This is a genomic window from Labilithrix sp. (genome assembly GCA_019637155.1).
GTDB lineage: Bacteria > Myxococcota_A > Polyangia > Polyangiales > Polyangiaceae > Labilithrix.
Genome location: JAHBWE010000023.1, coordinates 56477 through 114147 on the forward strand (window position 1 = coordinate 56477; position 57671 = coordinate 114147).

Genomic DNA, 57671 nt, shown 5'->3' on the forward strand with positions numbered 1-57671 from the left:
CCGGTCGTCCTGAACAGCGACGCGCACTCGGTCCACGAGCTCGAGCACCTCCGCTATGGCATCGGCATCGCGCGGCGCGCGTGGCTGGGCAAAGAGCACGTGCTGAACACCCGCGCCGCCGAGGGCCTCGCGGAGTGGCGCAAGCAGCGGCTATCGGCCTGAGCGGCGGCGCGCCTCTTCTTCCTCTTCTTCGGCTTCCTCTTCTTCGGCGGGCAGCGCGCCGCGGTAGCCGGCGCCGGCGTTGTTGGCGCGCGTGTCGCGGAGGGCCTCGTTGAGGCGGTCGGCGAGCTGGGCGTTCTCGGCGGGGGAGTCGAGCGAGAAGGGGAGCGGGGTGCGGCGGGCGTCCTTCGTGAGGAGGACGAGGCGGCGGCCCGCTTCGAAGCGCTCGATCGAGGCGAGCGGGGTTCGGTCGCCGCGCACCGCGAAGCCCGCGGCGTCGAGCGTCAGCGTGAAGCGGTCGCGCACCGCCTTCGACTTGCTCGCGCCGCGGAGGCGGCGGAGCAGGTGGAGGAGGATGGGCGTGCAGAACAGGAGCACGAAGAGCGCGAGCCTCGTCTCGGTGGTCAGGTGCCGGTTCGTCGCCTCCGTGACGCACGCGTCGATGAGCGCCGCCGCCAGGCCGGCGATGAAGAGGCCCGCGACGACGTAGGCCAGGCGGAGGACGCCGAGCGTCGACATCGGGTTGCCGTGCTCGTCGTTGACGACCATGTCGCGCTCCTGCGCCGGCACCGCGAGCGCCTTGCGGAACGACTCGAGCTCACCCTGCTCCGTGCGGACCACGTCGAGCGCGTCGACGTCGATCTCGAGCGACGTCCCGCCCGCGCCGATCCGCTCCGTCCAGCGAGACACGGGGCGATCCTATGCGAGGATGGAGCCACGCACGATGAGGGGACTTTGCATTTCCGCGGTCGTTTCGATCCTCGTCTCCTGCAGCGCGCCTTCTGCGGAGGTCGCGCCGCCGCCCGTCGCGCCGCCCGCGCCCGCGCCGCTCACCGCGTGTGGTCCGCCGCCGCCGCCGCCCGCGGCGACGATCGCGCCGACCTGCACCACCGTCGCGCTCGCGAGCATGCCCGCGCAGCATCATCAGCTCACGCTGCAGCTCGCGTCGGGGGCGACGACGCGCATCGACTGTCCGCGCATGCGCTATCGCGGTCAGGACACGCCGGTGTGCGTGGTGAAGGAGGTCGCGGGCCGCCTCCGCGGCGCGTGCTGCCCGCCCGGCCGCGTCGATCCGACCGATCCGGAGTGCGTGGCCGAGGGGACCATCGACGAGATGTACGCGCGGCAACGGGCGTGGGAGTGGTGCAAGAAGGACGCGCCGCCCACGAGGCCCTGCGAGCCGTGCGTCTGGTACCCGAACGCCGAGCGGTGAGCGTCAGCGGCCGGCGCCGGCGGCGTCGAGGACGGCGCGCCACATCGGGGAGAAGCCGGTCGTCAGGTCGTCGGCGCGGACGCGGTACGGGACGTCGGGGGCGACGCCGACGTTCTCGATGACGCGGTCGCCCGGGCGGACGCCGAGCGTGACGGTGAAGTTGAACGCGGTGATGCCCAGCGTCTCGAGCGCGGCGATCACCTCCGGCGGCGCGCAGGCGCGGACGAGCTCGCTCGCGCCCGGCTTGCACGCGTCGGCGCGGCCCACGCGGCGCTGATCTCCGCCCGCGCCGGAGGTGGTCGTGCCGAACAGCGTGACGCGACCGTTGTCCTTCAGCGCCGCCGGGACGTAGTCGGCGGCGGAGATCGACATGCCGTCGATGAGCATCACGACCGGCTTCCCGAAGACGGGGCCACGGCTCCTCTCGGGCACGTGCTCCGGCACGAGCGCGAAGTGCGGCGCCGTCAAGCCCGGCGGCTGCGACGCGAAGAACGCGAAGAACGCGGCCGCGCCCTGCGCCGTCGCCCGATCGCGCGGGCCGAAGCCGAAGAACCGCGCGAACAGCGGGATCGCGTCCATCGTCGCGCGCGCCTCCTCGTCGGTGCGGACGCCGCCGAGGCGCGCCCCCAGCTCCGCCAGCGCCGCGCGCGGGCCGAAGCCGACCACCTCGTCGCCGTCGATCAGGAAGCGCTGCCGCGGAGGGACGAGCGGGCGCTCGAACAGGCGCGAGAGCATCACGTACGCGAAGAGGAAATTCCCGCCGCCGTTGCCGCGCTGATCGATCACCAGCGCGTCGACGTCGCGCTCGAGGAAGACGCTCAGCGCCTCGTCGACCTCGCGCATCGCGCGCGGCTGCTCGGCGGGGGGGACGTCGTAGGTGTGGAGCCGGACGAAGCCGTAGCGCCGGCCGGCCGCGGAGAACGCGTAGGCGCCGTAGAACGCGGCGTCGGGCGCGCGCCAGAGGAGCTCCTCCGGCGGGGGGAGGACGCTCCGCTTCGTCTTCGGCCATAACGGGCAGCGCTCCGAAGGACCGTCGGCGTCGGCGTCGCGCCACGTGAGCTCGACGGTCCGCGCCGGCGCGCCGGGATCGTGCGTTCGCACGACGAGCCGCGCGCGCGCGCCGGGCGCCGGGGTGTCGTCGAGGTCGGTCGACGACCGCAGCGTCAAGAACCAATCGGCGAGCTCGCGCTCGAAGTCGGGGGTCGAGGCGTAGCCGTCCGCTGCCGCGATGCGCCGGTGCACCTCGGCGATCGGCCGTCCGTCGAACGCGGTGACCTCGTCGCCGACGCGGAGCGGGAGCGTCGGCGCGAGCTTCGGATCGATCCACGCCACGCGCACGCCGGCGTCCGTGCTCACGAGGTGAAGGCCGAGCCACACCGCTCGACCGGGCGGGAGCTCGAGCGAGGTGTGGAGGTCGCGCGGCGCGCGGAAGAACGCGCGGAACGCGCGGCGCAGCTCCTCCGGCGTCGCGCGCGGGCGCGCGATGACCTCGTCGAGGCGGGCGAGCTCGCGCTCGAGGCTCCACCCGATCGTCCGCGCCTTCAGGTCGCGCGGCGCGTAGCGCTTCGCGAAGAGCTCGGCGACGTGATCGCGGAGCGTGCGCGCGGCGAGCGGCGCGGGGTCGGCCGCGACGCGCGCCGGCGCAGGCTGGGACGCGCACGCGGCCGCCAGCGCGACGATGGGCGTCGAGCGCCGGAGCCACGAGACGGGCGCGCTCACACCATCTGCCGCGCGGCGAGGCGCTGGAAGGGGCCCGGGACCGCGACGAGATCGTCGAAGCGGCCCATCTGCACGACGCGGCCCTTCTCGAGGACGACGATCTTGTCGGCGTGGCGGATCGTCGAGAGGCGGTGCGCGATGACGACGCGCGTGACGCGCAGGCTCTCGAGGCTCTCGCTCACGATCTGCTGCGTGAGGTTGTCGAGCGCGCTCGTCGCCTCGTCGAAGAAGACGATCTTCGGGTCCGCCGCGAGCGAGCGCGCGATGAGGAGACGCTGCCGCTGGCCGCCGGAGAGCGTCCCGCCGCCCTGCGCGATGACGGTGTGCATCCCCATCGGCATCGCCTCGATGTCCTTGTCGAGCGCTGCGCTCCGCGCCGCGTTCCACGCCTCGTCGAGCGAGAGGCCCGTCGCGCCGACGATGTTCGAGTAGATGTCGCCGCCCATCACGCGGCTGTTCTGCATCACGACGCCGATCTGCTTGCGCACCGCGCGCACGTCGAGGTGCCCGAGCGCCTGGCCGTCGTAGTAGACGCCGCCCTCGGTGCACGCCTCGAAGCCGAGGAGCAGGCGGAGGAGCGTCGACTTGCCCGAGCCCGAGGGCCCGACGAGCGCGACGAACTCGTCCGGCTCGACCTGGAAAGACACGTCGTCGAGGATGAGCGGACCGTCCGCCGCGTAGCGGAACGAGACGTGGCTCACCTCGATGCCGCCCTTCAGCTCGATGCGCTCGCCACCGCCTTGCGCCTCGAGCCGCTGGGTGAGGATCGGCTTCGCGCGCTCGTAGAGCGGCACGACCGCGAGCGACGCGAGGAGCGACTCGACGACGCCGAGCGCGGCGGACAGGAAGATCCCGAACGCGCTCGCGAAGGCGAGGAACATGCCGGTCGACACCCGCGCCTGCGCCTTCCCCGCGAGCATCCAGTAGAGCACCATCGTGCAGACGAGGGGGTAGACGCTCTGGAAGAGACCGATCCGGAGGTAGACGCGCTCCGCTCCGAGATCGGCGTCGCGGCGGCGCGCGAAGAGGCGCGCCCACACCGCGAACGCGCGCCCCTCCGCGGCGGTGACGCGGAGCTTCGCGATGCCGGTGAGGAGCTGGAGGAGGAGGCCCCCGATCCGCCCGTCGATCGCCGCGACCGCGCGCTGCTGCGCGAGGCCGTAGCGCGTCCCGATCGCGGCGGGGACGACCGCGACGAGCACGAGGACCGTCGCCGCGAGCGCGAGGCCGGGATCGATCGCGAAGAGGAGGGCGAAGTTCCAGAGCGAGAAGAGGCCGGAGAGCAGCGCCGTCATCGCGGTCCCGGCGAGGAGATCGCGGATCGCGCCGATCCCGGCCGCGCGCGCCGCGAGATCGCCGGCGGCGTACTCGCGGAAGAACGGCAGCGGGAGCGAGAGGAGCCGATCCCACACGCCGGCCTCGAGCGTCGCGTCCATCCGCGTCTGCGCGCGCACGATCGCGAGCCCGCGCACGACCTCGAAGAGCGCCTGCCCGAGGTAGACGGCGATGAGGACGGCCGTGATCTGGAGGAGCAAGTTGCGTTCGGCGCCGGGGATGATCGTGTCGAAGACCTGCCCCGTCACGAGCGGGATGAGGGTGGAGAACGATCCGAGGCCGAGGCCCACCACGAGCACGAACGCGACGTCGCGCCAGGCGCGCTTGCCGGAGAAGCGCAGCACGTCGAGCGGTCGGAGCGGGCGGTCCGGCATCGGCGGATAGAACTGGTACGCCTGCGGGTGCACGCGCTCGGCGAGCTCCGCGGTCACCCGACGCGGGCCGCCGGCGCGCGCGTCGAAGAGCTCGTAGCCTCCCTTCGCCGGCAGGAGCGCGATCGGGTTCAGCCGCTCGTCGTTCACCTCGTCGCCGTCGTCGAGCATGAAGCCGAGGAGCGGGCCCACGTCGTCCTCGTGCCAGTCGCCCTCGAGCAGCACCCTGCGCGTGCGCACGCCGGTCATCTGCGCGATCGCGGTCTGGACGGCGCCGAGGCCCGCGCGCGCGGCCGGCCAGCGCGCGTGGATCTCCGCCACGCCGAGGTAGGCCGCGATCTTCTCGGCGGCGTGCTCGAACGGGCGCGCGCTCCCCGACGTCGCGCCGAGGCGCTCGCCGCGCCCCACCGCCGCGAGCTGGCGGAGCGCGTCGGCGACGAGCTCGCCCTCGGCCTCGCGCGACGCGCCGTCGAGCGCCGCGCGCGCGGCCTCGGCGCCGGCGCGGCTCTTCGCGAGCACCGACACGACGAACGCGTAGAACGCGTCGGCGAAGCTCGTGCTCCGATCGCGCGCGAGGAGCTCCACGCTCGTCGACGTCCGCGCCCCCGTCATCCACGCGCCGCGCGACGAGAGCGGCGACGACAGCGCGCGCGACGACGCGGTCGCGCCCTCGCCGCCGACCACCCACGCGCTCTCGGTCAGCGGCCACTGCCGCGGCGCGTCTTCGTGCTCGGTCACGCGGACGGCGCCGAAGCGCTCCGGCGTGCTCGCGAGCGTGATCCAGACGAGGCCGCGCGCGGCGCGGAGCGGGTTCGCCTGCGGTCCGAGGACGAGGCCCGGCTCGACGGCGTCGCACCGCGTCGGCACCGGCGCGGCCGGGAGCATCGAGACGAGGTGCGTGATCCAGGCGTCGAAGGCGCCCTCGGCGGAGGCGCGCCGCGCCGGATCGGCCAGCGCCTCGACGAAGAGGCGCGACGGGATCCTGAGCACGGAGCCGCCGGGGGGACCGGTGAGGAGGAGCGCGGCGAGCTCGGTCGCGTTCGCGTCCGGCGCTCGCGCGAAGAGGAGCTGTCCCGGCGCGACGGAGCTCACGTACGCGCGGCGCCCGACCGCGCGGCCGTCGCGCCATCCGACGCAGAAGAGCTGGTGGCCCGGCATCGTCGTGACGTAGACGTAGGCGGGATCGTCGAGGAGGAGCGGCTCGTCGCCCTCGACGCGGAGCTCGTCGCACGCCTCGCCGAAGAGCGCGCGCAGCGACGCGGCGACCTCCGGCTCCTCCTGGCTCGCGCGCGCGGTGTCGATCATGAGGTCGTGATCAGCTCGTGGTAGAGGCCGCCCTCGGCCATGAGCGCCTCGTGGGAGCCGCGCTGCACGGCGACGCCGCGATCGAGGACGATGATCTCGTCGGCGTCGCGGATCGTGGAGAGGCGGTGCGCGATGATGAGGCAGCTGCACCCGCGCCGGCGGAGGTTCGCGTCGACGCGCTGCTCGGTCTCGGGATCGAGCGCGCTCGTCGCCTCGTCGAGGACGACGATCGCCGGCTGGCGCACGAGCGCGCGCGCGATCTCGAGGCGCTGGCGCTGCCCGCCGCTGAAGTTCACCCCGCCCTCGAGGATCTTCCCGTCGTAGCCGCCGGGGAGCTTCGCGATGACGTCGTGGATGCACGCGTCCTTCGCCGCCTGCACGACGTCGGCCTCCGGGATCGTGTCGTCCCAGAGGGTGAGGTTCTCGCGGACGGTACCCTCGAACAACGTCACCTCTTGATCGACGATCGCGACCGACGTCGTGAGCGCGCTCCGCGGGAGCGCCTCGCGCGGCGTGCCGTCGAAGACGATCTCGCCGCTCCACGGCCGGTAGAGACCGCAGACGAGGCGCGCGACCGTCGACTTGCCGCTCCCGCTCCCGCCGACGAGCGCGACGCGCTGTCCCGGCGAGAGGTGCAGCGTCAGCTCGCTCACGAGCGGCGGCGACAGCGGGAGGTAGCCGAAGGTGACGTCCTTCAGATCGAGCTCGCCGGTGAGGCGGCGCGTGTCCGCCTCCGTCGCGGCCGCGGCGAAGGTCGTGTCCTCCTCGTGCTCGAGGACGTCGTCGAGGCGCTCGAGATCGCCGCGGAGCTGCTGGAGCGACGCGCCGACGTGGGAGAGGCTCTCGATCGGCCCGAGGAAGCCGGCCATCAGCGTCTGGAAGGCGACGAGCATGCCGAGGCTCATGTGGCCGTCCATCACCCGGAGCGCGCCGATCGAGAGGACGAGGAGCGTGCTCGCCTGCCCGACGAGGCCGGTCGTCGTGAGGAGGAGCTGATCGCGCCGCGCGAGGGCCTGCTGCGACGCGAGCAGCTTCGCGTGGTATCCCGCCCACTGCCCGAAGAACTCGGTCTCGGAGCCGGTCCCCTTGATCGTCTCGATCATCTGGAGGCCGCCGGACGCGACGCCGTGGAGCTTGCCGTGGTGCTGCACGACCTGCCGGGAGAGGTCGGTGCGCGCGCGCTCGGCGCCGCGGAGCAGGAGGATGTACGCCGCGGCGGTGGCGAAGCCGATGAGCGTCAGCCACGGATCGATGTACAGCATGAAGAGCGCGTAGAACGCGACGAGGACCAGATCGAGCGCGATCCCGGAGACGCGCCCCGACAGCGTGTGCGCGACGGCGTCGTTCGCGCGGACGCGATCGGCGAGGTCACCTGCGGAGCGCGCGAGGTAGAAGTCGATCGGCAAGCGGAGCGCGTGCCAGAGGAACCCGGTCGCCATCTTCACGCCGAGGCGCGCGACGAGCTTGATGAGCGCGGTGCGCTGGAGGTACGTGAGGACGAGGCGGAGGAGCGCCGCCGCGCTCATCGCGAGGAGGATCGACGAGAGGAGGTCGACCTGCCCGCCGACGAGGACCTCGTCGACGAACACCATGCCGAAGACGGGGACGACGAGCCCGGGCACGAGGAGGCAGAGACCGGCGAGGGCGATGAAGGCGATCGCTTCGCGCGATCCCGCGAGCCGTCGCGCGAGCATCGCGAACATCGAGGGCCGCCGCCCCTTCGGCCGGTACGCCTCCGTCGGCTTGAAGGAGAGGACGACGCCGGTGAAGGCCTGGTTGAACTCCTCGAGCGGGACGCTCGTCGGCCCCGCCGCGGGATCGTTCAGGTAGGCGCGGCGATCGTCGAAGCCCTCGACGACGAGGAAGTGGTTGAAGTTCCAGTGGACGATGACGGGGAGCGTGAGGTCGGTGACCTGGTGCGGCTCCTTTCGGTAGCCCTTCGCCTCGAGGTCGTATTTGCGCGCGGCCTTGATGACGTTGCTCGCCTTCGAGCCGTCGCGCGAGACGCCGCACTCCTCGCGCAGCTTCGAGAGCGGCACGAACGTGCCGTAGTGCTCGAGCACGATCGCGAGGCTCGCCGCGCCGCACTCGGTCGCCTCCATCTGGAGGCGCGTCGGCGTGCGGATGCGCTTCACCTTCTTCGGCTTCGGCGCCTCGGCGGTCATCAGCCCTCGTCGTCGAGCGCCGGGAACACGAGCGCGATCGGCCGGCTGGCGCGCGTCACGACCGCCGCCTCGCAGCGCGTGCCGCTCGTCAGCGTCACCTCCGGTCCTTCCCCGTTCGACCAGCGGTACCCGCTCGGCGTCGCGCCGCGCTCGAGCTCGGCGCGCACCGCGATCGGCGCGCCGCCGGCGGCCTGGATGAACGCGTCGACGAGCTGCTCGTTGCGGAGCGCGCCCATCATGCCCGACCGCGTCGACGGGTACTGCTCGACGGACCTCACCTTCCCGAGGAGGACGCCCGCGCGCTCCTTCTTCACGACCGACGGCGCGATCTCGACCTGCATCCCCGGACGGAGCGACTTGCCGACGTGGGAGTCGAAGTAGAGGAGCGCCTCGAGCTCCTGCCCCTCCGGCGTCGCGCGCTCGATCGTCGCGAGCGGCGTGCCCGGCGTCACGCGCTCGCCGGGGACGGCCCGCACCTCGAAGACGCGTCCGGCGGCGGCGGCGTAGAGCTTCGCGCCGGAGGTGCGCGTCTTCCTCAGGCGCTCTAGCTCCTCGCGCAGGCGATCGCGCCGCGCGCCGAGCGACGCCGTCACGGTCCCGGCGTCGACGTCGTGATCGAGCTCGTCGAGGCGGCGCGCGAGCCCTTCGATCTGTCGATCGAGCGCCGGCTGGGCGACCTGCGCGACGAGCTGTCCCTGCTTCACCTGATCGCCGGCGGAGACCTCGACGCTCACGAGCTCGCCCTCCGTCTCGGCGAGGACCTCCGAGAGCCCCGCGCCGCCGAGGAGGATCCCGCTCGCGTGGACCTTCGAGCGCACGCGCCCGAGCGAGCCCCACGCGATCGCGGTGGCGATGACGAGGGCGCAGCCGGCGAGCGCGAGCCACGCCTTCGCGTTGGTCACGCGCATCAGCGTGTGGAGCTGCTCGGGGGAGCTGAGGCGATCGAGGGCGGCCTTGCGAAAGAGCTTCGAGTCCGCCATCGCTAGCTCCCCCGCGCCTCTTGCACCTGGCGCGCGAGGGCGTTGAAGCGCGCGCCGGCGCGGTCGACGTTGTCGAGCACGCTGTCGTCGAGCTCGTCGTCGTAGGAGGCGTCGGTCGCGTTGCGGAGCCGGTCGGAGAGGAACGTCGCGACCGACTTGTAGAAGCGGAGCCCGAAGCCCGGGTTCTGCTCGAGCGCGCCGGCGAGGACACGCCGCGAGATGGCGTACACCACCGCGTCTCCGGCGGCGCTGACGGTGGCGCTCGGCGGCCGCGCGTCGACGAACGACATCTCGCCCGCGACCTCGCCCACGCCGAGGCGCGCGATCTCGCGCTTCGTCTTCCCCTGCTGCACGACGAGCTCGCCCTCGAGCACGATGTAGAGGCGCTCGACGGGCACGCCCTCGGTGATGAGCGCAGCGCCCTTCGCGACGCGCTCCTTGCGCCCATGCTTCGCGAGCCAGTCGACGTCGGCGTCGCTGAGCTGTCCGAAGATGAAGAGGACCTTCCGCATCGCGCGCCTGCCGCCCCTGTAAGGAGGGGCCTACAGTACAGGCTGCGCGTCGCGGCGTGTTACAAGAACGCGGCTCGCCGCGTCCTTTTTCGGACTGTATCGCGTGCGCGTCGGCGGGCGGGATATCCTGCGTCCGTGCCCGTTCAGGATCCGGTCAAGCTCTGGTGCCTTGGGGTCGGCGCGATGCTCACGGAGGTGAACGGTCTCCGTCATGACGAGATCGGCGGATGGGCGCCGGGGCCGCGGGCGCGTGAGTGGTGCGCGAACGTCCTCTCCGACTCGTGGGGCGTCGCGGGGGAGAAGCAGTTCCACGAGATCGTCGACTGGCTCACGCGCACCGGCCACAGCGCGGAGGCGCGCTCGCAGATCGCGGGGCTCGGGCCGAACCCGCTCGCCGACTACCCGAAGCAGACCATCGTCCGCGCGCACCGGCAGCAGATCGAGCGGCAAGGCCTCCTCGCCTGGGACTGCGGGCGCCTCGCGTCGATCGTCGGGTGGGGCTTCCACGTCGGGTACCTCGACGAGAACGAGACGTGGCGCATCCTCCACGGCAACGCGCGGCGCGTGCAGCAGACCTACTCCGCCTGGCGCGAGCTCGGCGACGCCTACGTGATGGGCCGGATGTGGTGGGCGCAGGGCGCGACGAACGAGAAGACGCGCAACGCGCACATCAACCTGATCGGGAGCCCGAATTCGCCGTGGAACCGGATGCCGTGGCAGCACCCGCTCGGCGACGCGCCCGCGCCCGCCGCGCCCGGAGCGTCGAGCAAGGCGACGGTCCGCTTCAAGCGCAGCGTGTGCCCGAGCTGCGGCGGCCACAAAACGCGGCCCTCGCAAACGGCTTATGTGTATTGCGACTTCTGCGGGACCCTCGCCGACTACGACTTCCAGAAAGCGTGCGAGGTGCCGGCGAAGCAGCCGGGGCCGGCGTATCAGGAATTGAACGCGCGGCTCGGGCCGATGATGCAGCAGGCCAAGGCGACCGGCGACGTCAACGGATATCGCAACTTGCAGCGCCAGCTCTTTGCGATGTACATCGAGCAGCTCCCGAACGCGAACCCGCCGCGCGTGAGCGATCCCGAATACCGTAATCGCTACATCGAATACATGGCCGAGGGCGGCACCGTGACCGCGTTCGACCCGCAGGCGCTCGCGCTCGAGGCGGAGGTCACGCGCTCGATCGGTGCGCTCCAGTGGGCATTCCCGAAGCCCGGCGTCATGAAAGTAGCGGCCCACAGCTTCGGGCCGATGGCGAATGCCGTGTTCGCGCAGCAGGACTACATCGCGCGGCTCTACGAGTCGCGCGGCGTCTACGCGATGCACCCCGACCGCGCGCCGGGCGAGCTCCAGAAGCGGGTAGGGATATCCCTCTTCGTCCAGGGCTGGCTGCCGATGCTCGACGAGGCGTCGACGCAGGCCTTCCTCGAGCGCGCGGGGCTCAAGACCGAATACGTCGAGGTCGAGCCGGTGAAGGGCGATAAAGCAGATTGTGGGGGGTGCGGCAATCCGCTCGAGGTCCTCCCCGGCGCCAAGCGCTGCATCTGCGAGAAGTGCGGGCGCGGGCTCGAGGTCGCGGGGGAGCGCATCTCCTGCCGCGGCTGTGGCGCGCCGCTCGCGCCGACGGAGGGCTCGAGCACCGTGACGTGCCCGCACTGCAAGAACAGCTTCCAGCGCGTCCAGATGATCCAGCCGGGGTTCGGATGAAGAAGAGCACGAGACTTCGCGCCGCCGAGCCGGCCCCGGACGTCGACGACGTCGTCCGCCGGCTCGAGCGCCTCACGAAGAAGAAGAACGAGTCGTACCGTTTCGGCACCCGCCTCGCCGAAGAGCAGCTCCGCGCGTTCGAGGACGCGCACGGCGTCACGCTCCCGGAGGAGTACCGCGCCTTCCTCCAGGCCGCGGGCGAAGGCGCGTCGGGCCCCGACTACGGGCTCGTCACCCTCGCGCACGCGATCAAGGAGCGCGGCGAGACGATCTACGGCCTCGCCGATCCGTTCCCGATCCCCGCCTCGACCGCCGACCTCCTCGACTTCGCGGTCGGCGGCATCCTCCCCGTCGCCTACGGCGGCTGCTCCTACTTCACCGGCATCGTCACGACCGGCCCCGCGCGCGGGACGATGTGGTTCAGCGTCGAGGCGCGCCCGGGCTGGGTGCCGTGCTGGAAGGGCGCGCTCCTCGGCGCGAACGGCAAGCCGTACGCCGCGCCCGCCGACGCCGATCCGTACCGCGCGACGTACGACGCCGCGCTCGATCCCGTGAACGAGAAGCTGCGCCTCGGCTTCGCGGGCTGGTACGCGGGGTGGCTCGAAGGCGAGGAGCGCAAGGTCCTCGCCGGGGGCCTGTCGTGAGCGAGCCGGTCGCGCTGCCGCGCCACCGCGGGAGCGTCACGATGCTCACGTTCACCGCCGACGGCCGCGTCCTCTCGACCAGCCTCGACCGCACCGCGCAGCTGATGCTCGCCGAGACGCGGAAGCCGCTCGCGGTCTTCGAAGGCCACCTCGCCGCCGTCGCCGACGCGGCCGCGCTCGCGAACGATCGCGTCGTCACCGCCTCGTTCGACGGCGGGGTGCGCTTCTTCGACGCGACGACGGGGCGGCTCGCGCTTCTCGCGAAGGGCCACACGAGCCGCGTGATCGCGCTCGCGGTCGCGCCCGGCCGCGAGCGCGTCGCGAGCGTGAGCGACGACGGATCGGTCCGGATCTGGGACCGCGACGGCAACGCGGGACCGGTCCTGCGCGGCCACGACGACGGCGCGATGCGCGCGTACTTCGAGGACGACAAGGCGATCGTCACCGTGTCGCGCGCCGGGATCGTCGCGACGTGGGACGCGACGACGGGCAAGCGCATCGAGACGAACCGGATGGCGACGCCGGAGGAGAAGGCGGAGCCGGCGCCGCCGCGCGCGCTCGAGCTCGCGAAGGGGATCGTCGCGGAGGCGCGCGACGACGGCACCGTCCGCATCACGGAGGCGAACAGCGGGCGCGCGGTCACGCTCGGCGGCCACGACGACGCCGTCACCGTGCTCGCGATCTCCCCCGACGGCGATCTCCTCGCCGCGGGCTCGGCCGACGGCGCGATCCTCGTGTGGCGCTGGCGCGAGGCGTGGGGCCGCGGCGACGGCGCGGCCGCGGCGACGCCGGAGCTGCCGTGCGTGTGGCGCATCTCCGCCGAGACGAAGACGCCGGACACGCGCTTCGACGGCGGCGAGCTGTGGGTCGGGCGCTCCAACGTCCTCCACGCGTACGACGCCGAGACGGGCGAGCGCGGGAGGACGATCGAGGCGCAAGGCGACCTCGTGCACTTCGGCAAGAAGCGGCTCGTCTTCGCGCGCTTCGTCGCCGAGATGAGCGTCGTCGATCGCAAGAGCGGCAAGGCGGTGCTGACCGCGCCGCTCGAGGGCGAGCACCTCCGCGCGCGCGCCGCGCAACCGCTTGCATGGTGCACACGTCGCGCGGGGAAACCGAACGCGCTGCGCATCGTCGATCCCGACAAACCCGACCTCGCGGAGCTCGGCCCGATGAAGGGCTCGCTCGGCGTCTTCGCGTTCCGCGCCGACGGCAAGCGCGCGGCGGTCGCGGCGGCGGAGGAGCCGCGCGCGTGGCTCTGGAACGTCGAGAGCGGCAAGCTCGTCGCGGAGGCGACGTGGGAGGGCGCGCCCGCGACGCAGCTCGCGTTCACGCACGACGGCACGCGCGTCGTCGCCGGCACGCGCGACGGCCGCGTCCACGTGCTCGACGCGACGACGGGGGAGCGCGTCCGCGAGCTCGTCCCGCCGCCGGGCGATCCCCAGCGGCAGGGCCTCGCGCCGATCCACGTGTCGCCGGCGAGCGATCGCGTCGTCGCGTGGGGCGGCGACGCAAACCACGCGATCCTCTTCGACACCACGACCGGCGCGCCGCTCCTCCGCCTCTTCGGCGAGGAGAAGTCGGGCCTCGTCGCCTCCGGGGTCGCGTTCTCGCCCGACGGCACGCGCCTCGTCGCCGCGCACGTCGCGCGCCCGAAGCTCGTGTTCTACGACCCGATCGCGGCGGTCCGCGTCGTCTCGCACGAGGTCCATCGCTCCGGCGGCGTCGGCGTGCAGCTCCGCTTCTTCGCCGGCGGCAAGCGCATGCTCTCGTGGGCGACGCAGGCGATCGACAAGAGCCTCCGCGCGTGGGATCCGCGCACGGGCGAGCGGCTCTGGGCGAACCTCGGCCTCGGCGGCGAGGGGATCGACGCGGTCGTGCTCTCACCGAACGAGCGCTTCCTCGCGGTCACGTCGCGCGGCTGGCCGCTCGTCCGCGTCGTCGACGCCGCGACCGGCAAGACGGTCGCGGACCTCGCCGGCCACCAGGGCTACGTGCCGCCGCCGAGCTTCGCCGCCGACGAGACGCTCCTCGCGACGAGCTCCTACGAAGGCGACGTGCAGGTCTGGGAGCTGCCTTCGGGTTAAGCCGTCGCGAGGCAGAAGTGGACGCGCGCGCCGGAGCGGTGCTCGGGGCGCGCGAGGCAGGCGAGGAAGTCCCGCGCGACCGCGTCGAAGCGATCGCCCGCGAAGTCCTTCAGCGTCACCATGCGATCGAGGCGCGACTGCCAGGCCTCGAGCACGTCCGGCGCGGCGGGGCCGGAGAACGAGAGCTCCGCGTCGCCGAGCGATCGCTCCTCCGCCGGCGTGAAGCCGATCGCCTCGAGCGTCGGGGCGAGCTTCTTGCCCATGCGGAAGTCGTAGCGCTTCGCGCGGAGGGCGTCGTCCGCGTACGCGTCGAGGATCGCGCGCGTCTCCTCCGCGAGCGGCGTGTGCGCGAAGAGGTCGTCGACCTCGGTGAGCGCGATGAAGCCGCCCGGCGCGAGGCACGCGATCCAGCTCTTCAGCGCCGGCTCGAGGTCGACGAAGTACGCGGCGGTGAAGCTGCACCACACGCCGTCGATCGGCTCGCCGAGGTCGGGCAGCGCGCGGAGATCGTGCTGGCGGAACTCGGCGCGCTCGGGCGGCAGGCCGCGTGCGCGCGCGACCTTCAAGAGGTCCGCGTTCGCGTCGACGCCGATGACGCGCGCGCCGTGGGCGACGAGCTCCGCCGCCTGATCGCCGATCGCGCAGCCCACGTCGAGGACCGTCTTCCCCTCGAGGGAGGGGAGGGCCGCGAACGCGGTCGGCCAGTCGCGCCACGCCGCCTGGCGGCGATAATCGTTGGCGAGGCTCATGCGGGCGGAGGTACCAGGATCGCGTGGTTCTGCAGGACGAGGAGGAGGTCGTCCGCGATCACGAGGTCGTTGTCGCGATCGAGCCGCGCGCGCGTCTCGGCCAGCGTCTCCTCCGGCTTGAATTCGCCGAGCACCGCCCAGAGCTCCGGCGTCAGGCTCATCGGATCGTACGCGCTGTACGTCGTGACGCCCATCGCGCCGCCGGGGAGCGGACGCGCGACGAGGTTCGGGTTGGGGACGAGACGCTCGGCGAGGCGCGGCGCCGTGATCGCGTCGAGCTTCGTCGCGACGTCCCGCGCGAGCTCCTCGCTCCGCGGCTCCTCCGCGAGGAGACGATCCATCTCGTCTCGCGTGACGGAGCGCACGACGTCGAAGGTGCGGAGGTAGAAGTCCTCCTCGCGTCCCGCCCACTCGCCCCAGCAGGCGGCGTAGTCGATCTCGCTCGGCGCGCGGTCCTCGAGGTCCTCGAGCGTGAGCTTCATCCGCGGGAAGTCCGGCTCCGCCGCGCCGGGGAACACCGCGCGCGCCGCGTGCCGCGCGAGCACGACCTCCACGTGGGCGGTGAATCGTTTGTGCGCGGTCCAGAACGCGTGCCCGGCCGCGCCCGCGTCGTGCTTGCAGAAGAAGGTGGAGCACACCGCCTCGCGATGACGCCAGATCGAGCAGAGCCCTCCTCCTTCCTCCACGAAGTAGGGACAGAGCAGGACCTTCGAGCGCCCGAAGCTCGTGGTGCGCGCGGCGTCGAGGAGCACGCGGTGCTTCCGCGGCGGCGCCACCCACTGCGGCGTGATCCCGATCCGCGACGCGATGCGGGCGCGCATCCGGCGCTGCCCCTCCGCCATGTCGGGGTCGGCGAGCACCGCGCCGGCGAGGAAGTTCGGCAACGTCGGGTGATAGGTGCAGCACTTCAGGTTCGGCTGGAACGCGATCGTGCCCGGCGCCTCCGAGCGCGAGCACATCGCGCAGTCGCTGCACGTCGCGCGGCGCTCCTCGACGTTCGGTCGGTCGTAGACCGCCGGGAACAGGCGCCGGTGCGCCTCCGGGAGCGTCTCGCGGATCGTCGTCATTCGTGGCCACGCGGACGGTACTCGAGTACGACGCTCCGCGTGAAGGAGTTCATCGAGGCTTTCAAGGCGCTCCGCCACGCGCCGCTCGCGTTCTGGCTGTGCGTCTTCGCGTTCACCTTCGACGGCATGGCCTACTTCGGCGTGCTGCCGCTGATGAAGCCGTTCCTCGGGCAGGACCTCCTCATCAAGCCGGAGTACGCGAGCATCTGGGTCTCGTGCTTCACCGGCTCGCTCACGATCGCGATGCTCCTCGTCGGCGCGAGCGAACGTGTCCTCGGCATCCGGAAGAGCCTCATCCTCGCGCTCACGCTCTCGACGCTCGGCCGCGTCGTCTACTCGTCGTCGCCGTTCTTCGGCGGCCTCTTCGGGCTCGCGGTCTCGCTCGTCATCATCGCCACCGGCGAGGCGACGGTGCAGGTCATCTGCTACGCGGGCGTGAAGCGCTACACGACCGAGAAGACCAGCTCGATGGGCTACGCGCTCCTCTACGCGGGCCTCAACTTCGGCGCGATGCTCACCGGGCCGCTCTCGGCGAAGGTCCGCACGACGCAGGACGTCGCCTACAAGGCGGGCACGAGCGCGCTCTCCGGCTTCAACGCGGTGAACTGGGTCTGCACCGGCATCACCGCCGCGACGCTCCTCGTCTTCTTCCTCTTCATGTCGAAGAAGGTGGAGGCGAACGTCGCGCGCGGGACGGACGAGCCGAAGGAGAAGGCGATCGCGGGGGACCGCGGGAGCGCCAAAGAGCCGCCCGCGAAGCCGGCCGGCAAGAGCCCGTTCAAGGACCCGCGCTTCCTCTTCTTCATCTTCGCGCTCCTCCCCGTGCGCACGCTCTTCGCGCACCAGTGGCTGACGATGCCGGAGTACGTGCTCCGCTCGTACTCGCAAGACGTCGCCGATCACATGGAGGTGTTCGTCGACTCGGTGAACCCGCTCGTCATCTTCTTCGGCGTCCCCACCATCGCCGCGCTGACGAAGAAGCGCCACGTCCTCTCGATGATGATCGTCGGCTCGCTCGTCAGCGCGTCCGCGACCTTCATCCTCTGCGCCGGCGAGCACGTCACGCTCCTCCTCCTCTACTTCGTCGTCTTCTCGATCGGCGAGGCGATCTGGTCGTCGCGCTTCCTCGAGTACGCGGCGGAGATCGCGCCGGAGGGCCGCGTCGCGCAGTACATGGGCGTCGCGAACCTGCCCTGGTTCGTCGCGAAGACGACGACCGGCTTCTACTCCGGCTTCATCCTCGAGAAGTTCGTCCCGAAGGACGGCGCGAAGAGCGGCCCGACGATGTGGCTGATCTACGGAGCGATCGCGATGCTCAGCCCGCTCGCGCTCACCACCGCGCGGAAGTGGCTCCGCGCCGGAATGGTGGTCAAGGCGCCCGCGGCGGAGCCGTCGTGACGGCGTCTCGCCGCTCCCGCTCAGCGGCGCTTCGTGCGCTTCGGGCGGGCGGCGACGACGTCGGCGGCGCGTGAAGCGGTCGCGGCGGCGCGGAGCCAGCGCTCGAGCGTCTCGATGTTCGTCTCGGCGGCGAGCGACGCCTCGATCGCGCGCGCGTCGACGCCGCGGGCTTCGAGCACGGCGAGGATGCTCGTCCGCAGCGCGTCGATGCGGCCCTCCTCGCGGCCTTCCTCGCGGCCTTCTTCGCGGCCTTCCTCGCGTCCTTCTTCGCGCCCTTCCTCGCGTCCCTCTTCGCGGCCTTCCTCGCGTCCTTTCGCCTCGACCGCGTCGAGGCTCTCGAATCCCTTGCGCTGCAGCAGGTTCCGGAGCGTGGCTTCGTGCGCGGCGTCGCGGTCGTAGAGCACCGCGAGCGGGACGGGGTTCTCCAGGATGCCGGGCGCGGTCAGGACGCCGTCGCCCTTCACGACGCGCATCTTGCGGTCCTTCTCGTAGACCTCGACGCGGCGCGCGCCCTCGAGGCGGACGACCCAGACGAGCTTCGTCCCCGCGTCGAGCAGCTCGTAGATCTTCGCCTGGAGCTCTTTCTCGTCTTGTCCGACGTCCGCGTATTCGACGGCCAAGGGCGGCGCCGTCCTTGCCCATCCCTTCTCGTCCGCGATCGGCCCCACCGCGACGTCCGGCGCGCGGAGCATGCCCGGCTCGGTCGACACGCCGAGGTCGACGCCCGCGGCCTCGACCTTCGGATCCGTCTCCAGCGCCGCGCCGCCCACGAGGTTCCGCGTGCTGCCGCGCTGGCCCGTCGGCAGGCACTGCACCGGATGCCCGTTCGACAGCTCGTACGGATCGCCGGAGCGGATCTGGCTCGCGACGAAGGGGCCGCGGCCCGAGAGCTTCTGCGTCCTCATCCTACGAACCGTAGCAGACCCCGCGCCGGCCGGCCGGCGCCGCCTCCGGCCCGGCGGGCGACGGATCCCCATATTTCCCTGCGAATCGGCGGTATCGACGTGCGCAACGCGTTCTGAGATACTCGCGAGCCATGAGCACGTCCGTCGTCATCGAGACAGACCTTGGGGATATCGAAGTCGAGCTGGCGGATGACAAGGCGCCGAAGTCCGTCGCCAACTTCCTCCAGTACGTCGAGTCCGGCCACTACGAGGGCACCATCTTCCACCGCGTCATCCCGGGCTTCATGGCCCAGGGCGGCGGTTACGACGAGAAGCTCGAGAAGAAGCCGGTGAAGGATCCGGTGGAGAACGAGGCCGACAACGGTCTCAAGAACGAGCGCGGCACCGTCGCGATGGCGCGGACGAGCGCGCCGAACTCGGCGACGGCGCAGTTCTTCATCAACGTGAAGGACAACGGCTTCCTCGATCACACCGGCAAGAACGACACCGGCTGGGGCTACGCCGTCTTCGGCAAGGTCACCTCCGGCATGGACGTCGTCGACAAGATCGTCGGCGTGAAGACGGGCGCGAAGGGCCCCTTCACGAAGGACGCGCCGGAAGAGAACATCAAGATCAAGAGCGTGAAGAAGAAGGAGTGAAGCCTCCGGCGCGGACGGCACGGCGGATCGCGCTCGTCCTCTCCGCCCTCGCGGTGCTCGTCTCCGTCGGTTGCGGGGTCGCGGCGCGGCACGCGTTCGCGATGCGCGGCGTGGTCGAGTCGGACCCCGAGGCGCTCGTGGGGCCTCTCCTCTGGTTCCTCGTCCTGCTCCTCGTCGCGCTCCTCCTCCGGATGGGCGCGGCGGTGTGCGAGCTCCTGTGGCTCGAGCGCACGTGGTCGAACCTGCCGCTCGAGCTGCGGAAGGTCGGGCCGATCGAGAAGGTCGAGCCGATCGTGCTCATCGGCGTGAGCCTCGTCCCCGGCGTCGCGTGGATCTGGAAGCTCGGCGTCATCGACGCGGTCGCGCGCGGCTTCGAGGCGATCCGCGCGCGCGTCCCGTTCACCGCGCCGGTCCCGCGCCGCCTCGGCGTGGCGGCCGTCGTCGTCGGCTGGGTGCCCGGTCTGAACGTGTATGTTGCACCCTTCTTGTGGGAGGTCTTCGCGACGCGGATCGATCGCTGCGTCAGTGAGATCGAAGCGCGACGCGCTCCGGCGTGAACGCGGGCTCGTCGAGCGCGAGCTCCTCGTCGTCGATCGCGACGCGGTAGCGCGCGGTGGGCTCCTCGGCGCCGACGCGCATCGCCGGCGCCGGCTTCTCCTGTCCGAAGCCCTTCCGCGCGAGGAGGATCGGGAGGAGGTGGAGCGAGAGCATCGGGAGCGCGATGAACGGGAGGAGGACGTTCCAGCCCATCGGCGCGAAGACCGCGGCGACGAGGAGGACGATGCCCGTCGCGGCGCCGAGGAAGATCCCCCACGACCGCATGCGGACGACGCCGATCGCGGACGCGAGGAGGGCGAGCGTGAGCCCGGCGAACGGGACGCTGAGCGCGAGATCGAGCTTGCTCGAGGCCCCCGCGAGCTCGAGCGCGATGCCGCCGGTGAGGAACGCGGTGGCCGCGGTCGCGGTGGAGCCGGCGAGGAGGAGCCGGCGATAGGCCTTGGGCGCGAAGCTCGCGAGCGCCTCCTTCGTGCGGAGCATCGGGGCCGAGAGCGCGAGGGCGGTCGCGGTCGTCGCCGTGAGCGCGGTCTCGGTGAAATCGGGGATGTGGTGGCGGATGAAGATCTGCGCGAGGAACACGATCGCCATCGGGAAGAGCGTGACCCACGCCGCGCCGCGGGACAGCACCTGCGCGACGAGCGATCGCCGCGTGATGCCGAGCGCGCTCACGCCGAGGACCCCGGCGAAGGCGAGCGGGAGCCACTCGACGTGCCAGTGCCGGAGCGACTCCCACGCGACGACGCCGGCCGCGCCGAGCATGGAGGCCGCAGCGACGGCCTTCCGCTTCACCGAGATCCCATCGCCTGCGGTCCGCACCTCTGCTCCGACGAACGAGCGCGCGCGGATGTTCCAGATCCCGAGAAATGAAATCGATTTCGGTCACGCGCGCGCGTTGAACACCATCGCGAAAAGGAGTACATGCGCCTACACGATGGCGACCCAGCTCGTGCTCGACGCGCCCGTGAAGCCTCTCCTTCGCGGGGTTTCCCATCAGATCTCGTTCTTCTGCGCGATCGCGGCGACGGCCGCCCTCGTGCTGCGGGCGAAGCCGGGTCCGGCGACGGCGGTGGCCTTCGTCTTCGGGGCCACCCTCGTCAACCTGTTCGGGACGAGCGCGCTCTACCACCGGGTCGACTGGTCGACGCGCGCGCGCAAGCGCATGCGGCGCCTCGATCACGCGGCCATCTTCGTCCTCATCGCGGGCGGGTACACGCCGATCTTCGGGCTCGTCCCGTCGCAGGCGGGCGGGCACGGCGCGCTCTACGCGATCTGGATCGGCGCGGGCCTCGGCGCCTTCAAGTCGCTGCTCTGGCCGGACGCGCCGAAGTGGGTGACGGCGCTCCTCTGCGTCGGGCTCGGCTGGATGGTGACGGGGCAGGTCATCGATCGCGCGTCCGCGGTGGGCACGCTCACGGTGGGGCTCCTCATCGCGAGCGGCGTGACCTACAGCCTCGGCGCCCTCGTCTACGCGCTGAAGCGCCCGAACCCGTTCCCGAAGGTCTTCGGGTACCACGAGGTCTTCCACGCGATCGTCATCGCCGCGAGCGTGTGCCTCTTCGCGCACGTCGTGATGGTGATGCGCGCGGTCGGCTGAGCGCTCACAGCTTGTCGGCGTTGCAGTACCAGACCTGAACCTTCAGCGAGTCGACCTTCGCGACGACCGGCCCGCTGACGTCGGCCATGCGCCGCGCGGCGAGGCGCGGGCCGAACGTGGTGGGGCGGAGGTTCTTCGGGTAGAGGTACGTGCGCCACGTGTCGACGCGCGCGCCGTAGTGGTGCGTGCCGACGATCTGGCGCGGCCAGGGCTTCGAGAACCGCTTCGGCGTCGGCGGCGGCTCGGTGTCCATCACGAGGTTGATCGACACGTCCTCGACGCCGCTGTCGAGGGACTGGCGCTTGAGCTGCACGATGACGCCCCACGTCGCCTTGTCGTCGGGGAGATCGATCTTGTAGTCGCTCAGCTCGAGGTACGCGGACTCCTGTCCCTCCTCGAGCGTGACGGTCGCGAACTCGCCGTCCTCCGAGATCGCGCCTTCGGGCGTCTCCCACGCGACGCCGCCGCCCGCGACGTCGCCGCGAGGCACGCTCTTCGCGACCCCCGCCTTCAAGAGCTCGGTCGAGTACAGCTTGCAGCCGTCGGGGGCGTGCGTCACGCCGGCGTCGGACGCGGTCGGATCCTCGTCGTCGTCGTCGTCGCCGGGTTGCTGGCCGCTCGAGCTGCCGCTGCTCGTCGACGTCGAGCTCGACGACGTCGTGCTCCCTCCTCCGGGCGTGGTGCCGGTGTCGTCGCTGCAGGCGATGACGACGGCGGTGCCGAGGAACGCGAAGCACGAGAGAGCGGCGACGTACGCGAAGCGCATCCCCCGATCCTATCGTGCGGATCGCGTCCGCGCACGCTCCGCGAGGCTCAGCCGCGCTGGAGCTCGCGGCGGAGGCGGAGGCCGTCACGCAGCGTCCAGGCGCCGCCGCCGAGCAGGATCAGCAGCGCGAGCGCGGCCAGGGGCGGCGCCGATCCATGTCCGACGAGCCCGAAGATCAGGGCGACGCCGCTCGCGATCGAGAGCGAGCCGGTGACGATGCGCTTGACGCACACCATGCGCGCGAACGCGCGGTCGACCTTGGCAGGCATGGGACGCAACATGGCGGCCCTCTTAGCGCGAACGGAGCGTGCCGGCCAGGTACGCGTTCGCGGCCGCCGCGGCGCGCCGCGAGACGTCGCCGCGATCGAGCTCGACCCCGGACCACTCGGGCCCGACGACGATCGCGTGATGCGCGATCGACACGGCGAGGAGCACCGCGAACCCGACCTCCGGCGCGGCGGGCGGATCGTCGGTCTCGAGCAGCGATCGCGTGAGCCGCACGGTGAGGTGGGTCCCCACCCGCCGGAGCTCGTCGACGAGCGCGCGCTCTCCCGACGCGAAGATGGCGCGCACGAGCGCGGCGCGCGCGAGCAACAGGTCGACGACCGACCTGATCGCGAGATCGACCGGGCGCGCGCTCGCCTTGCCGTCCCAGACGCCGGGTCGCGTCGCGTCGTCGATGACGCTCGTCGCCTGCGCAGAGAGCCGCTCGCACAGCGCGCCGAGGAGCGCGCGCATGTCGGCGAAGTGCGCGTGGAACACGTCGACCGAGACGCCTGCCCACGACGCGACCTCGCGCGACGTCGTCAGGTTGAAGCCGCGGTCCGCGATCACGGCCTCGGCCGCGTCCATGATGAGCACGCGCGGCCCGGCCGCGCCGAGCGCGGGCACCTCCACCGTCGCGGCGAGGTCGTCGAGCACCCGCGCGGTCGTCGGCGGGGCAGGGGGAACCGGCGGCGCGTGCGCTACGCTCTTGCCGCGCGCGGCGGCGACGAGCTGCTCGACGGTGAGCGCGGGCGCCTCGATCGTCATCGACGACGAGGGGCGGAGCTCCCGCGTCGACGGCGGCGGATCGGCGGCGCGTTTCTTCTCCTTCGTCGCCGGCTTTGCCTTGCGGCTTGCCATCGCGCAGGATCGTACTACCGAGAGAGCGATGCGGGGTGTGCTTCGAACCGGTCTGTTCATCGTCGCGGCGTCGTTCGCCGCCGGCGGCGTCGCGCTCGCGCAGAACCCGGACGAAGCGCCGGCCTCGTGCCGCGCGCAGGTCGTGAACGCGCTCTCGCGCCTGGCCCCGGCCTTCGCCGGCAAGACACGAAAGATCGCGGCGAAGCAGCCCGGCTCGCTCGAGGCGGCGATCTGGGGTTATGCGCCGCCGAAGTACCACGACGTCGAGGAGGGCACGCTCCCGCCGCCGCGCGCGGGCGGCAAGTGTCCCTCGGAGATGGCGTTCGTCGCCGGTCGCGTCTGCGTCGACAAGTGGGAGGGCCACATCGTGCTGCGCGCGCCCGACGGCGCGGAGACGCCGCACTCGCCGTACGTCCCGCCGCCGTCCGACAAGGTCTACGTCGCGAAGAGCGCGCCCAACGTCGTGCCGCAGGGCTACATCAGCGCGAAGCAGTCGGAGACCGCGTGCAAGGCGGCGGGCAAGCGGCTCTGTCACCCGGTCGAGTGGCGCGTCGCGTGCGGCGGCACGGAGGGCACCGCGTTCCCGTACGGCCCGACGCGCGTGACGGGCAAGTGCCACGACACGGGCAAGAGCCCGATGGTGACCTACCACGCGGGCACGATGAACCGAGGCTGGGGCCAAGCGGAGCTCAACGATCCGCGCAACAACCAGCTCGAGGGCGGCCTCGCGAAGACGGGCGCGTACCCGGACTGCGTGACGGACGAGGGCGTCTTCGACATGGTCGGCAACCTGTCGGAGTGGACCGCGGACCCGAACGGCACGTTCCAGGGCGGCCTCTGGCTCGACACGACCCAACACGGCGAAGGCTGCGCCTACCGCACGATCTCCCACGAGTTCCAGTACCACGACTACTCGACCGGCTTCCGCTGCTGCGCCGACCCCACCGGCGGCTGACGCGCGAGCGAGCGCTGGAGGGCGCGGAAGCGGCGCGGGTTGGTGAGGCGCTCTTTCTCGGGGCGGGGGAGGCGCTTCACGGCGAGCTCGAGGCGGAGCGCGTCGCCGTGGGAGGCGCACTTGCGGACGGCGGCGACGGTGAGCGGCCCGCGGCCGCGCGTGTAGCGGGCGCCCTTGCCCGCGTCGTGCTGCGCGATGCGCGCCTTCACGTCACGCGCGACGCCGCAATACAGCGAGCCGTCTGCGCATCGCGCCACGTAGACGAACCACGCATCCGTCTTCATCGCGCAGCGAGAGTAGAGCGCCGCGGCGATCGCGTCGACGTCCGGCAGGGCGTCGATTGTGTCAGGGCTTGTCGGCGCACTGCTGGAGGCACTCGGTGGCCTCCGTGCCGAGGTTGCCGAGGTCGCCGAGGTCGCAGCCGTTCTGGAGGAGGCAGATGCCGCACTCGATGTTGGGGAGGCCGCCCTTGCAGACGTTCTCCTCGCAGACCGTGGTGCACTTGCCGGTGGTGCCGCAGGCGCAGGAGTCGACGATCTTCTTCGGCGCCTGCTGCCCGCAGCACTTCGCGCAGTCCGCCTTCGTCGCCGCCGTCTTCGGGTCGCACGTGTTCGGCTCGTTCGTCGGGGCCGGCTGCTGCGACTGCTGCGTCTTCGGCTGCGTCTGCGTCTGCGCCGGCGCCGGGCGCTGCGGCTCCGTCTCGTCCTCGTCCTGCAGCGTCGACTCGTCGTCGTCCGTGCGGTCGAGCAGCTGGTCCGCCTTCCCGTCGCCGCAGGCGACCGTGAGTCCGGCGAAGGTGGCGACGAGGGAGAGAACGAGGAGGGTGCGCATGACGGAGACATGTAGGTGCACCTGCCGTGCCGCCGCTTTGGAGGGTGGGTGCTCTAGTAATTTCAAATATTTAAGGATGTAGGATGGTGTGATCTAAGCTCACCACCGGATCGCCCGTTGCGCTAAGAGCAGCGCAATGCTCCGCCCGACGTTCCTCGTCCTCGGGACCCTGACCCTCACCCTCGCGTGCCACGCGGTCCGGCCCGCGCCCGCCGCCGGCGCTCCGGCCGCGACCGTCCCCGACGCCAGCGCCGACGAGCCGCTCGTGAAGGGGAACGTCGAGACCGACGCCGAGTACGCGCGCGCGATACGTGAGCATTACACGAAGTACGAGCACCGCGTCCCGATGCGCGACGGCGTCCGGCTCTTCACCGCCGTCTACGTGCCGAAGGACACGAAGCACCGCTACCCGATCATGCTGCAGCGCACGCCGTACTCGGTCGGACCCTACGGCGTGGACCTCTACCCGAGCGACAAGAACGCCCGCGCGATGCGACGGTTCGCGCCGTCGACGCAGATGCTGAAGGAGGGGTACGTCTTCGTTCATCAGGACGTCCGCGGCCGCATGATGAGCGAAGGCACCTTCGTCGACGTGCGCCCGCACCGAACCGGGAACGCCAAGACGGACGTCGACGAGAGCACCGACGCGTGGGACACGATCGACTGGCTCGTGAAGAACGTCCCGAACAACGGGCGCGTCGGGACGTGGGGCATCTCGTATCCCGGCTTCTACGCCGCGCAGGCCGCGATCGACGCGCACCCCGCGCTGAAGGCCGCGTCGCCGCAGGCGCCGGTGACGGAGTGGTTCATCGGCGACGACTTCCACCACAACGGCGCGCTCTTCCTCGCCGCCGCGTTCGACTTCTACGCGTCGTTCGGCAAGCCGCGCCCCGAGCCGACGAAGAAGGGGAAATGGGAGAGCCAGCACGAGTCGGAGGACGTCTACGACTTCTTCCTCGCGATGGGCCCGATCGCGAACGCGGACAAGAAGTGGCTCGACGGCAAGATCGCCTTCTGGAACGAGATGCTCGCGCACCCGAACCGCGACGAGTGGTGGAAGGCGCGCGATCCGCGCCCGCACTACAAGGACGCGCGCCCGGCGATCATGACGGTGGGCGGCTGGTACGACGCGGAGGACCTGTGGGGCGCGCTCGAGACGTACCGCGCGTACGAGAAGGGCGCGAAGAGCGAGAACGTCCTCGTGATGGGGCCGTGGAGCCACGGCGGTTGGGCGCGCCACGACGGCGATCGCCTCGGCGACGTCACGTTCGGGCAGAAGACCTCGCTCTATTACCGCGAGCACATCGAGGCGCCGTTCTTCGCGCGGCACCTCAAGGGCAAGAAGGGCGCGCCCGCGCCGGAGGCGACCGTGTTCGAGCGCGGCACCAACATGTGGCGCACCTACGACAAGTGGCCGCCGCCGGAGGCGAAGCCCGTCACGCTCTGGTTCGGCGCGAACGGCAAGCTCGCGACCAAGGCCGCGGACGCGGAGCCCGACGAGTTCGTGAGCGATCCGAAGAAGCCGGTCCCGTACCGCGCGAAGCCGAGCGACGCGATCGATCAGGACTTCATGACCGAGGACCAGCGCTTCGCCGCGCGCCGCCCCGACGTCGTGGTCTACGCGACGGAGCCGCTCGCGGACGACGTGCTCCTCACCGGCCCGATCGAGGCGTCGGTGTGGCTCTCGACGACCGGCACCGACGCGGACGTCGTCGTGAAGCTCGTCGACGTCTGGCCCGCCGACACCGCGGCGGAGAACAACGTGCACTTCGGCGGCTACCAGGAGCTCGTGCGCGCGGAGGTGATGCGCGGCCGCTTCCGTAACTCGTTCGAGAAGCCGGAGCCGTTCAAGCCGAACGAGCCGGCGCTCGTGAAGGTCACGCTCCCCGACGTCGCGCACACCTTCCGGACCGGGCATCGCCTGATGGTGCAGGTCCAGAGCTCGTGGTTCCCGCTCGTCGATCGCAACCCGCAGACGTTCGTCGACATCGCGAAGGCGACCGATGCCGACTTCAAGCTCGCGACCCACCGCATCTTCAAGGGCGGCGACAAGGCGTCGAGCGTCAAGCTCCTCGTCTCGCGCGGCGCGCTCTGAGGCGGTCAGTCCGCGCGGAAGCGGATCATCACGTCGCGGCGCTCGAGGTGCGCCTCGCAGAGCTCCAGCATCACGTTCTGCGCCTCCTCGACGTCGATGATGAGCGTGCGCGCCGTCTCGTCGCCGGAGCAGAAGACGTCCGCGTTCGCGGTCGCGACGATCTTGCCCTTGCCGGGCGCGGCGACCACCACGTCGTGCTCGTTCATGGTCGCCGCCGCGCCGATGCTCGTGACGCTGTTCTCCACCACCGTGGCGATGCCGGCGGCCGTACCCATGTACTCTGCACGGGCCGAGACGCTCGAAGCGACGAGGGCGAGGGCGAGACCGGCGGCGACGCTGAGGCGGAGCATGGTTCGGGGTCTTGCAACCGCGGGGCCAGCTTCTGCGTAGGCTAACTCCGCGAAATGACGTCGCGATGCACCAGCAGTGCGCAGGATACAGCGATACACCCTGCGATACAGAGACAGCAGGTTCATAGGTCCGTCTCCACGTTTCTCCCGCAGATCTTCCCGCTGAGGGCGTTGCCGGTCTGACCGAGCTGGAGCGGGCACTCGACGTTGTAGGGGGAGGGCGGATCGTAGACCGAGCCTTCGATCTTCAGCGAGGGGCTCGCCATGATGAGCGCGGTCGGCGACGTGGGCTGCACCGCCATGACGCCCTCCTGCGTGAACACGCCCGTGATCTTCGTCTCGTAGTTCTCGTCCGCGTCTTCGTCCTTCGATAGGTACGCGCACTCCTCGAGCTGGTAGACGATGCGCACTTCGGTCGCGCCCTGGATCGCGTTCGACGTCGCGCTCCCGGTCACGCGCACGGCGCCGCCCTGCGGGCACTTCGCGGCGAGGTCGTATTCGCCGACGGGCTTGCCCTGGAAGGTGAGGTTGAACGCGAGCTTCACCGTCTCGCGCACCGCCCGCACCGCGATCTCGTCCTTGCACTCGTCGTCGCACGGCGGCGCCTCCGGCGGCGGCGTGACCGCGCTCGCGCCGTCGCACGCCGGCCCGGCGGCGAGGGCGAGCATGAAGAGGAGCACACGTCGCATCAGAACCCTCCTTCCAGTCCTAGGCTCGGGATCGTCACCGGTCCAATCTCCTGCGCGACGCAGCCGCCGAGCGTGCACGTCGTCGCGATCGACTCCTTCGTCAAGGTCGCGTTCATCCACTCCGCCACGAACGAGAGCCAGAACCTCTCCCAGTGCCAGCGCTTCTCGAGGCGGAGGTCGGCGCGGAAGAACGACGGCAGCCGCGTCGAGTCGTCGGTCGGATCGGGGAGCTTGGGCAGTCCGGTGTAGAAGGTGAAGCGCGTGCCCGCGCGCCAGTTCTTGCCGAGGTCGAACGCGAGCGCGGTGTTGAGCACGTGCGTTCGGTCGAACGTCGCGACGTACGTGCGGCCCTCGTACGAGCGCGTCGAGCGCGACAGCGTGTACGAGAGGAAGCCGCCGATCCGGCTCGTGAGCTTGCGCTTGAGGAAGACCTCGAGGCCGTAGGCGGTGCCCTTCGTGCGGACCTCGAAGATGTTCGCGTTCTCCTGCGCCGAGGCGCTGTCCGCGCCCTGTCCGCCGCCGCCGCTGCGGTCCGGTCCGATCGTGCCCGGCGCGAAGCGGGGGACGCCGCACGTCCCGCCGCCGCCGCCACCTCCTCCGAACTGATCGAAGCCGAGGCGCCCGCGATCGCCCGCGATCGTGGTGGTCGGGAACGCGCCCGGCGCGCAGCCGCTGAGCTGCGGGGGGCGGACGCCGAGCGGATCGCTCATGTCGGCGAACGAGTTGTGGAAGACCGTGAGCGTGCCGGTGATGTCGGCCCAGAGATCGGCCTCGACGCCCGCGCTCTCCTGGTACGCCTTCTGGAGGCCGCCGATGAGGCCGCCGGGCTGGAAGCCGGGGACGGGGACGACGAACGCGGGCGCCTGATGCGCGATGCCGAACGCGGAGAGGAGGCGGACGTGTTTCGTCATCTCGGTGCGCATCGCGAGGCGCGGGTCGAGGCCGACCGCGGTCGCGCCGTTCGAGGTGTAGAGGTCGGTGCGGACGCCGGGCGTGATCTCGAGGCGGTTCGTCACGCCGATGACCGCGTCGCCGCGCGCGCCCATGACGAGGTCGCTGCGCGTGGGGAAGAAGCTCGCGACGCGCGCGGCGGACGGCGAGAGCGTGCCGGCGACGACCTGGAGGTCGTAGGTGTCCATCTGGAGGTCGGTGCCGGCGCGGAGCAAGACGCGCGGGCTCGCGGAGTACGTCCACTCCGAGCGCGCGCCGAGGATGCGGTCGCGGACGAAGCGGTCCTCCGTCGCGCGCGAGCGATCGAAGCCGGTCGTGACCGCCATCCGAACGTTGCCCTTGTCGCCGAGCTTCTTGTCGTAGCGGAGGTCGATGCGGTGGAACTCGGTGCCGAAGAGCGTGATGTCCTGCGTCGGCGTGCGCTGGCCGAGGTAGTCGTACGAGCCGAAGACGAAGACGCCGACCTGATCGTCCTTCGTCAGGTCGTAGGTCGCGCGCGCCTGGTAGTCCCAGTAGTTGAGGAGCGTGTCCGACGCGATCTGGGTGAGGAGGAACGCGGTGTACGAGTAGCGGCCGCCGAGGAGGAGGGAGCCGCGATCCTGCGGGCCCCAGCGCGTCTCGGCCATGCCGCCGGCGTCGAAGAGGCGGACGTTGAACTCGCCGTGACGCTTGTCGAGCGGCGGTGAGGTCTCGCCCGCGACGATGCCGCCGCTGAAGCGACCGAAGCGCGCGGGGTAGCCGCCGGGGTAGAGGTCGACGCGGTTGATGAGCCCCGGGTGCACGACGGAGGGGCCGACGCCGACGTGGAAGAGGAGCGGGATGCGGACGCCGTCGAGGTAGTAGCCGACGTTGCCCGGCGGCGCGCCGCGGATGAAGAAGAAGGGGAGGCCCGAGACGATCGGCGTCACGCCGGGCATGATCTCGACCGCGCGGAAGGGATCGCCGAAGGCGCCCGGGATCTGACGGACCTCCTGGCGCGTGAGCGTCACCGTGCGTCCGGGCTCGCGCGCGCCGCGGACGCGCACCTCTTGTGGCTCGTCGCGCTTGGGCGCGGGCGCGGCTCCTTTCGTTCCCGGCTTCGCCTCGGTCTTCGGCGGCTCCTCCGGCTCCTCCGGCTCGGGCTCGGTCGTGGTGACGATCGGCGCGTGGAAGGCGACCTCCATCTTGATGCGCGCGGCGATCGGCTTTCCTCCGCGCGTCGCGGGCTCGAACGTCCACGTCTTCACCGCCTCCGCCGCCGCGCCGCCGAACGGCTCGGGGGTGCCGTCCTCCGGCTTCACCTCGCCGACGGTGCCGTCGGCGTTGACGAGCACGACGACGATGACGGTCGCGTCGCCGCTCGCGCCGGCCGGGTAGTCGACGTCCGGATCGGAGACGAGCTTCGGCGGCACGATCTCGACCGAAGGCGGCGGCGCGGGCGCGGGCTGTTGTGCGCTCGCGACGGAGGCGAAGGCGAGCCCACAAAGCGAAGCAGCGACGGCGAGTGCGCGACGCAAGGCGGCAAAGTCTTACGCCCTTTTTCTCCGCGCACCGCACGTTCTTACGAACCGTTAACGTCGCGGCACCGAGCCGCCGCGTATCGCTACGGGACGAGGACGAGCTTGCCCTTCACCTCGCGGCGCTCCATCCGCTCGAGCGCCTCGGGCGCGCGATCGAACGAGAACGTCGCGTCGACGTGCGGCCGCAGCTTCCCGGCGGCGACCCACTCGAAGATCCTCTGTCCGTTCGCCTGGTTCCGCGCGGGATCGCGCGTCGCGAACGAGCCCCAGAAGACGCCGCAGACCTGGCAGCCCTTCAGGAGCACGAGGTTCAGCGGGATCTTCGGGATGTCTCCCGCCGCGAAGCCGACGACGAGGAAGCGCCCCTCCCACGCGATCGATCGCAGCGCCGCCTCCGACAGCGCGCCGCCGACGGGGTCGTAGATCACGTCGGCGCCGAGCCCGTTCGTGAGCGCCTTCGCGCGCTCCTTCAGCGTCGCGGCGGGGTCCGCGCCGCCGTAGACGATCCCCTCGTCGGCGCCGTGCTCCTTGCAGAATGCAACTTTCTCCTCGGTCGAGGCGGCCGCGATCACGCGCGCGCCGAGGAGCTTGCCGAGCTCGACCGCGGCGGTCCCCACCCCGCCCGCGGCGCCGAGGACGAGAAGCGTCTCGCCCGCCTTCAACGCCGCGCGATCGACGAGCGCGTGGTACGTCGTCGCGTACGTGAGCAGCGTCGCGGCCGCGACCTCGAAGGAGACGCCGGCCGGCAGCTTCACGACCGAGAGCTCGGGGACGGCGATCTGCTCCGCGAAGGCGCCGTGCACCATCCAGGTCGCGACGCGCTCGCCGGGCGCGACGCCGGTGACGCCTTCGCCCACCGCCGCGACGACGCCGGCCGCCTCGCCGCCGAGCGTGAACGGCGGCTCCGGCCGGAACTGGTACTTGCCGTAGGAGAGGAGCACGTCGGGGAAGTTCAGCCCCGCCGCCTTCACGTCGATGAGCACCTCGCCGCGCCCGGCCTTCGGCGCAGGGAGATCGGCGTCGACGCGAACGGCGGAGGGACCGGCATACGACTGGCTTCGAACGGCGCGCATGTGAAGAGGGGTATCATGACGCGCGTGTACCGCGACGACCTCGAAGCTGCGCATCGGCGCATCGCGGACCTCGAGCGCGCCGTCGCGGCGGTCGAGAAGGTGGAGACGACGGAGACGCCGAAGCGAGAGGAGCGGCGGTACAACGCGCCGCTGCTCGTCGTCGTCACGATCACGACGACGTTCGTCTACTACGTCGTCGTCATCGGGTTGTTCGACGGGCAGCCGCCGGACTACCTCGCGGAGGAGGCGGCGGCGTGGCTCGGCGCGTTCGTCCCCGTCCTCGCGTCGGGGCGGCTGTGGTGGGCGCGCGGCGGCCGATCGAGCGACGTCTGCTGGTTGGTCTTCAACGCGCTGCGCGTCGCGCTCGTGCTCATTTTCGCCAGAGGCGCGCTCCACGTCTTCTTCTGGTGGGCGCCGCTCACGAGCGTCGCGATCCTGCTCGGCGAGATCGTCGCCGCGCGCCGAAACCGAAGCGCGCGCCGCGCGTAGAGGAGAGAGACATGAAGACGTTCGCGCTCGCGCTCTTGGTCCTCGTCGCCGGCTGCAAGTCCACGGCATCGGAGGCGAAACCGGAGGCGAAGACCTCGACGACCACGACGACCGCGACGGCGCGGCGCACGAACGTCGGGGCCGACCCCGGCGGCGTGGGCATGGGCACGCCGCTCGCGCCGAAGCCCGGGCACGAGCTCGCGGCGTTCGCGGCGGGGTGCTTCTGGGGCGTCGAAGACAACTTCCGGCAGGTCCCCGGCGTCACCGCGACCGCGGTCGGCTACACCGGCGGCCACACCGAGCGACCGACGTACGAAGACGTCTGCGCGCACACGACCGGTCACGCCGAGACGGTGCTCGTCGAGTTCGATCCGGCGAAGGTCACGTACGACGACCTGCTCCGCGTCTTCTTCCTCAACCACGATCCGACGACGAAGAACCGGCAAGGGCCCGACGTCGGCACGCAGTACCGCAGCGCGATCTTCACCCTGAACGACGCGCAGGCCGCGGCCGCGCGCGCCGCCGCGAGCGCGGCGTCGGCGCGGCTCGGCAAGGAGGTGACGACCGAGATCGCGAAGCTCGGCGCCTTCTGGAAGGCGGAGGAGTACCACCAGCAATACGACGAGAAGACGGGCACGCACTCGTGCCCGATGCCGAAGGGCGTCGCGCGCGGAACTTAGAGCGCAACCGTCACGCGGCGCGGCCGACCCGCCGCCCATGTATGCGTTCGACCTTTCCCCAGGGGCCGCCGGCGCAGTCGTGCTATCGAGCACGACGCGGATGGCGGCTTCACCGATCGACGACGTGCTCCGCGAGCGGTTCGGCCTCGAGGCGTTCCGACCGTGGCAGCGCGAGGCGATCGACGCGGTGCTCGGCGAGCCAGGCCGCGCCCTCGTCGTCGCCCCGACCGGCGGCGGCAAGTCGCTCACGTACCAGCTCCCCGCCGCGGTCCTCGGCGCGGAGGGCCTCACCCTCGTCGTCTCGCCGCTCGTCGCGCTGATGGAAGATCAGGTCCGCTCCCTCACCGCGCGCGGCATCCAGGCGACGTACCTCGCGTCGACGGTGGACATGGCGGAGCGGCGCGCGCGCGAGGACGCGATGCTGCGCGGCGACTACGAGCTCGTCTACGTCGCGCCGGAGCGCCTCGCGAACGGGCCGTTCCTCGATCGCCTCACGCGCTGCAAGCTCGCCCTCGTCGCGATCGACGAGGCGCACTGCATCGCGCAGTGGGGACACGACTTCCGTCCCGAGTACCTGCAGATCGGCGCGCTCCTCGAGCGCCTGCGCCCTCCGCGCGTCCTCGCGTGCACCGCGACCGCCACGCCCGCCGTGCGCCGCGAGATCCTCGAGCGCCTCGGCCTCGAGGAGCGCTGCAAGGAGGTGCTTCGCGGGTTCGCTCGCCCGAACCTCCACCTCGCCGCGCAGCACGTCGAGGGGCCGCGCGAGGCGAAGGCGGCGCTCGAGCGCGAGCTCGACAAGGCGCTCGGCGACCGCCGCATGCCGCGCGGCGGCGCGATCGTCTACGCCGCCACGCGCAAGACGACGGAGCAGTACGCCGACATGCTCGCGAAGAAGGGCTGGAGCGCCGCCGCGTACCACGCCGGCATGAGCGGCGACGAGCGCTCGAAGGTCGCGGCGCGCTTCGCCTCGCGGAAGCTCCATGTCGTCGTCGCGACGAACGCGTTCGGCATGGGGATCGATCGCGCCGACATCCGCGCCGTCGTCCACGTGCAGCCGCCGTCGTCGATCGAGGCCTACTACCAGGAGGTCGGGCGCGCGGGCCGCGACGGCGACGAGGCGAGCGGGCTCCTCCTCTGCAGCAACCAGGACATCGGGCTCCGGCGCCGCCTCGTGACGAGCGGTGGAGACGGAGAGGTGGACCCCGCGCTCGCGGCGCGCGCGTGGGACCTCTTCCGCGATCTCCTCCGCTACCTCGACGCCCGCTCGTGCCGGCACGACTTCGTGCTCCGCTACTTCGGCGACGAGAACGAGACGCTCGGCGGCTGCGGTCACTGCGACGTGTGCCTCGAGCTCGACGGCGAGGCGGCGATCGACGACGCGCCGAACGAGGAGACGACGCTCCTCGTGAAGAAGGCGCTCTCCGCCGTCGCGCGCGCGCAGCGGCGCGGCGGCATGCTCGCGATCGCGGACATGCTCCGCGGCGCGACGACGGCGAAGACGGAGAACATGGGCTTCACCAAGCTCTCCACCTTCGGCCTCATGAAGGACCGCTCGCACGAGTGGATCGTGGCGTTCCTCCGCTCGCTCCTCGCGGCGGGCTGGATCGATCTCACGCCGTCGGAGCACCCCGTGCCGTACCTCACGAAGGCGGGGACGGCGGTGATGATGGGGCAGACGCCGGCGCGCATCGGGCTCCCGGCGGAGCCGCGCGCGCCGTCGTCGCGCCGCCGCGGTCGGGCGGAGCGCGGCGCTTCTTCTTCCTCTTCTTCGCCGAAGCCGAAGGTGGAGCTCGCGCTCGACGACGTGACGAAGGCGCTGTTCGAGCGCCTGCGCGCGCGCCGCGCCGAGATCGCGCGCGAGAGCAAGCTCCCCGCGTACGTGATCTGCCACGACCGAACGCTCGCCGACATGGCGCACAAGAAGCCGCTCACACGCGCGGCGCTCCTCGAGGTCCACGGGATGGGCCCGGCGCGCATCGAGAGCTACGGCGAGCGCTTCCTCGACGTCCTCACGAGCGGTTGACGCTCACGTGCGCGAGAGGCGCGGGTAAGTACACGCGCCGGCGCAAAGGATAGTAGGCTCGTTTTGCTTGGATCCTCGGCTCTTTGCTCGATGCGCCTCGATCGCGAGCCTGGTCGCCCTGACGACGTCCGGGAGCGCCGCCGCGGGCGGCTTCAACTTGAACCGCTTCGAGCCCGCGGAGCGCGGATCGCGCTGGTTCGTGCTCGACTCGCTCGATCTGAAGGGCCACGGCCGCCCCGCCGCCGGCCTCACGCTCGACTACCAGTACCAGCCGATCGCGATCAAAGGACCCGACAGCGAGGTCCGCGCGGCGGTGGTCGGGCACGTCGTCACGACCCACGCCGGCGCCAACGTCGTGCTCTGGGACCGCGTCCGTGTCGGCGCGAGCCTGCCGGTCCTCCTCTACAACGAGGGCACGACGGCGGGCCTCCGCGGCGAGACCTTCTACCGCCCGCAGAACGAGCAGGGCATCGGCGACCTCCGCTTCGGCGCGGACGCCCGGCTCTTCGGGACCGCGGAGAGCCCGATCACCGTCGCCTTCGGCGGCAGGCTCTGGCTCCCGACCGGCTCGCCGACCTCGTACACGAGCGACGGCTTCGTGCGCGGCGGCCCCCGCCTCTCCGCCGCGGGGAAGGTCTCGTATTTCGTGTATGGTGCAACCATCGGCGCGATGTTCCGCAGCCCGCAGACGCGGATCTTCGCCGACACCGCGATCGATCACGACCTCACCTTCGGCGTGTCGGCCGGCGCGAGCCTCGCGGACGGGAAGGTGACGATCGGCCCCGAGCTCTACGGCTCCACCGTGCTCGGCGACGCCGCGTTCAAGACGCGCTCGACGCCGCTCGAGGTCCTCCTCGGTGGCCACGTGCGGCTGCCGTTCGGGCTCCGCGCGGGCGCGGGCGTCGGCACCGCCGTCACCGCCGGCTACGGCTCGCCGCAGGTCCGCGTCGTCGGGTCGATCGAGTGGGTGATGGACCCCGAGCTCGACACCGACGGCGACGGGATCCTCGACAAGGACGACGCCTGCCCGCGCGTGGTGGGGACGCCGTCGACGGATCCGGCGCGCAACGGGTGCGTGAACGTCGACACCGACGGGGACGGCATCGTCGACGAGGAGGACGCGTGCGCCGACGTCTACGGCGTGCGCACGAAGGACAAGCGCACGAACGGCTGCGACGATCGCGACAAGGACGGGATCATGGACCCGCTCGACGCGTGTCCGAACGAGGCCGGTCCCGCGAACGCCGATCCGTCCAAGAACGGCTGCGTCATCCACACCGACAAGGACGAGGACGGGATCTGGGACGAGGACGACGCGTGTCCGGACAAGGCCGGTCCGAAGACGGACGACCCGAAGACGAACGGCTGCCCGGACCCCGATCGCGACAAGGACGGCATCCCGAACGAGGCGGACGCGTGCCCCGACAACGCGGGCCCCGCGCACGCGAACCCCGCGCGCAACGGCTGCCCGATCGCGTTCATCTCCGGCGGTGAGATCCGGATCAAGGAGCAGGTGAACTTCGTGGTCGGGAGCTACACGCTCTCGACCGGGAAGGAGACGCTCGAGGTGCTGGAGGCGGTGAGGGAGATCCTCTCCGCCCACCCCGAGATCACGCGTGTCCGGGTGGAGGGGCACACCGACAACCGCGGAAACCCGGCCTGGAACAAGAAGTTGAGCGACGCGCGCGCGGCCGCGGTCGTCAACTGGCTTGTTCGTAAGGGGATAGCGAAGACACGTCTGACGAGCGTTGGCTGGGGACAGGAGCGTCCGCTCGAAGCCAATGATACGGATCAGGGTCGCGCTCTGAATCGGCGCGTCGAGTTCCACATCGAGTCGTCAGAAGCTGCGAAGCCTTCGCCGTAGCCGTAGTAGGGGTGAAACCATGCGTCAGATCATCAGGAGCTTCGCGCTCGCGGGCGTCCTCGCCGCTGCGCTCACGATCGAGCACAGCGCCGAAGCGCAGACCTTCCCGAACCCGCCGACGAACGCGAACCCGTTCTGGATCCCGATCCGGCGTGGCGGCAACGTCATCGGGGACCTCCCGAACGCGAACGCGGACTACCGCGACATCGTCGGTGACGCGACGTTCCCCGCCGCGTACGTCGCCTCGGACGCCACCTTCCTCTACTTCCGCGTCCGCATCAACGGCAGCCCCGGGACGTTGGGCTCGCTCGGCAACAATCGCGGCTACGGCTGCATGATCGACGTCAACAACAACAACTTCTGGGACCGCTTGGTCACGCTTGACGGCAACGGCACGGATGCGGTCAAGCTCTGGTCGAACTCGACGACGACGCCTGCACCGGCGAACGCGTCGACCGACACCGCGGACGGTTCGTCGACCAACTTCGCAGCGAACACGCATGCGCGAGTGTCCGTCGCGGACTCCACCTTCTCGAGCAACGCGGACTCTTTCGTGGACGTCGCCGTTCCGTGGGCCAACCTCCGGACCGGTGGTGTGACGGCGGCGACCGCTCTTCGCTTCGTCTGCGGGGTGACGGTCAGCGCGACGTCGGCGAACAACCTCGGCGCCGACATCTTCGACGGCGATGCCTCGACGACGCTCTCGACGAGCTGGAGCGACGCGTACACGTGCAACGGCGGGGGGCGGAACCTCTGCACGACGTCGTACGACTCTGACGGTGACGGCGTGTCGAACACGCTCGAGGACGTGTTCGGGACGATGCCGAACAACGCCGACAGCGACGGCGACGGCATCCCCGACTTCTACGAGCTCACGCCCGCGGGCGGCGGTGACTTCGCGGCGGTGAACTCCGACAGCCTCGGGCCGATCGACGCGCTCGACACCGACGCCGACAACGACTGCGTCCTCGACTCCGTCGAGGGCATGACGACCTACCGCAACGCCTCGCTCCCGAACGCGAACCCGAACGACGCGTGCACGGCCGATCCCGCGGAGGCGATCTGCAACCGCCAGACGGGCACCTGCGCCGGCTGCACCGGCAACATCGGCACCGGCCCGCTCGCGTGCCCCGACGCGGCGGAGCCGTACTGCAACCAGTCCGGGCCGATCGCCGGGCAGTGCTCGGTGTGCACGATCGCGCTGGCGAGCGCCTGCACCGGAGACACGCCGGTCTGCGACAGCGCGACCGGCACGTGCTCGACCTGCAACGGCGACCGCGGCTCGGCCGCGAGCGCGCCGTGCACCTCCGTCAGCGCCCCCGCCTGCCAGCCGGCCGGGACGACGCTCGCCGGCAGCTGCCGCCAGTGCAACGCGACCAACACGGCGCTCTGCAACGTCGTGAACCCGGCCTGCTCGACCGAGACCGGGACGTGCACGAAGTGCGACGCTCACTTCGGCGCCGCCGGCGCGATCGCGCCGTGCCCGACCGCGGCCGCGCCCGCCTGCAACGTCGGCAGCGCGTACGACGGGCGCTGCACGGTCTGCTCGCCGAACAACACGAGCCTCTGCACGACCGATCGCCCCGCGTGCGATCCCTCCACCCGCACCTGCGCGCGCTGCAACGGCGACCGCGGGAGCGGCGCCGCGATGCAGTGCCCGAACGAAGACGCCCCCAACTGCGTCCTCGCCGGCGTCGATCAGGGCGCGTGCAAGAAGTGCGAGTCGAGCGCGGACTGCGGGCCGGGGCACACCGGTCCGACCTGCGACACGACGACGGGCGCCTGCGTCGACGTCGACACCGACGGCGACGGGCTCCAGGACGAGATCGAGATCCTGCTCGGCACCGATCCGCTGCTGCCCGACACCGACGGAGACGGCATCGACGACAAGACCGAGGTCACGCCTCCCGGGGGCGGGGCGTTCGAGAAGGTGGACAGCGACAGCGACGGTACGATCGACGCGCTGGACCTCGACAGCGACGACGACGGCATCCCCGACGCGGAGGAGGCGCGCGTCGGCGACGCGGGCCCGATCCTCGACACCGACGGGGACGGCCTCGCAGATTTCCGCGATCCCGACGACGACAACGACGGCATCCCGACGAAGGACGAGGTCGCGGACTCGAAGCTGGCGGCGGTGAACAACGACGACGTCGACGGCGACGGCAAGAAGAACTGGCTCGACTCCGACGCCAACAACAACACCTTCAGCGACGGCGACGACGGCCGCGACGACGAGGACGGCGACGGCATCCCGAACTACCTCGACATGAAGAAGGACGTGCCGGCCCCCGAAGGCGGAGCGTCGTCGACGAGCTCGAGCTCTTCGTCGAGCTCGGGCAACGTCATCATCCGCCCGCCCTCCTCGAGCGGCGATCCCGACGCGGGCGCGCCCGGCGCCAACGCGGAGGACGGCGTTCTCGAGGGGAGCGGCTGCAACGCGACCGGCGGCCCCGCGTCGTCGCTCGTCGTGTTCGGCCTCGGCGCGATCGCGATCGGCCTCGTCTCCCGCCGCCGCCGCCTCCGCCGTTGAGCGGACGCATCGCCGCCGCCTCCTCCGCCGCCGCGCGGAGCAGGCCCGCGGCCGGGCGGTCGATCCACGCGCGGACGCATCGCCTCCGCTCCTCCGCCGTCGCGCGGTCGCATCGCCGCCGCTCCTCCGCCGTCGCGCGGTCGCATCGCCGCCGCTCCTCCGCCTCCGTCGTCGCGCGGGCGTGGACCGAGGTGCACGCGTGAACGTACGTGACTGCCCGTGCGGAGCGGGCGCTCGTTACCGCGAGTGCTGCGGTCCGCTCCACGAGGGCGCGAAGCTCGCCGTCACACCCGAGGCGCTCATGCGTTCGCGGTGGTCGGGCTTCGCGCTCGGCAAGGGCGAGTACCTCTACGACACGCTCGCGAGCGACCACCCCGATCGCGCCGCGCCCCGCGCCGCCGCCGCGCGCGAGCTCGGTCGCGCGAAGGATCGCCAGCGCTTCATGAAGCTGACGATCCTCGACGCAGCCGAGGACGAGGTGCTCTTCCACGCCCGCGTCTTCGAGAAGGGGCAAGACCGCTCCTTCGCCGAGCTCTCCCGCTTCGTGCGCGAAGCCGGCGCCTGGCGCTACGCCTCCGGCCTCCTCCTGCCCGCGAGCGCGCTCCCCGCCGACGTCACGACCCTCGACCGCGCCGCCTTCCTCGCGCTGGGCCCAGCCTGAGCACACCCGAAATCGCGCGGGCGCGGACGGGCGGGCGTGAGGCTGCTTCTCCGCGCGGGCGCGGGCGCGGACGGGCGGGCGGGCGGGCGTGAGGCTACTTCTCCGCGCGGACGGCGTTCATTGCGGCGGCGTGGCGGGCGGCGGCGGGCTTGAGGTCGGCGAAGCGGCGGGCCTCGGCCTCGATCGCGTCGCGGAGGTTCACGAACTCCATGCTCATCGTCGCGATCTCGGTCGCCGGGGCCTTGTCACCCTTCGCGAGGACCTTCTGCATCCGCTCGTGGACCGCTTCCATCTTCGCGGCGCTGTCGCTCAGCCACTTCGAGTGCTCCGCGAAGCGCTTCTTCTCCGTCGCCGAGAGCTTCGCCGGCGCCTGCTGCTTCGCGATCGAGCGCAGCGTCGTCGCGGCGCGACGCGCGATGGACGCGTTGAGGATCAGCTTCGCGCGGAACGGCGCGTTCTCCGCCGTCGTCGTCTCCGTTGCGACGCGCGGATACGCCCACGCGGGGGTCGCGACGAGCAGGGTCAGGGCCACGAAGAGAGCACGCATCGAACGATGTAGGGAAGTGTGGTGCGAGTGGAAGGATCGTGCAAGGAGGAATGCGACGGGACGAGCGGCGGTAGTCTGCGAACCGATGCGTACCCCCGTGATCGCTCTGGTTTTCTGCGCCGTTGCATGTGCGTCTCCGCCGCCGGCGAAGCCCGCCGGCGGCCAGGTCCCCACCGTCGTCACGGCCGCCGCCGGCGACGGCGATCTGCGGATCGCGGAGCTCGGCAAGTGCGCGCTCGACAGCGGCGAGACGATCGAGGAGTGCCGCATCGGCTACCGCACCTACGGCAAGCTCGACGCGACGAAGTCGAACGTCGTCCTCTGGCCGACGTGGTTCACCGGCACGACGAAGCACCTCGCGTTCGTGCCGAAGGACTTCGTCGACACGAAGCGCTTCTTCCTCGTGCTCGTCGACGCGATCGGCAACGGCGTGTCGTCGGCACCGTCGAGCAGCCGCGTGCAGCCGCGCCTTCGCTTCCCGAAGTTCACCGTCCACGACATGGTCGAGAGCCAGCGCCGCTTGCTGCGTGAGGTGCTCAAGGTCGAGAAGCTCCACACGGTGATGGGAATATCCATGGGCGGAATGCAGTCCTTCGAGTGGGCCGTCAGTCACCCGGACGAAGTGGGACGCATCGTTCCGATCGTGGGCACTCCACAGCTCACGGCGCAGGACCTGTTGCTCTGGCACGCCGAGCTCGACCTCCTGGATGGATCGAAGGCGTACGCTGGTGGGGAGTACCAGGACCGGCCGAAGATCCCAGCCCTGCACGAGCTCCACTGGTTGATGCTCTCCACTGCTCAACATCGGAACCAGGAGACGAGCCGCGCGCAGTTCGCCGCGTTCAAGTCGGAGATCGAGAACGACACCGAGTTCGACTGGAACGACTGGCACCGCCAGCTCGAGGCGATGATCGTCCACGACGTCGCGCGGAGCGACGGCGGCGACCTCGAGAAGGCCGCGAAGCGCGTGAAGGCGAAGGCGCTCGTCGTCGTCGCCGAGCACGATCGCATGGTGAGCCCCGAGCCGGCGAAGGCCTTCGCGAAGGCGACGAACGCGAAGCTCGTCATCACCGAATCCCCATGGGGTCACATGGCCCCAGGCCACGACCCCGCCGTACCCGCCGCAGTAAAGGCCTTCCTCGCAGAGTAAGCCGCGCTCGCGACATTCCGCGAGCAAGCGAGCACGCGGCAGAAAAACGTTCCGACGTTTTTCTGCATCGTGCGAGCGGGGTGCAGGGGCGGAGCCCCTGCTATGAAAAGCCCCTGCTATGAAGAGCAGCCCGCGACGCTCGACTTCTTGGCGCACGACGTCGCGAACGCGGAGAGCATCGCCTTCGTCGGGAGGTAACAGCTGCCGTCCTTCGCCGTCGCGCTGACCCACTTCACCGCGCCCGAGGGCGTCGCCATGATGCGCGCCGCCTTCGCGTCGCCGTAGGCCGGCTTGCCGTCCTTCGTCGTGCCGCCGTAGTCGTCGTTCCAGTTCGTGAACGCGCCGTCCCAGTCGTCGTGCTTCGCGCGCAGATCGGCGAGCTCCTCCGGCGGGTCGGCCATGATGGCCTCGAACCGCGCGATCGACGCCCACGCGCAGCGGCGACCGAGGTCGCTGCCGTTCGCCCACTCGTGATCGCTGCTCTTGCCGCCGGCCCACTTCTGGTGCCAGTCGATCCCGAAGAGCGAAGCACCCTCGCTCTCGGACCCGGTGCTCGCGTCGATCGTGGGGGCCACGATGCTCGCGCCGAGGACGACGTGCTCCTGATCGACATCGCCGACCGCCTTCTTGATCGCAGCGACCTGGTTCTCGTCACCGGTCAAGTCGCTGATCCCCGTCTCGGTGTCTTCGTCCAGCGCCGGCGCACAGCCGCCGAGGAAGCTGGCGGCTCCGAGGAGGACACAGATAAGGAGGGCCCGGCCCATCGCGGGTAGGTTCTGCATACATCGAACCACCCACGGACCTTGCCTCGAAGCGAACGATTCCGGCAAGTTATCCGAGATGGGTGGGGCTCGATCCCGCGCCGGGTGAGCAGCGCGAGGCCCACTGCGCAAGTCCATGGCGGTCGGGTGCTCGGCGGCGCGCCAGACGCGCAGATCGGGGACGAGGATCGGGTGCTCCGGCTTGGCCCGCCGCCTGCACACACTCTCCGCATGGTCGTCCCGCTTCGTGATTGGCTCCTCCTCCGTGGTCGCTTGCGCCGTGTGCTCGGCAAGGAGATGGAGATCCTTGTCTGGTGAGGGTAGCGTCCGCGCGCTTTGCGCTTCATGCACCCCGCTCACGACGAGCACCTCGAGCTCTCGACCGACGACGTCTTCATCAACCCGGGCTACTTCGACGGCGGCTCGCGCCTCGACACGGATCTGACGCCGCCCGACTTCGCGGGCAGCTCGCATCCGATCGTCTCCGCGAACATGAACGCGGTGACCGGGAAGCGAATGGCAGAGACGATGGCGCGCTTCGGCGGCCTCGGCGTGCTCCCGCAAGACATGGAGCTCCACACCGTGGAGCGCATCGTGAAGCACATTCACGGCGCCGACGTCCGCTACGACACGCCGCTCGAGGTCTCGCCGCGCGCGACCTTGCGCGACGTGCAGGGGATCATCCGCAAGCGCTCGCACGATCTCGTCGTCGTCGTCGACAAGCTGCGCCGTCCCGTCGGCGTCGTCACGCACTCCGTCCTCGCGAACCGCGATCAGTACACGCCGGTCGAGGCGGTCATGTCGAAGCGGATCGTGGCGCTTCCGGTCGGGGTCCCCAACCGCGACGCGTTCCTCCGCATGGAGGAGGAGCGCGTCAAGGCCGCGCCCGTCGTCGACGACGCGGGCCGCCTCGTCGGCGTCCTCGGCAAGGAGGACTGCGTGCGCCTCGAGCTCCTCCGCCCCGCGCTGAGCAAGAAGGGCGAGCTCATGGTCGCGGCCGCGGTCGGCATCTCGGCGCAGGCGGCCGACACCGCGAAGAAGCTCCTCGACCTCGGCGTCGACGCGCTCGTCCTCGACACCGCGCACGGCCACCAGCGGCGGATGCTCGAGGCGATCCGCGCGGTGCGCGCCGTCATCGGCGATCGCGTCCCGCTCGTCGCCGGCAACGTCTGCACCGCGGAGGGCACGCGCGCGCTGATCGAAGCGGGCGCCGACGTGATCAAGGTCAACGTCGGCCCCGGCGCGATGTGCACGACGCGCATGCAGACGGCTGCCGGACGCCCGACCTTCAGCTCCGTCCTCGCCTGCGCGCGCGAGGCGCGGAGGCTCGGCCGGCACGTGTGGGCCGACGGCGGCGTGCGCCACCCGCGCGACGTCGCGCTCTACCTCGCCGCCGGCGCCGCGCGCGTGATGGTCGGCACCGCGCTCGCGGGCACCTACGAGAGCCCGGGCGACGTGCTCGAGGACAAGGACGGCCTCCTCTTCAAGGAGAACTACGGCATGGCGAGCGCGCGCGCGGTGGAGGGGCGCACCGCCGATCTCGACGTGTTCGAGCGCGCGAAGAAGGGCTTCTTCCGCGAGGGCATCTCGACGTCGCGCATCTACCTCCGCGCGGGGCAGGAGAGCGCGGCCGGGATCCTCGTCGACATGATCACGGGCGTGCAGTCCGCCTTCACGTACGTCGGCGCCCGCACCGTCGACGAGTTCCACGAGCGCGCCGAGATCGGCGTCCAGACCTGGGCCGGCTACGGCGAGGGCACGCCGCACGGCCAGGTCCGGCGTTAGCCGCGCTACGGCGGGGCCACCGCGGGGAGCGGCTTTCCTTTCAGCGCCTCGATCGCGCGTTCGCAGCGCGCGATCGCCTCCGGGAGCGCGTCCTCCACCGTGCAGCGGACGCTGCGCCGCCCGCCGAGATCGTCGGGCATGACCGCGACGACGCCGCCGAGGACCTCTTCGCCCGCCGCGTCCACCGCGATGAAGTGGGCGTGGAGGGACGTCGTCGGCACGAGGGCGCCGATCGGGAGCGCCGACAGCGTCCAGCGCCAGCGGAGGTTCGGTCCGCTCGCTTGTGTCTGCTCCGCGCTCACGAGGCCCCGCGCGCGGGCGATCGGATCCGTCGTCGGGATCGGCTTCACGATCAGGGTGAACGCGCCGCACGTGTACGTCGTGCGCGTGGCGTCGAGCGCGCACTGCTCGTGCTCGAATTTCGCGCGGCGCGGCGCGTCGGGCGTGAGGTCGAAGTCGGCTTCGAGGTTCTCGCGCCGCGCGTTCGGCGTCTGGTGTCCGGCGGTGAGCTCGGCGACGGTCTTCCTCACGTAGGCGCGCAGCTCCGAGACCTTGAGCTCACCGTCCTCGCCGGCGTCGGCCTTCCGCTCGCGGAGCCCCTGCAGGAGCGCGTAGGTGAAGACGCTGTTCTTCCACTCCGGATCTTCGAGCGAGTACTCGGCGCCCGCGGACGAGGCGAGCACGTGCGCGCCGGTCCCGCGACGGAGATCGGCGAAGAAGTCACGCGGCTGCGCGGCGCGCGTCGTTCGCGACGCCGGCGTCGGGCTCGTCACCTTCACGCGCCCGCTCTTCGTGATCTCGGCGGCCTCGGCCGCGTCGAGCTCGCCGGCGTGGCAGCTATCCATCACGAGGAGCTTCTTCCGCGCGGGGACGCCGTCGAGGAGCCCCTCGATCGCGGCGTACGACACCGCGGTCCTCTGCACGTCGGCGACGTCGGCGTCGTGCGGCGCGAAGAAGTAGCCGCCGCTCCGGTCGAGGACGCCGTGCCCCGACGCGTAGAGGACGACGACGTCCTCCGCCTTCGTCTTCTCGATCTCGGAGCGGAGCGCGAGGATCGCGGCGCGCGTCGCCTTCGCGTTCGTGAGCTCCGTCGTGCGGACGCCGGCGAACGACGGGCCCGGCTTGAACGCGCTCGCGAAGTCGCGCGCGTCCTTCGCGGGATAACGCAGACCCGCGAGCTCGGGCCGCGCGTACTCCGTTACGCCGATCGCGTAGACGTGGAGCACCGGCTTCGGCGCGGCGCCCACGTACGTCGTCACCGCCGTCGCCTCGAGCGAGAGGACGCCGAGCTCGTTCTCGACCGAGACCTGGAGCTTGTTCGAGCCGGGCACGAGCTCGATCGCGACCTCCTCCTCCACGCGCGGCGCCGGCGTGAGCGCCTTTCCTCCCGCGCCGAAGAGCGGCACGCCGTTGTCGATCACGTGGAGCCGATGCAGCTTCTTCGTCCGGTCGGACGCGCTCACGCGGAGGCGCAGCGTCTTGTCCTTCGCGACGGGCGTGACGCCGGCGACGGTGACGGTCGGGACCTCGCCGCGGACGAGCGACGCGGCGCGGTCGGGCGCGACCCCGAGCTTTCGGAGCCGCTCTCGCCGCGCGGCGTCGTAAGCGTCGACCACGTCCTTCGGCGCGTAGCCGACGCGCGCGAGGGCGCCGGCAGGATTGTTGTAGAGCGCATCGAACTGCTCGAAGGGGTAGACGCGGTCCCCCCAGCGAAACCCGAGCGCGCCGGCGGCGTCGCGCGGCGCGAGGTACGCGCCGGTGTCGGCGACGAGGACGAGCCCGCCGGAGGGGAGGGCGGCGAAGGTGGTGACGACGCCCGACGCCGTGTCGAGGAGCCGGCCCGAGCCGTCGGTGTCGAGCCACACCAGCGTGCGGCCGTCCCCGAAGAAGCCGAGCTTCGACGGCGCGTGCGCGTGCAGGTCGGCGTGCCCGCGCTCGCGCCACGTCTCGGTGTCGAAGAGCGTGACGTGGCCCGCCTCGTCGCCGACCGCGAGGAGCTTCTGGCGCGGCGAGGCCGCGACGGCGGCGAAGCCGGGGAAGCCGCTCAGCGTCGTGAGGACGCGCTTCGTCGCGAGGTCCCACGCCACGACGTGGGTCCCGTCGCTCGTGACGAGCACCCGATCCGACGCGAAGGCGATCGGGCGCAGGAACCTCCCGCTCGCGTCGAGCGCGGCGACGCGCGCGCCGTCCTTCGTCGCGAAGACCTCCACCGATCTTTCGTCGCGCTGAGAGGAGACCGCGACGCGAGAGCCGTCCGGGCTCACCGCCATCGCGAAGACGTGGTCGCCCTGGAGCGGCACGCGCCATCGCTCGGCGCCGGTGGCGGCCTCGTGCGCGACGATCGCGGCGTGGCCGTCGAGCGTCACGATCGCGCTGCCGCGATCGGCGTGCTCGACGTGCTGCAGCAGTCCGAAGGGGCCGTTCGCCTTCGTCACGCGCCAGAGCTCCTTCCTCGCCGCCCCCTCCGCGGCGTCGATCTCGCGGTAGCGCGAGGTGACGAGCACGTCGCGGTCCGGCGCGAACGAGCCCGCGCTCGCGCTCGCGCCCATCGGCGGGCGGATCTTCCGCTCGCCGCCGCCGTCGCGCGCGTCCCAGACGAGGTCCTGTCCGCCGCGCGAAGTCGCGTCCACGCTCGCGACGAACATGCGCGGCGCGCGCGGATCGGTCGCGAGGGAGACGATGTTGGTCGTGCGGGAGCGGAGGTCGCGGACGTTCTGCCATCCGCCGGTCTCCCAGAGCGCGAGCTCGCCGGACCGCCCCGAGGCGAGGAGCGCGCCGTCGGGCGAGAACGCGAGCGCCTGCGTCGCGCGCGGCTCGAGCCTCGTCGTCGCCCCCGCGTCGAGGTCGTGCACGAAGAGACCGTCGGTGGTGGCGGCGGCGACGATCCGCCGCGTGGGGTGAAGCGCGATCGCCTCGACGTGCCCCTCCGTTCCCCACGCGCCGCCGTACACGAGCGGTCGCCAGCGCGTCCGCGCGCCGGTCGCGACGTCGACGACGACGACGAGCCCGCGGTCGTCGGCGCACGCGGCGAGCTCCCCGCGCTGGGCGGCTGCGACGGCGACGATCGCGCGCGACGTGCAGCGGAGCTCGCGCGGCGCCGCGGCGCGGAGGTCGAAGACCTGGAGCATGCCGGTGTGGTCCTTGCCGTCCTTCTCGAAGGACAGGAGCGGGGACCGGCGCGCTCCCACGACGACGTCGCCCGCGACCGCGAGGAGATCCGAGATCACCTTCGCCGGCAGCGTGCTCGCGCGCTCGCCGACGTCCTCGAGCACGGAGAGCGACCGGCCGCCATGAACAACGACGTGGCGCGGATCGCTCCACGAGAGCGGCCTCCGGCCGTGACCTCCGAGCGGCCGCTCCGCGATCCGCTCGCCCGTCCGCGCCGAGAGGAAGAGGCTCTCGTCGCTCGCGGTCGCGATCGTCGCGCCGTCGGGCGAGAAGGCAGCGCGATCCTTCCCCGGGAGGCGCGCGGTGAGGAGACCGGTCGCGACGTCGAAGAGGAGGACCCCTTCGCGCTGCACCGTCGCGAGCGTCGCGCTCGTCGGATCGAACGCGAGCGACTCGAACCGCGAGTCCGGCCAGCCTTGCACGATCGCGCTCGGCGCCTCGGCCGGCGGCGCGCGTCCGTCGACGGCGCGTCCGAGCACGCCGCGGCGACGGCGCGTGTCCGCCCACGCGTCCCACGGCGCCGCCGCGCCGTCCTTCACGCCGTACACGATCATGCGCTCGGCGCGCGCGGAGCGGCTCTCGAAGCGGCCGTCCGCGCCGAGGACGAGCCAGTCGTGCGCGCCCACCGTCGCGAGCTCGGCGGCGAGCGCGCCGCGCGGATCCCAGAGCCGCACCCCGCCGTCGTCGTGTCCGGAGACGACGCGGCCGTCGGGGAGGAACGCGACCGCGTTCGCCCAGGAGGGGACCGGCGCGGTCTCGAGCAGGCGCGCGCCCGTCGCGACGTCGAAGACGCGAGCCTTGCCGTCACGCGCGCCGGCGGCGATGACCTTGCCGTCGCTCCGGAAGGCGAGCGACAGCACCGGCGCGCCGGCGTCGATCGTGCGGATCGGAGCGTCGCCGGTCGTGTCCCACAGCCGGATCGTCCCGTCGCGGTGCCCGCTCGCGAGGAGCGCGCCGGCCGGCGCGAACGCGACCGCGGCCGTCGCGCCGGGACCGCGCGCGAGGATCCGCTCGCCGTCCCCGTCGAGCGCACGGAGCGCGAGGATCGGCTCGTCGCGCGTGGACTCGCCGCCGACCGCCGCCACGCGATCGTCGGCGCGGACGGCGAGCGCGGTCCCGAGCGCGATCGCCTTCAGCGGCAAGAGCCGCTCCTCCTCGTCCTTCGCCGGCGTCCGCAGCGCGATCGCGTCGCGGGTCGCGATCGCGAAGGTGGTCCCGTCGCGGAGGAAGGAGACCGCGCCCACCTCGTGCGTGAAGGACGGTCCGTCGAGCGCCGCGCCGGTGCTCACGCGATGGAGCAAGATCCCGCCGAGGCGGTTCGGGCGGAGCGCGAGCTCGCCGCTCGGCGAGAGGCTCATTCCACCCGCCCCGTCGGCGCGCGGGACGTCGACGACCTTCGTCCCGCCGTCGAGCGACCACACATGGACCGCTGCCCCGCTGGCGACGAGGCGCTTGCCGTCCGGCGTCACCGCGAGGGCCGAGACCGTCGCGCTGCGGGCGGGCGCGAAGACGACGCCGGTCCTTCGGTCGACGGAGAAGAGGTCCTCGCCCTTGCTTGCGACGATGCGCTCGTCGTCGAGCCAGGCCTGGTCGAACTCGAACGCGCCGGCCGACGACGCGTGGCTCGTCGCGACCTCGATCACGCGGCTGTCGTGCTTGCCGATCGGCGGCTGGACGAGGAGCCAGCGTCCGTCGCGCGAGAGCGCCATCGCGTCGAGCGTCGAGCCCGCGGCCGCGTGCGGGCGGCGCGTCTCGTCGCCTTTGCGCCAGGTCTCGATCGACGTGGCGCTCTTGCCCGCGATCGTCGCGCCGTCGCCCGAGAGCGCCTTGCTCCAGAATCCGTTCACGACCGTGTCGTCGAAGGCCGGCGCGCCGCGCGCGTCGCGGACGCGGACCATCGCCATGCTGCCGAGGACGACGAGCCCTCCCGCGTCGTCGAACCGCGCCGCGACGACGTCGCCGAGGCCTTCCGGCAGCGGATCGCTCTCGCGCTCCACGCGGACGCGATCGCTCACGATCGCGATCGCGCCGTCGTCCGCGATCGCGACCGCGCGCACACCGGTCGCGGCGAGCTCGCGGTGCCCCTCGTTCGATCGCGGGCTCCACCTCGTCGCGCGACCTTCCTTCGTCCAGACGAAGGCCTCGCCCTCGCTCGTGACCAGGACGCCCGCGACCGAGCCCGGCACGAGCGACGTCGCGAGCTCGCGGAGCGGCTCGGCCTGCCAGAGCTTCACGACCCCGTGCTCGTCCCCGGTCGCGACCCAGCGTCGATCGCGCGAGACGTCGATCGTGGTGATGGTCGCGCCGTGCCCGCTCGCGCGGACGGTCCGGACCCCGTCGTTCGGGACCGGGACGTCGGGCTCGTCCTGCGGGACGGCCTCGCGCGGCGGCGGAGGACGCACCGGGTGGCGGTGCCCTGCACACGCGGTGAGGAGCGCCGTTAATAGAAGGAGGAGGGCCCTCATGGAACCGTGCATCCTACCGCCGGGCTGGACTCCTGCCGCCGGAGGCCTAAAAAAGGCGCGCAACGCCGAGACCTCTTGCGGCATCTCTACGTTGGCCGGCTCCTTGACCGGCGATAACCCCTCGAATAGACGTCGGATCTCAATGCAACTTGCTCGTTGGCGGTTCGTCGTTGGCGTGGCCGCCCTCTCGTTCTTCGCTGTCGCCTGCAAGAAACCACCGCAGGCCGAAGGGGAGGCGCAGCTCACGTCCGCCACGTCGGAGGGGACGCCGATCAAGGTACAGAGCGCGCCCGTCGTCGAGAAGCCGATGCCGGAGCACCTCGTGCTCACTGGCACGCTGAAGGCGAGCCAGGAGTCGCAGGTCGCCGCCGACGGAGCGGGGAAGGTGACCGCCACGTTCGTCGAGCGCGGCCAGCACGTGAAGCAGGGCGAGACCCTCGCGCTCCTCGACGCGCGCGGCGCGAACCTGCAGGTGAACACGCTGAACGCGCAGTCGGCGCTCGCGCAGGCGCAGCTCGAGCAGGCGCAGCGCGAGTGCGATCGCGTGAAGGCGCTCCGCGACTCGGGCGCGATCTCGCAGGCCGAGTACGATCGCACCACCTCACAGTGCCAGACCACGCAGTGGTCGGTCGCCGCCGCGCAGGCGCAGACGAAGAGCGCGCAGAAGATCGTCGGCGACTCGGTCATCCGCGCGCCGTTCGCGGGGATCGTCGGCGAGCGCTTCGTGAACGTCGGGCAGTACGTCGCGCCGCAGACGCCGATCGTCTCGCTCTACACGCCGGACCCGCTGCGGCTCGAGCTCACGGTGCCGGAGGCGAACGTGGGCGGGCTCAAGCAGGAGCAGGTCGTCACGTTCAGCGTGTCCGCGTTCGAGAAGGATCGGTTCCAGGGCACGGTCCGCTACATCGCGCCGAACGTCCGCCCGCAGACGCGCGACCTCATCATCGAGGCGCTCTGCCCGAACGCGGACGGCAAGCTGAAGCCCGGCATGTTCGCGGTCGCGCAGCTCGAGACCGCGGAGAAGCCGCTCCCCACCGTGCCGCTCGCGGCGCTGCAGAAGGGGCCCGACGCGACGAAGGCGTACGTCGTCGTCGACAAGCACGTGCAGGAGCGCATCGTGCAGACCGGGTCCGAGAAGGACGGCGCGGTCGCGATCCTCGCCGGGATGAAGGTCGGCGAGCAGGTCATCCTGAGCCCCGGCGCGGACGTGCGCGACGGCGCGAAGGTCCAGTAGGTCGGTCGAGGCGGCTCATGCAGTGGCTTGCAGAGATCTGCGTCAAGCGACCGATCTTCGCGACGGTCCTCGTCCTCCTCATCTCCGTCATCGGCATGGCGGGGTACGGGAAGCTCGGGCTCGACCGCTTCCCGAACATCGACATCCCGATCGTCGTCGTCATCACGCGCCTCCCCGGCGCGGCGCCGGAGGACGTCGAGACCGAGATCACGGAGAAGGTCGAGGAGGCCTGCAACACGATCAGCGGCATCGACGAGATGCAGTCGATCACGACCGAAGGCGTCTCGCAGGTCATCATCCGCTTCGTCCTCGAGAAGAACACCGACGTCGCGTCGCAGGAGGTCCGCGATCGCCTCCAGCTCATCATCCCCGACCTCCCGCGCGGCATCGACCTGCCCACCGTGCAGAAGCTCGATCCCGACGCGTCGCCGGTCATCTACCTCGCGCTCCGCTACCCCGGGAAGCAGATCCAGGAGGTCACCGAGCTCGCCGACAAGCGCGTGCGCCGGCACTTCGAGTCGGTGAACGGCGTCGGTCAGGTCGCGATCGTCGGCGGGCAGAAGCGGCAGGTGAACGTCTGGCTCGATCCGGTCCGCATGCGCGCGGTGAACATCACCGCCCTCGACGTCCAGCGCGCGATCGGCACGCAGAACCTCACGATGCCGGGCGGCCGCGTCGACACGGGGCCGGAGCAGCTCACGCTCCGCATCCACGGCCGCGTCGAGCGCCCGGACGAGATCGGCGACCTCGTCGTCCGCCAGGAGGCGGGCCACTCGATCCGCGTGCGCGACGTCGGCACGGTCGAGGACGGCCGCGAGGAGGCGCAGACCGCGGCCTACCTGAACGGCGAGCCCGCCGTCGTCCTCGCGATCCGCAAGCAGTCCGGCGCGAACACGGTCGAGGTCGTCGACGCGATCCGCGAGCGCCTCACCGACCTCAAGCGCACGCTCCCGCAAGGCGCCACCGTCGACGTCGTGCGCGACGACTCGGGCGTCATCCGCACCTCGGTCGAGGGCGTGAAGGAGCACCTCGTCGGCGGCGCGATCCTCGCCGCGATCGTCGTCTTCTTGTTCCTCGGCAACGTGCGCTCGACCATCATCGCGGCGATCGCGATCCCGGTCTCGATCATCGGCACGTTCGCGGCGATGTGGTTCGAGGGCTTCACCCTCAACACGATCACGCTCCTCGCGCTCGCGCTCGCGGTCGGCATCGTCATCGACGACGCGATCGTCGTGCTCGAGAACGTGTTCCGCTACGTCGACGAGAAGGGCTACGGCCCGCGCGAGGCGACGCTCCTCGCGACGAAGGAGATCGGTCTCGCCGTCCTCGCGACGACGCTCTCGCTCATCGCGGTCTTCCTCCCGGTCGCGTTCCTCGGCGGCATCCCGGGGCGCTTCCTCAAGAGCTTCGGCGTGACGATGGCGATGTCGATCGCGATATCGCTCTTCGTCGCCTTCAGCTTGACGCCGATGCTCACGAGCCGGTGGCTCAAGGAGAAGGTCCCCGGCGCGAAGAAGCCGCTCGGCGAGCGCGTCACCGACGTGTTCTACCGCCCGATCGAGCGCGTCTACATGGCGGTGCTGCGCGTCGTCATCCGCCATCGCTGGATCGTCGTCCTCGCGGCGGGCGGCGCGCTCGGCTCCTGCGTCCCGCTCGCGGGCGCGGCGAACAAGGGCTTCCTCCCCGTCAACGACGAGGCGCACTTCGAGGTCGTCGTCCGCACGCCGGAGGGCACGAGCCTCTCGCAGACCGCGCTCATCACCGAGCGCATGGCGCGCGAGCTCCGCACGTGGACGGAGGTGAAGCGCACGCTGATGACGGTCGGCGACGACAACGCGAAGACGCAGAACGTCGGCCGCATCTACGTCCGCCTCGCCGACCCGGAGGACCGCAAGCTCACCCAGGCGCAGCTGATGGACCGGACGCGCCACGAGATCACGTCGAAGCAGGACAAGTCCTACCGCATCAACGTGCAGGAGGTCGCGGCGTTCGGCGGCGGCGGGTTCTCGACCGCGAAGATCCAGTACACGATCCGCGGTCCGGACCTGAAGGGCCTCGAGGTCGCGACCGGGCACGTCCTCGAGAAGCTCCGCAAGGTGCCGGGCGCGGTCGACGTCGACTCGTCGCTCATCGTCGGCAAGCCGGAGATCGGCGTCCACATCGACCGCCCGCGCGCCGCCGACCTCGGGGTCTCGGTGCAGGACACGGCGATGGCGCTCCGCCTCCTCGTCGACGGCGACAAGGTCTCGGCCTACGAAGAGAAGGGCGAGCAGTACGACGTCCGCGTGCGCGCGGAGCGCGAGTACCGCGCGGACCAGGTCGGCCTCACGATGCTCACGGTCCCGTCGCAGAGCCTCGGCAACGTGCCGCTCCGCAGCGTCGTCGACCTGACGCGCGGCACGGGCCCGTCGCAGATCAACCACCTCAACCGCCAGCGCAACGTGATGATCCTCGCGAACGTCGCGCCGGGCGTGAGCGAAGGAAAGGTGGCGGACGAGCTGGCCCGCATCATCAAGGAGGAGAACCTCCCGCCCGCCTACACCGCGGAGCCGACCGGCCAGACGCGCGAGATGGTGCGCGTCTTCAAGAGCTTCGCGATCGCGGTGCTCCTCTCGTTCATCTTCATGTACCTGGTGCTCGCGGCGCAGTTCGAGAGCTGGCTCCACCCGATCACGATCCTGCTCTCGCTCCCGCTGACGCTGCCTTTCGCGGTGCTGTCGATCATCATCTTCCGCCAGGCGATCGACCTCTATTCGATCCTCGGCATCCTGGTCCTCTTCGGCGTCGTGAAGAAGAACGCGATCTTGCAGATCGACCACACGAACCAGCTCCGCGCGGCGGGGATGGCGCGCGACGAGGCGATCCTGCAAGCGAACCGCGACCGCTTGCGCCCCATCTTGATGACGACGGCGGCGTTCGTGGCCGGCATGATGCCGCTCGTCCTCTCGAAGGGCGTCGGCGCCGCGTACAACCGCGCCACCGCCGGCGTCGTCGTCGGCGGCCAGACGCTGTCGCTCCTGCTCACGCTCCTCGCGACCCCGGTCGCGTACTCCTACTTCGACGACATCGGCCGCTTCTTCCGCCGCCTCACCGGCCGCCCCGAGCCGAAGGTCCACCTCCCGCCGGGCCTCGACCCCAACGTCGCGCTCCCCCACGGCCCGCACGGCGCAAACGCGGAGGAGTAGGTCCTTCCCGTGCGCGCGGGCTGAGTCGCGTCAGCTCGTGCGCTTGGTGCGTTTGCGTGGCTTCTTGCCGGCGACGCCGGTGGCGCGGGGCTTCTTGGCCTTCTTCGCCTTCTTCTTGTTCGCCTTCTTCACCGGTTGGGGCGCGACGTCGTCGTTCTCGGCCTCGAGCGTGCTCGCCGTCGGCTCCGGCTTCGCATCCGCCTTCGCCTCGGTCTTCTCCGGCTCCGGGGTCGGCTCCGGCTTCGCGTAGCCGTTGTTGAAGCCCGCCCACGGGTCGGGCTCGGCGACCACTGGGGTCATCGCGACGGGCTTCGCCGCGGCGCAACCGGTGGCCGTCGCGAGGACGGCGGCTGCAAGGATGGCGAGCAAGCCCTTCATGCTGAGTCAGTACCACGTCATCCCACCTCGGGCGCGTCTCCCCAGCGGACAACATCGTTGATCCAGCGCGCGCGTGGAACGTTCCGCTCCGGCGGGTGGATCAAAGTCGACCGGTCGGCGCCCACTGGCGCTCGCCCGCGACGTGGCCGTAGCCCGCGCCCATGATCGCGCCGTAGACCACGTGCGAGAGGAAGAAGCTGATGACGCCCGCCGCGCCGAGGCGCGCGAAGTACGGGCCCGGGTCCGGGAGCGCTTCGGGGACGAGCGGATGCACGTGCGGAGTGAGGCCCAGCATCATGCCGATGAGGCCGGCGTGGAGGACCGAGAGCAACATGCCCGTCGGCGCGCCGCCGTGGACCCAGACCCGCTCGAAGAGCGCGCCGTAGAGGAGGCCGAAGAGCGCGCCCAACCCGAGGTGCATCAGGAGGCCGATGCCGAACGCGAGGCCGCCCGGCGCGATGCCCGTCAGCGTGCCGAGGTAGATCTCGATGCTGAGCGGCAGGCCGATCGCGCGCAGGATGGCGCTGAGCAGGCTGATCGCGGCGGCGCCAAGGACGCCGAAAAGGATGGCTTTGCCGGGTCGCATTTCGATTTTCCTCCGCTGCTGAGCAATGCAGTCGGTGGGCCACGCGCCCGCGCCCGTTTCTGCGGAGAAAGGCCTTGTCGAGCTCGCGCTCTAGCTGACCCGTCGTGCCCCTCGGTGTGGCGCTCTTGTCTCGCGCGATAGTAGGATCGCGGCCTCGAACCATGTCGGACGAGGAACCGACCTCCGCAGATTCCATTCGGCTCGTCGTGCCGAAGCGGAAGTCGCCGGAATCGATCCGCAACATCGCCGCGCTCGCGGACGATGAGACGCGGGTCGAGGCCCTGCTCGCGCGCCTCGAGCAGACGCCGGACCCGAGCGCGCGGAGCCGGATCCTCGTCGAGATCGCGATCACGATGCGCGACGGGCTCGACGATGCCGAGCAGGCGCTCGAGGCGCTCCTCGAGGCCTGGCGGTCGGACCCGCGCAACGACGACATCCTCGACAACCTCGAGCCGCTCGTCCGCGCGCAGGACAAGTGGACCGAGCTGATGGAGCTGACGCGCGCGCTCGCCGGCGCGGAGCGCGTGCCCGATCGATCGCTCGCGTACCACGAGGCGATGGTGCGCTGGCTCACGCGCGACCGGCCCGACCCGTCGCTCGCGCGGCAGTGGGTCGAGCGCGTGCGCGTGATCGACTCGACCCACGCGCTCGTGCACTTCATGCAGGCCGCGCTCTCGCGCGAGCACGGCGATCTCAAGCGCGAGATCGACGAGCTGGACCTCGCGGTGCTCTCGACGCGCCGGAAGGACGAGCGCCTCCCGATCCACCTGCTCCTCGCGTCGCGCTACATGGACGAGCGCACCTACAACCGCGTCGAGGCGAAGAAGCAATACGAGCAAGCGCACAAGCTGTTCCCGCAGATGATGGATCCGCTGCGCGGGCTCGAGCAGATCGCGGTCGCGGAGAAGGACAACCACGCCCTCGCCGACGTGCTCCGGCGGCAGGCCGACGCGGAGGTGGAGGAGCCGGAGCGCGTCCAGATCCTCATGCGCCTCGCGAAGCTCCAGGAGCTCGAGTTCCGGCGGCCCGAGCTCGCGGCGAAGACGCTCGAGCGCATCGCCTCTCGCTCCGCCAAGCTCGACTTCCTCTTCGACGACCTCGAGCGCTGCTACCGCGCCGCGCGGATGTGGCCCGAGCTCCTCGCGGTGCTGGAGCGCGCCGCGATCAGCGACGACGAGCCCGAGAAGCGCGCCGCGCGCCTGAAGCGCCTCGGCGAGGTGCTCGAGGCGAAGATGGGCGACATCCGCGCCGCCCTCGACACGTACAAGCGGCTCGCCGGGCTGATGCCCGAGGACGAGACGGTCGTGACCGAGCTCGCGCGCCTCGCGGAGAAGGTCTCCGACGTCGAGCTCGCGGTGAACTGCCGCGAGCGCCTCGCCGAGCTGACGACCGACCCCATCGCGCGCGCGCGCCACAACCTCGTCGCGGGGCAGCTCCTCACGCCGATCGACGGCAAACGCGCGCGGCGGTTCTTCGAGCAAGCCGTCGCGTCCGACCCGACCAACGCGCCGGCGTGGAACGCGCTCTTGTGGGACGCGCGCGCGGAGAACGACCTCCCGCGCGCGGCGCACTACCTCGAGCAGCGCGCGAACGCGACCGAGACTCCGCGCGCGCGCGCGACGTGCTTCGTCGAGCTCGCCGAGATCCAGCAGAAGATGGGCAACCGGCCCGGCATGCTCTCCGCCTACGAGAGCGCGTTCCTCTCCGATCCCAGCAACGAGGCGGCGGCGTCCGCGCTCCTCGAGCCCTGGATGGCGATCGAGCGCTACGAGGACGTCGAGAAGATCATCCACGTGATCATCGCGGCGGCGGAGCGCGATCGCGACGGCTACCGCGCCTACACCGCGCGCCGCGCGTTGACGAAGATCGGCTTCGAGCTCCACAAACCCGACGTCGCGCTCGAGGCCGCCTTCGCCGCGTTCAACTCCCGGCGCGAGGAGGACGAGGCGCGGCGTGACCTCGTCCTCGCCGCGAGCGCGATGCGCGCCGACCCCGCCGTGCTGAAGGTGCGTGACGCGCTCCTCGTCATCGCGGAGCGCCCGGACGGGCTCGCTCCCGACGTGCGCGTCGCGCTCGGCGAGACGCTCGCGTCGATGGGGGAGAGCGATCGCGCCGCGTCGCTCTACGACGAGGTCCTCACCGAGTCGCCCGACAACGAGCGCGCGCTCGCGGGCCTCTCCCAGCACCACGCCGCGTCGGGGAACAAGGTCGCCTCGCTCGCGCTGAAGCGCCAGCGCGCGATGGCGATGGCCGATCCGAAGGAGCGCCTCGCGACGCTGCTCGAGACCGCGGAGGCGTTCGCGAAGATCGACCAGGAGGCGCTCGCGGCCGAGGTCTACGAGGCGGCGCGCGTGCTCGCCCCGAACGACCTGCCGATCCTCCACAAGCTCCTCGCGCTCTACCAGAAGGCCTCGAAGTGGGTCTCGCTCTTCGACGTGCTGCGATCGATCGCGGAGGTCGACGCCGATCCGCTCCGCCGCGCGAAGACGTACTTCACGATGGGGCAGATCGCGAGCGTCGAGCTCCTCGATCGCGGGACCGCGCTCGAGATGTTCGACCGCGCGCTCGACGTCGACGCGACGCAGCTCGAGGCGTTCGAGAACATCGTCAAGATCCTCACCCGCACGAAGGACTGGGCCGGCCTCGAGCAGATGTACCGGCGCATGCTCGCGCGGGCGGAGGCGCGGCGCGATCAACGGCTCTCCTTCGTCCTGAACAAGCAGCTCGC

General features: G+C 71.3%; 47 protein-coding genes (2 of these 47 running past the window's edge). 23 read left to right on the plus strand and 24 right to left on the minus strand.

The genetic code is table 11. The annotated features are described in order from the left end of the window. Positions 1-162 carry the final stretch of a DNA polymerase/3'-5' exonuclease PolX gene (gene polX / locus KF837_38005; GenBank protein MBX3233180.1) on the plus strand. 1581 nt of this gene lie to the left of the window's left edge, so only the last 162 of its 1743 coding nucleotides appear in the window; its start codon lies beyond the left edge, outside the window; it ends in the stop codon at positions 160-162. Here the strand turns inward: polX and KF837_38010 are convergent. Next, on the minus strand, positions 151-849 hold the full coding sequence (locus KF837_38010; protein ID MBX3233181.1) for a hypothetical protein: 699 nt from the start codon (positions 847-849) through the stop codon (positions 151-153). The genes polX and KF837_38010 overlap by 12 nt on opposite strands. A 34-nt stretch (positions 850-883) precedes the next feature. On the opposite strand from KF837_38010, the gene KF837_38015 reads away from it, so the two are divergent. Then, a complete protein-coding gene (locus KF837_38015; protein ID MBX3233182.1) occupies positions 884-1372 on the plus strand; it encodes a hypothetical protein in 489 nt (162 codons plus the stop codon). Positions 1373-1375: 3 nt separating this feature from the next. On the opposite strand, the gene KF837_38020 is transcribed toward KF837_38015, so the two are convergent. From KF837_38020 to KF837_38040, 5 genes are read right to left on the minus strand one after another with little or no spacing between them, the layout of a single operon-like run. Beyond that, positions 1376-3091 (minus strand): PDZ domain-containing protein, encoded by a 1716-nt coding sequence (locus KF837_38020; GenBank protein MBX3233183.1) that lies wholly within the window; start codon positions 3089-3091, stop codon positions 1376-1378. Then, entirely contained in the window at positions 3088-6102 is a 3015-nt protein-coding gene (locus KF837_38025) for an NHLP bacteriocin export ABC transporter permease/ATPase subunit (protein ID MBX3233184.1), read from the minus strand. Before KF837_38025 ends, KF837_38020 begins: the two co-directional genes overlap by 4 nt. After that, positions 6099-8267 (minus strand): NHLP family bacteriocin export ABC transporter peptidase/permease/ATPase subunit, encoded by a 2169-nt coding sequence (locus KF837_38030; GenBank protein MBX3233185.1) that lies wholly within the window; start codon positions 8265-8267, stop codon positions 6099-6101. Before KF837_38030 ends, KF837_38025 begins: the two co-directional genes overlap by 4 nt. Continuing rightward, on the minus strand, positions 8267-9247 hold the full coding sequence (locus tag KF837_38035; GenBank protein MBX3233186.1) for an NHLP bacteriocin system secretion protein: 981 nt from the start codon (positions 9245-9247) through the stop codon (positions 8267-8269). The genes KF837_38030 and KF837_38035 overlap by 1 nt, the downstream gene beginning before the upstream one ends. Before the next feature lie 2 nt (positions 9248-9249). Beyond that, positions 9250-9759: a cyclic nucleotide-binding domain-containing protein gene (locus tag KF837_38040; protein MBX3233187.1), complete on the minus strand. Its 510-nt coding sequence runs from the start codon at positions 9757-9759 to the stop codon at positions 9250-9252. A gap of 135 nt (positions 9760-9894) precedes the next feature. Here KF837_38040 and KF837_38045 point away from each other — a divergent pair, with 135 nt between their 5' ends. From KF837_38045 to KF837_38055, 3 genes are read left to right on the plus strand one after another with little or no spacing between them, the layout of a single operon-like run. Next, the gene (locus KF837_38045; protein ID MBX3233188.1) at positions 9895-11463 is read left to right on the plus strand and encodes a DUF1266 domain-containing protein; all 1569 of its coding nucleotides are present in this window, start codon (positions 9895-9897) and stop codon (positions 11461-11463) included. After that, positions 11460-12107, plus strand: a complete 648-nt coding sequence (locus tag KF837_38050) for an SMI1/KNR4 family protein (protein MBX3233189.1) — start codon at positions 11460-11462, stop codon at positions 12105-12107. The genes KF837_38045 and KF837_38050 overlap by 4 nt, the downstream gene beginning before the upstream one ends. Continuing rightward, positions 12104-14191 carry a WD40 repeat domain-containing protein gene (locus KF837_38055; GenBank protein MBX3233190.1) on the plus strand — a complete coding sequence of 696 codons (2088 nt, stop codon included), beginning with the start codon at positions 12104-12106 and terminating at the stop codon, positions 14189-14191. The genes KF837_38050 and KF837_38055 overlap by 4 nt, the downstream gene beginning before the upstream one ends. Here KF837_38055 and KF837_38060 read toward each other — a convergent pair. Both KF837_38060 and KF837_38065 read right to left on the minus strand, forming a co-directional pair. Next, a complete protein-coding gene (locus KF837_38060) occupies positions 14188-14940 on the minus strand; it encodes a class I SAM-dependent methyltransferase (GenBank protein ID MBX3233191.1) in 753 nt (250 codons plus the stop codon). The genes KF837_38055 and KF837_38060 overlap by 4 nt on opposite strands. After that, positions 14937-16007 (minus strand): hypothetical protein, encoded by a 1071-nt coding sequence (locus KF837_38065; protein ID MBX3233192.1) that lies wholly within the window; start codon positions 16005-16007, stop codon positions 14937-14939. Before KF837_38065 ends, KF837_38060 begins: the two co-directional genes overlap by 4 nt. A gap of 39 nt (positions 16008-16046) precedes the next feature. Between KF837_38065 and KF837_38070 the strand changes: the two genes are divergently transcribed. Further along, complete coding sequence (locus KF837_38070) at positions 16047-17405, plus strand: MFS transporter (GenBank protein MBX3233193.1); 1359 nt, start codon at positions 16047-16049, stop codon at positions 17403-17405. Between the two features lie 20 nt (positions 17406-17425). Here KF837_38070 and KF837_38075 read toward each other — a convergent pair whose 3' ends face one another. Continuing rightward, positions 17426-18310, minus strand: a complete 885-nt coding sequence (locus tag KF837_38075) for a Uma2 family endonuclease (GenBank protein MBX3233194.1) — start codon at positions 18308-18310, stop codon at positions 17426-17428. Between the two features lie 131 nt (positions 18311-18441). On the opposite strand from KF837_38075, the gene KF837_38080 reads away from it, so the two are divergent. Together KF837_38080 and KF837_38085 are read left to right on the plus strand one after the other, a co-directional pair. After that, a complete protein-coding gene (locus KF837_38080) occupies positions 18442-18948 on the plus strand; it encodes a peptidyl-prolyl cis-trans isomerase (GenBank protein MBX3233195.1) in 507 nt (168 codons plus the stop codon). Continuing rightward, positions 18945-19505, plus strand: coding sequence for a hypothetical protein (locus tag KF837_38085; protein MBX3233196.1), 561 nt, complete (start codon positions 18945-18947; stop codon positions 19503-19505). Before KF837_38080 ends, KF837_38085 begins: the two co-directional genes overlap by 4 nt. Here KF837_38085 and KF837_38090 read toward each other — a convergent pair. Further along, complete coding sequence (locus tag KF837_38090; GenBank protein MBX3233197.1) at positions 19471-20295, minus strand: hypothetical protein; 825 nt, start codon at positions 20293-20295, stop codon at positions 19471-19473. The two genes, KF837_38085 and KF837_38090, sit on opposite strands and share 35 nt — an antisense overlap. Positions 20296-20437: 142 nt before the next feature. On the opposite strand from KF837_38090, the gene KF837_38095 reads away from it, so the two are divergent. After that, entirely contained in the window at positions 20438-21100 is a 663-nt protein-coding gene (locus KF837_38095) for a hemolysin III family protein (GenBank protein MBX3233198.1), read from the plus strand. A gap of 4 nt (positions 21101-21104) precedes the next feature. Here the strand turns inward: KF837_38095 and KF837_38100 are convergent, their stop codons facing one another. From KF837_38100 to KF837_38110, 3 genes are read right to left on the minus strand one after another with little or no spacing between them, the layout of a single operon-like run. Then, positions 21105-21866, minus strand: coding sequence for a hypothetical protein (locus tag KF837_38100; GenBank protein ID MBX3233199.1), 762 nt, complete (start codon positions 21864-21866; stop codon positions 21105-21107). Positions 21867-21913: 47 nt separating this feature from the next. Then, positions 21914-22147: a hypothetical protein gene (locus KF837_38105; protein ID MBX3233200.1), complete on the minus strand. Its 234-nt coding sequence runs from the start codon at positions 22145-22147 to the stop codon at positions 21914-21916. Between the two features lie 10 nt (positions 22148-22157). Continuing rightward, positions 22158-22991: a helix-turn-helix transcriptional regulator gene (locus KF837_38110; protein ID MBX3233201.1), complete on the minus strand. Its 834-nt coding sequence runs from the start codon at positions 22989-22991 to the stop codon at positions 22158-22160. A 28-nt stretch (positions 22992-23019) separates the two neighbouring features. Here KF837_38110 and KF837_38115 point away from each other — a divergent pair, with 28 nt between their 5' ends. Continuing rightward, a complete protein-coding gene (locus tag KF837_38115; protein ID MBX3233202.1) occupies positions 23020-23946 on the plus strand; it encodes an SUMF1/EgtB/PvdO family nonheme iron enzyme in 927 nt (308 codons plus the stop codon). On the opposite strand, the gene KF837_38120 is transcribed toward KF837_38115, so the two are convergent. Together KF837_38120 and KF837_38125 are read right to left on the minus strand one after the other, a co-directional pair. Next, on the minus strand, positions 23901-24230 hold the full coding sequence (locus tag KF837_38120; protein ID MBX3233203.1) for a GIY-YIG nuclease family protein: 330 nt from the start codon (positions 24228-24230) through the stop codon (positions 23901-23903). The two genes, KF837_38115 and KF837_38120, sit on opposite strands and share 46 nt — an antisense overlap. A 61-nt stretch (positions 24231-24291) precedes the next feature. After that, positions 24292-24777 (minus strand): hypothetical protein, encoded by a 486-nt coding sequence (locus KF837_38125; GenBank protein MBX3233204.1) that lies wholly within the window; start codon positions 24775-24777, stop codon positions 24292-24294. 136 nt (positions 24778-24913) lie between these two features. On the opposite strand from KF837_38125, the gene KF837_38130 reads away from it, so the two are divergent. Next, on the plus strand, positions 24914-26872 hold the full coding sequence (locus KF837_38130) for a CocE/NonD family hydrolase (GenBank protein MBX3233205.1): 1959 nt from the start codon (positions 24914-24916) through the stop codon (positions 26870-26872). Between the two features lie 5 nt (positions 26873-26877). Here KF837_38130 and KF837_38135 read toward each other — a convergent pair whose 3' ends face one another. The 4 genes from KF837_38135 to KF837_38150 form a co-directional block, all read right to left on the minus strand. Further along, positions 26878-27222: a hypothetical protein gene (locus KF837_38135; GenBank protein MBX3233206.1), complete on the minus strand. Its 345-nt coding sequence runs from the start codon at positions 27220-27222 to the stop codon at positions 26878-26880. A 122-nt stretch (positions 27223-27344) separates the two neighbouring features. Continuing rightward, positions 27345-27911, minus strand: a complete 567-nt coding sequence (locus KF837_38140) for a hypothetical protein (GenBank protein MBX3233207.1) — start codon at positions 27909-27911, stop codon at positions 27345-27347. After that, positions 27911-30358 carry a TonB family protein gene (locus tag KF837_38145; protein ID MBX3233208.1) on the minus strand — a complete coding sequence of 816 codons (2448 nt, stop codon included), beginning with the start codon at positions 30356-30358 and terminating at the stop codon, positions 27911-27913. Before KF837_38145 ends, KF837_38140 begins: the two co-directional genes overlap by 1 nt. Before the next feature lie 86 nt (positions 30359-30444). Beyond that, positions 30445-31434: an NADPH:quinone oxidoreductase family protein gene (locus KF837_38150; protein ID MBX3233209.1), complete on the minus strand. Its 990-nt coding sequence runs from the start codon at positions 31432-31434 to the stop codon at positions 30445-30447. Between the two features lie 15 nt (positions 31435-31449). Here KF837_38150 and KF837_38155 point away from each other — a divergent pair, with 15 nt between their 5' ends. The 7 genes from KF837_38155 (at position 31450) to KF837_38185 (ending at position 39684) form a co-directional block, all read left to right on the plus strand. Then, entirely contained in the window at positions 31450-31923 is a 474-nt protein-coding gene (locus KF837_38155) for a hypothetical protein (protein ID MBX3233210.1), read from the plus strand. A 161-nt stretch (positions 31924-32084) separates the two neighbouring features. Beyond that, on the plus strand, positions 32085-32603 hold the full coding sequence (msrA, locus tag KF837_38160) for a peptide-methionine (S)-S-oxide reductase MsrA (GenBank protein ID MBX3233211.1): 519 nt from the start codon (positions 32085-32087) through the stop codon (positions 32601-32603). 100 nt (positions 32604-32703) lie between these two features. Continuing rightward, entirely contained in the window at positions 32704-34626 is a 1923-nt protein-coding gene (locus KF837_38165) for an ATP-dependent DNA helicase RecQ (protein ID MBX3233212.1), read from the plus strand. A gap of 67 nt (positions 34627-34693) precedes the next feature. Beyond that, positions 34694-36490, plus strand: coding sequence for an OmpA family protein (locus KF837_38170; GenBank protein MBX3233213.1), 1797 nt, complete (start codon positions 34694-34696; stop codon positions 36488-36490). Positions 36491-36509: 19 nt separating this feature from the next. Then, positions 36510-39023 (plus strand): hypothetical protein, encoded by a 2514-nt coding sequence (locus KF837_38175; GenBank protein ID MBX3233214.1) that lies wholly within the window; start codon positions 36510-36512, stop codon positions 39021-39023. Then, on the plus strand, positions 39020-39226 hold the full coding sequence (locus KF837_38180; GenBank protein ID MBX3233215.1) for a hypothetical protein: 207 nt from the start codon (positions 39020-39022) through the stop codon (positions 39224-39226). The genes KF837_38175 and KF837_38180 overlap by 4 nt, the downstream gene beginning before the upstream one ends. Further along, positions 39223-39684, plus strand: a complete 462-nt coding sequence (locus KF837_38185; protein MBX3233216.1) for a hypothetical protein — start codon at positions 39223-39225, stop codon at positions 39682-39684. Before KF837_38180 ends, KF837_38185 begins: the two co-directional genes overlap by 4 nt. Before the next feature lie 94 nt (positions 39685-39778). Here the strand turns inward: KF837_38185 and KF837_38190 are convergent, their stop codons facing one another. Beyond that, positions 39779-40216: a hypothetical protein gene (locus KF837_38190; GenBank protein ID MBX3233217.1), complete on the minus strand. Its 438-nt coding sequence runs from the start codon at positions 40214-40216 to the stop codon at positions 39779-39781. A gap of 112 nt (positions 40217-40328) precedes the next feature. On the opposite strand from KF837_38190, the gene KF837_38195 reads away from it, so the two are divergent. Then, positions 40329-41381, plus strand: a complete 1053-nt coding sequence (locus KF837_38195) for an alpha/beta fold hydrolase (protein MBX3233218.1) — start codon at positions 40329-40331, stop codon at positions 41379-41381. Between the two features lie 116 nt (positions 41382-41497). Here KF837_38195 and KF837_38200 read toward each other — a convergent pair whose 3' ends face one another. Further along, positions 41498-42145, minus strand: a complete 648-nt coding sequence (locus KF837_38200) for a hypothetical protein (GenBank protein ID MBX3233219.1) — start codon at positions 42143-42145, stop codon at positions 41498-41500. Positions 42146-42478: 333 nt separating this feature from the next. Here KF837_38200 and KF837_38205 point away from each other — a divergent pair, with 333 nt between their 5' ends. Further along, a complete protein-coding gene (locus tag KF837_38205) occupies positions 42479-43927 on the plus strand; it encodes a GuaB1 family IMP dehydrogenase-related protein (protein MBX3233220.1) in 1449 nt (482 codons plus the stop codon). Positions 43928-43932: 5 nt separating this feature from the next. Here KF837_38205 and KF837_38210 read toward each other — a convergent pair whose 3' ends face one another. Next, positions 43933-49560, minus strand: a complete 5628-nt coding sequence (locus tag KF837_38210) for a caspase family protein (GenBank protein MBX3233221.1) — start codon at positions 49558-49560, stop codon at positions 43933-43935. Positions 49561-49735: 175 nt separating this feature from the next. On the opposite strand from KF837_38210, the gene KF837_38215 reads away from it, so the two are divergent. Together KF837_38215 and KF837_38220 are read left to right on the plus strand one after the other, a co-directional pair. Beyond that, positions 49736-50794 carry an efflux RND transporter periplasmic adaptor subunit gene (locus KF837_38215; GenBank protein ID MBX3233222.1) on the plus strand — a complete coding sequence of 353 codons (1059 nt, stop codon included), beginning with the start codon at positions 49736-49738 and terminating at the stop codon, positions 50792-50794. A gap of 17 nt (positions 50795-50811) precedes the next feature. Then, on the plus strand, positions 50812-53979 hold the full coding sequence (locus tag KF837_38220) for an efflux RND transporter permease subunit (protein ID MBX3233223.1): 3168 nt from the start codon (positions 50812-50814) through the stop codon (positions 53977-53979). Between the two features lie 30 nt (positions 53980-54009). Here KF837_38220 and KF837_38225 read toward each other — a convergent pair whose 3' ends face one another. Both KF837_38225 and KF837_38230 read right to left on the minus strand, forming a co-directional pair. Further along, entirely contained in the window at positions 54010-54357 is a 348-nt protein-coding gene (locus KF837_38225) for a hypothetical protein (GenBank protein ID MBX3233224.1), read from the minus strand. A 100-nt stretch (positions 54358-54457) separates the two neighbouring features. After that, a complete protein-coding gene (locus KF837_38230) occupies positions 54458-54943 on the minus strand; it encodes a hypothetical protein (GenBank protein MBX3233225.1) in 486 nt (161 codons plus the stop codon). Between the two features lie 161 nt (positions 54944-55104). On the opposite strand from KF837_38230, the gene KF837_38235 reads away from it, so the two are divergent. Then, positions 55105-57671: the 5' portion of a tetratricopeptide repeat protein gene (locus tag KF837_38235; GenBank protein MBX3233226.1), read on the plus strand. 1120 nt of this gene lie beyond the right edge of the window; the window shows 2567 of its 3687 coding nt (coding positions 1-2567); the start codon lies at positions 55105-55107; its stop codon lies beyond the right edge, outside the window.

Excerpts from the sequence above, each read along its gene's own strand:
- KF837_38125 (MBX3233204.1), bottom strand. The coding sequence starts at position 24,777 with ATGCGCACCCTCCTCGTTCTCTCCCTCGTCGCCACCTTCGCCGGACTC.
- KF837_38075 (MBX3233194.1), bottom strand. The coding sequence starts at position 18,310 with ATGAGGACGCAGAAGCTCTCGGGCCGCGGCCCCTTCGTCGCGAGCCAG.
- KF837_38220 (MBX3233223.1), top strand. The coding sequence starts at position 50,812 with ATGCAGTGGCTTGCAGAGATCTGCGTCAAGCGACCGATCTTCGCGACG.
- KF837_38100 (MBX3233199.1), bottom strand. The coding sequence starts at position 21,866 with ATGCGCTTCGCGTACGTCGCCGCTCTCTCGTGCTTCGCGTTCCTCGGC.
- KF837_38035 (MBX3233186.1), bottom strand. The coding sequence starts at position 9,247 with ATGGCGGACTCGAAGCTCTTTCGCAAGGCCGCCCTCGATCGCCTCAGC.
- KF837_38030 (MBX3233185.1), bottom strand. The coding sequence starts at position 8,267 with ATGACCGCCGAGGCGCCGAAGCCGAAGAAGGTGAAGCGCATCCGCACG.
- KF837_38080 (MBX3233195.1), top strand. The coding sequence starts at position 18,442 with ATGAGCACGTCCGTCGTCATCGAGACAGACCTTGGGGATATCGAAGTC.
- KF837_38040 (MBX3233187.1), bottom strand. The coding sequence starts at position 9,759 with ATGCGGAAGGTCCTCTTCATCTTCGGACAGCTCAGCGACGCCGACGTC.
- KF837_38225 (MBX3233224.1), bottom strand. The coding sequence starts at position 54,357 with ATGAAGGGCTTGCTCGCCATCCTTGCAGCCGCCGTCCTCGCGACGGCC.
- KF837_38065 (MBX3233192.1), bottom strand. The coding sequence starts at position 16,007 with ATGACGACGATCCGCGAGACGCTCCCGGAGGCGCACCGGCGCCTGTTC.
- KF837_38130 (MBX3233205.1), top strand. The coding sequence starts at position 24,914 with ATGCTCCGCCCGACGTTCCTCGTCCTCGGGACCCTGACCCTCACCCTC.
- KF837_38165 (MBX3233212.1), top strand. The coding sequence starts at position 32,704 with ATGGCGGCTTCACCGATCGACGACGTGCTCCGCGAGCGGTTCGGCCTC.
- KF837_38175 (MBX3233214.1), top strand. The coding sequence starts at position 36,510 with ATGCGTCAGATCATCAGGAGCTTCGCGCTCGCGGGCGTCCTCGCCGCT.
- KF837_38105 (MBX3233200.1), bottom strand. The coding sequence starts at position 22,147 with ATGTTGCGTCCCATGCCTGCCAAGGTCGACCGCGCGTTCGCGCGCATG.
- KF837_38110 (MBX3233201.1), bottom strand. The coding sequence starts at position 22,991 with ATGGCAAGCCGCAAGGCAAAGCCGGCGACGAAGGAGAAGAAACGCGCC.
- KF837_38095 (MBX3233198.1), top strand. The coding sequence starts at position 20,438 with ATGGCGACCCAGCTCGTGCTCGACGCGCCCGTGAAGCCTCTCCTTCGC.
- KF837_38135 (MBX3233206.1), bottom strand. The coding sequence starts at position 27,222 with ATGCTCCGCCTCAGCGTCGCCGCCGGTCTCGCCCTCGCCCTCGTCGCT.
- KF837_38120 (MBX3233203.1), bottom strand. The coding sequence starts at position 24,230 with ATGAAGACGGATGCGTGGTTCGTCTACGTGGCGCGATGCGCAGACGGC.
- KF837_38210 (MBX3233221.1), bottom strand. The coding sequence starts at position 49,560 with ATGAGGGCCCTCCTCCTTCTATTAACGGCGCTCCTCACCGCGTGTGCA.
- KF837_38060 (MBX3233191.1), bottom strand. The coding sequence starts at position 14,940 with ATGAGCCTCGCCAACGATTATCGCCGCCAGGCGGCGTGGCGCGACTGG.
- KF837_38050 (MBX3233189.1), top strand. The coding sequence starts at position 11,460 with ATGAAGAAGAGCACGAGACTTCGCGCCGCCGAGCCGGCCCCGGACGTC.
- KF837_38200 (MBX3233219.1), bottom strand. The coding sequence starts at position 42,145 with ATGGGCCGGGCCCTCCTTATCTGTGTCCTCCTCGGAGCCGCCAGCTTC.
- KF837_38140 (MBX3233207.1), bottom strand. The coding sequence starts at position 27,911 with ATGCGACGTGTGCTCCTCTTCATGCTCGCCCTCGCCGCCGGGCCGGCG.
- KF837_38155 (MBX3233210.1), top strand. The coding sequence starts at position 31,450 with ATGACGCGCGTGTACCGCGACGACCTCGAAGCTGCGCATCGGCGCATC.
- KF837_38025 (MBX3233184.1), bottom strand. The coding sequence starts at position 6,102 with ATGATCGACACCGCGCGCGCGAGCCAGGAGGAGCCGGAGGTCGCCGCG.
- KF837_38115 (MBX3233202.1), top strand. The coding sequence starts at position 23,020 with ATGCGGGGTGTGCTTCGAACCGGTCTGTTCATCGTCGCGGCGTCGTTC.
- KF837_38015 (MBX3233182.1), top strand. The coding sequence starts at position 884 with ATGAGGGGACTTTGCATTTCCGCGGTCGTTTCGATCCTCGTCTCCTGC.
- msrA (MBX3233211.1), top strand. The coding sequence starts at position 32,085 with ATGGGCACGCCGCTCGCGCCGAAGCCCGGGCACGAGCTCGCGGCGTTC.
- KF837_38150 (MBX3233209.1), bottom strand. The coding sequence starts at position 31,434 with ATGCGCGCCGTTCGAAGCCAGTCGTATGCCGGTCCCTCCGCCGTTCGC.
- KF837_38230 (MBX3233225.1), bottom strand. The coding sequence starts at position 54,943 with ATGCGACCCGGCAAAGCCATCCTTTTCGGCGTCCTTGGCGCCGCCGCG.